The organism is Streptomyces sp. NPDC056224 (assembly GCF_042267665.1).
Lineage (GTDB): Bacteria > Actinomycetota > Actinomycetes > Streptomycetales > Streptomycetaceae > Streptomyces.
Window position 1 is genome coordinate 653,567 of the sequence record NZ_JBHJTK010000001.1, and the last position, 55,297, is coordinate 708,863.

At 73.1% G+C, this 55,297-nt stretch carries 53 protein-coding genes; 24 read left to right on the forward strand and 29 right to left on the reverse strand.

The window, feature by feature from the left end; all coding sequences use genetic code 11:
- Positions 1–139: 139 nt before the first annotated feature.
- A complete protein-coding gene (locus ACFCZ1_RS02985) occupies positions 140–2,287 on the reverse strand; it encodes an FUSC family protein (RefSeq protein WP_376676547.1) in 2,148 nt (715 codons plus the stop codon).
- A gap of 61 nt (positions 2,288–2,348) precedes the next feature.
- Complete coding sequence (locus ACFCZ1_RS02990; RefSeq protein ID WP_376676548.1) at positions 2,349–2,771, reverse strand: YjbQ family protein; 423 nt, start codon at positions 2,769–2,771, stop codon at positions 2,349–2,351.
- Positions 2,772–2,943: 172 nt separating this feature from the next.
- On the opposite strand from ACFCZ1_RS02990, the gene ACFCZ1_RS02995 reads away from it, so the two are divergent.
- Both ACFCZ1_RS02995 and ACFCZ1_RS03000 read left to right on the forward strand, forming a co-directional pair.
- Positions 2,944–4,251 carry an MFS transporter gene (locus ACFCZ1_RS02995; RefSeq protein WP_376676549.1) on the forward strand — a complete coding sequence of 436 codons (1,308 nt, stop codon included), beginning with the start codon at positions 2,944–2,946 and terminating at the stop codon, positions 4,249–4,251.
- Between the two features lie 20 nt (positions 4,252–4,271).
- Positions 4,272–5,558: an anhydro-N-acetylmuramic acid kinase gene (locus ACFCZ1_RS03000; RefSeq protein ID WP_376676778.1), complete on the forward strand. Its 1,287-nt coding sequence runs from the start codon at positions 4,272–4,274 to the stop codon at positions 5,556–5,558.
- Here ACFCZ1_RS03000 and ACFCZ1_RS03005 read toward each other — a convergent pair.
- Entirely contained in the window at positions 5,503–8,031 is a 2,529-nt protein-coding gene (locus ACFCZ1_RS03005; protein WP_376676550.1) for an MDR family MFS transporter, read from the reverse strand. The two genes, ACFCZ1_RS03000 and ACFCZ1_RS03005, sit on opposite strands and share 56 nt — an antisense overlap.
- 121 nt (positions 8,032–8,152) lie before the next feature.
- On the opposite strand from ACFCZ1_RS03005, the gene ACFCZ1_RS03010 reads away from it, so the two are divergent.
- A complete protein-coding gene (locus ACFCZ1_RS03010) occupies positions 8,153–8,653 on the forward strand; it encodes a hypothetical protein (RefSeq protein ID WP_376676551.1) in 501 nt (166 codons plus the stop codon).
- A gap of 306 nt (positions 8,654–8,959) precedes the next feature.
- Here the strand turns inward: ACFCZ1_RS03010 and ACFCZ1_RS03015 are convergent, their stop codons facing one another.
- Positions 8,960–9,943, reverse strand: a complete 984-nt coding sequence (locus ACFCZ1_RS03015; protein WP_376676552.1) for an aldo/keto reductase — start codon at positions 9,941–9,943, stop codon at positions 8,960–8,962.
- Positions 9,944–10,041: 98 nt separating this feature from the next.
- On the opposite strand from ACFCZ1_RS03015, the gene ACFCZ1_RS03020 reads away from it, so the two are divergent.
- Entirely contained in the window at positions 10,042–10,632 is a 591-nt protein-coding gene (locus ACFCZ1_RS03020) for a TetR family transcriptional regulator (RefSeq protein WP_376676553.1), read from the forward strand.
- 414 nt (positions 10,633–11,046) lie between these two features.
- Positions 11,047–11,415: a hypothetical protein gene (locus tag ACFCZ1_RS03025; protein WP_376676554.1), complete on the forward strand. Its 369-nt coding sequence runs from the start codon at positions 11,047–11,049 to the stop codon at positions 11,413–11,415.
- An 84-nt stretch (positions 11,416–11,499) separates the two neighbouring features.
- Here ACFCZ1_RS03025 and ACFCZ1_RS03030 read toward each other — a convergent pair whose 3' ends face one another.
- Positions 11,500–12,804: a phytase gene (locus ACFCZ1_RS03030; protein WP_376676555.1), complete on the reverse strand. Its 1,305-nt coding sequence runs from the start codon at positions 12,802–12,804 to the stop codon at positions 11,500–11,502.
- A gap of 206 nt (positions 12,805–13,010) precedes the next feature.
- Between ACFCZ1_RS03030 and ACFCZ1_RS03035 the strand changes: the two genes are divergently transcribed.
- Positions 13,011–13,457 (forward strand): hypothetical protein, encoded by a 447-nt coding sequence (locus tag ACFCZ1_RS03035; RefSeq protein WP_376676556.1) that lies wholly within the window; start codon positions 13,011–13,013, stop codon positions 13,455–13,457.
- Between the two features lie 113 nt (positions 13,458–13,570).
- Here the strand turns inward: ACFCZ1_RS03035 and ACFCZ1_RS03040 are convergent, their stop codons facing one another.
- Positions 13,571–15,001, reverse strand: a complete 1,431-nt coding sequence (locus ACFCZ1_RS03040) for an amidase (protein ID WP_376676557.1) — start codon at positions 14,999–15,001, stop codon at positions 13,571–13,573.
- 125 nt (positions 15,002–15,126) lie between these two features.
- On the opposite strand from ACFCZ1_RS03040, the gene ACFCZ1_RS03045 reads away from it, so the two are divergent.
- The gene (locus ACFCZ1_RS03045) at positions 15,127–15,744 is read left to right on the forward strand and encodes a TetR/AcrR family transcriptional regulator (protein ID WP_376676558.1); all 618 of its coding nucleotides are present in this window, start codon (positions 15,127–15,129) and stop codon (positions 15,742–15,744) included.
- A gap of 45 nt (positions 15,745–15,789) precedes the next feature.
- Positions 15,790–16,440 carry an HAD family hydrolase gene (locus tag ACFCZ1_RS03050; RefSeq protein WP_376676559.1) on the forward strand — a complete coding sequence of 217 codons (651 nt, stop codon included), beginning with the start codon at positions 15,790–15,792 and terminating at the stop codon, positions 16,438–16,440.
- On the opposite strand, the gene ACFCZ1_RS03055 is transcribed toward ACFCZ1_RS03050, so the two are convergent.
- Positions 16,427–16,801 carry a hypothetical protein gene (locus ACFCZ1_RS03055; protein ID WP_376676560.1) on the reverse strand — a complete coding sequence of 125 codons (375 nt, stop codon included), beginning with the start codon at positions 16,799–16,801 and terminating at the stop codon, positions 16,427–16,429. The genes ACFCZ1_RS03050 and ACFCZ1_RS03055 overlap by 14 nt on opposite strands.
- A gap of 143 nt (positions 16,802–16,944) precedes the next feature.
- Here ACFCZ1_RS03055 and ACFCZ1_RS03060 point away from each other — a divergent pair, with 143 nt between their 5' ends.
- From ACFCZ1_RS03060 to ACFCZ1_RS03075, 4 genes are all read left to right on the forward strand, one after another.
- Complete coding sequence (locus tag ACFCZ1_RS03060) at positions 16,945–17,742, forward strand: crotonase/enoyl-CoA hydratase family protein (protein ID WP_376676561.1); 798 nt, start codon at positions 16,945–16,947, stop codon at positions 17,740–17,742.
- A 140-nt stretch (positions 17,743–17,882) separates the two neighbouring features.
- Entirely contained in the window at positions 17,883–19,262 is a 1,380-nt protein-coding gene (locus ACFCZ1_RS03065) for a ricin-type beta-trefoil lectin domain protein (RefSeq protein WP_376676562.1), read from the forward strand.
- 197 nt (positions 19,263–19,459) lie between these two features.
- Positions 19,460–20,791 carry an erythromycin esterase family protein gene (locus ACFCZ1_RS03070; protein ID WP_376676563.1) on the forward strand — a complete coding sequence of 444 codons (1,332 nt, stop codon included), beginning with the start codon at positions 19,460–19,462 and terminating at the stop codon, positions 20,789–20,791.
- Between the two features lie 144 nt (positions 20,792–20,935).
- A complete protein-coding gene (locus ACFCZ1_RS03075; RefSeq protein WP_376676564.1) occupies positions 20,936–21,529 on the forward strand; it encodes an MBL fold metallo-hydrolase in 594 nt (197 codons plus the stop codon).
- A gap of 93 nt (positions 21,530–21,622) precedes the next feature.
- Here the strand turns inward: ACFCZ1_RS03075 and ACFCZ1_RS03080 are convergent, their stop codons facing one another.
- Both ACFCZ1_RS03080 and ACFCZ1_RS03085 read right to left on the reverse strand, forming a co-directional pair.
- Complete coding sequence (locus tag ACFCZ1_RS03080) at positions 21,623–22,189, reverse strand: hypothetical protein (RefSeq protein ID WP_376676565.1); 567 nt, start codon at positions 22,187–22,189, stop codon at positions 21,623–21,625.
- On the reverse strand, positions 22,186–22,557 hold the full coding sequence (locus tag ACFCZ1_RS03085; RefSeq protein WP_376676566.1) for a PadR family transcriptional regulator: 372 nt from the start codon (positions 22,555–22,557) through the stop codon (positions 22,186–22,188). The genes ACFCZ1_RS03080 and ACFCZ1_RS03085 overlap by 4 nt, the downstream gene beginning before the upstream one ends.
- Positions 22,558–22,691: 134 nt before the next feature.
- Between ACFCZ1_RS03085 and ACFCZ1_RS03090 the strand changes: the two genes are divergently transcribed.
- The 3 genes from ACFCZ1_RS03090 to argG all read left to right on the forward strand — a co-directional run bounded on the left by ACFCZ1_RS03090 (position 22,692) and on the right by argG (position 27,103).
- Positions 22,692–23,162, forward strand: a complete 471-nt coding sequence (locus ACFCZ1_RS03090; RefSeq protein WP_376676567.1) for a carboxypeptidase regulatory-like domain-containing protein — start codon at positions 22,692–22,694, stop codon at positions 23,160–23,162.
- Between the two features lie 384 nt (positions 23,163–23,546).
- On the forward strand, positions 23,547–25,613 hold the full coding sequence (locus ACFCZ1_RS03095) for a SpoIIE family protein phosphatase (RefSeq protein WP_376676568.1): 2,067 nt from the start codon (positions 23,547–23,549) through the stop codon (positions 25,611–25,613).
- A gap of 44 nt (positions 25,614–25,657) precedes the next feature.
- Positions 25,658–27,103 carry an argininosuccinate synthase gene (gene argG, locus ACFCZ1_RS03100; protein WP_376676569.1) on the forward strand — a complete coding sequence of 482 codons (1,446 nt, stop codon included), beginning with the start codon at positions 25,658–25,660 and terminating at the stop codon, positions 27,101–27,103.
- Positions 27,104–27,235: 132 nt separating this feature from the next.
- On the opposite strand, the gene ACFCZ1_RS03105 is transcribed toward argG, so the two are convergent.
- Positions 27,236–28,519: a cation:proton antiporter gene (locus tag ACFCZ1_RS03105; protein WP_376676570.1), complete on the reverse strand. Its 1,284-nt coding sequence runs from the start codon at positions 28,517–28,519 to the stop codon at positions 27,236–27,238.
- A 106-nt stretch (positions 28,520–28,625) separates the two neighbouring features.
- Here ACFCZ1_RS03105 and ACFCZ1_RS03110 point away from each other — a divergent pair, with 106 nt between their 5' ends.
- Entirely contained in the window at positions 28,626–29,219 is a 594-nt protein-coding gene (locus ACFCZ1_RS03110; RefSeq protein WP_376676571.1) for a 2'-5' RNA ligase family protein, read from the forward strand.
- Here the strand turns inward: ACFCZ1_RS03110 and ACFCZ1_RS03115 are convergent.
- The 8 genes from ACFCZ1_RS03115 to ACFCZ1_RS03150 form a co-directional block, all read right to left on the reverse strand.
- A complete protein-coding gene (locus ACFCZ1_RS03115; RefSeq protein WP_376676572.1) occupies positions 29,216–30,742 on the reverse strand; it encodes a glutamate synthase subunit beta in 1,527 nt (508 codons plus the stop codon). The two genes, ACFCZ1_RS03110 and ACFCZ1_RS03115, sit on opposite strands and share 4 nt — an antisense overlap.
- Positions 30,743–30,972: 230 nt before the next feature.
- Complete coding sequence (locus ACFCZ1_RS03120) at positions 30,973–31,401, reverse strand: helix-turn-helix domain-containing protein (protein WP_376676573.1); 429 nt, start codon at positions 31,399–31,401, stop codon at positions 30,973–30,975.
- Between the two features lie 251 nt (positions 31,402–31,652).
- Positions 31,653–32,006, reverse strand: a complete 354-nt coding sequence (locus tag ACFCZ1_RS03125; protein ID WP_376676574.1) for an ArsR/SmtB family transcription factor — start codon at positions 32,004–32,006, stop codon at positions 31,653–31,655.
- Positions 32,003–32,449 carry an SRPBCC domain-containing protein gene (locus tag ACFCZ1_RS03130; RefSeq protein ID WP_376676575.1) on the reverse strand — a complete coding sequence of 149 codons (447 nt, stop codon included), beginning with the start codon at positions 32,447–32,449 and terminating at the stop codon, positions 32,003–32,005. The genes ACFCZ1_RS03125 and ACFCZ1_RS03130 overlap by 4 nt, the downstream gene beginning before the upstream one ends.
- 35 nt (positions 32,450–32,484) lie before the next feature.
- Positions 32,485–33,900 (reverse strand): glycosyltransferase 87 family protein, encoded by a 1,416-nt coding sequence (locus ACFCZ1_RS03135; protein ID WP_376676576.1) that lies wholly within the window; start codon positions 33,898–33,900, stop codon positions 32,485–32,487.
- A gap of 188 nt (positions 33,901–34,088) precedes the next feature.
- Entirely contained in the window at positions 34,089–34,766 is a 678-nt protein-coding gene (locus ACFCZ1_RS03140) for a methyltransferase domain-containing protein (RefSeq protein ID WP_376676779.1), read from the reverse strand.
- A complete protein-coding gene (locus tag ACFCZ1_RS03145) occupies positions 34,763–35,434 on the reverse strand; it encodes a DUF2064 domain-containing protein (protein WP_376676577.1) in 672 nt (223 codons plus the stop codon). Before ACFCZ1_RS03145 ends, ACFCZ1_RS03140 begins: the two co-directional genes overlap by 4 nt.
- The gene (locus tag ACFCZ1_RS03150; protein ID WP_376676578.1) at positions 35,431–36,114 is read right to left on the reverse strand and encodes a glycosyltransferase family 2 protein; all 684 of its coding nucleotides are present in this window, start codon (positions 36,112–36,114) and stop codon (positions 35,431–35,433) included. Before ACFCZ1_RS03150 ends, ACFCZ1_RS03145 begins: the two co-directional genes overlap by 4 nt.
- Before the next feature lie 124 nt (positions 36,115–36,238).
- Here ACFCZ1_RS03150 and ACFCZ1_RS03155 point away from each other — a divergent pair, with 124 nt between their 5' ends.
- Entirely contained in the window at positions 36,239–36,964 is a 726-nt protein-coding gene (locus ACFCZ1_RS03155) for a response regulator transcription factor (protein ID WP_376676579.1), read from the forward strand.
- Positions 36,961–38,076: a sensor histidine kinase gene (locus tag ACFCZ1_RS03160; RefSeq protein ID WP_376676580.1), complete on the forward strand. Its 1,116-nt coding sequence runs from the start codon at positions 36,961–36,963 to the stop codon at positions 38,074–38,076. The genes ACFCZ1_RS03155 and ACFCZ1_RS03160 overlap by 4 nt, the downstream gene beginning before the upstream one ends.
- A 139-nt stretch (positions 38,077–38,215) precedes the next feature.
- On the opposite strand, the gene ACFCZ1_RS03165 is transcribed toward ACFCZ1_RS03160, so the two are convergent.
- The 4 genes from ACFCZ1_RS03165 to ACFCZ1_RS03180 all read right to left on the reverse strand — a co-directional run bounded on the left by ACFCZ1_RS03165 (position 38,216) and on the right by ACFCZ1_RS03180 (position 40,887).
- The gene (locus ACFCZ1_RS03165; RefSeq protein WP_376676581.1) at positions 38,216–39,280 is read right to left on the reverse strand and encodes an NAD-dependent epimerase/dehydratase family protein; all 1,065 of its coding nucleotides are present in this window, start codon (positions 39,278–39,280) and stop codon (positions 38,216–38,218) included.
- An 84-nt stretch (positions 39,281–39,364) separates the two neighbouring features.
- On the reverse strand, positions 39,365–39,694 hold the full coding sequence (locus ACFCZ1_RS03170) for a TfoX/Sxy family protein (RefSeq protein WP_376676582.1): 330 nt from the start codon (positions 39,692–39,694) through the stop codon (positions 39,365–39,367).
- Between the two features lie 65 nt (positions 39,695–39,759).
- On the reverse strand, positions 39,760–40,317 hold the full coding sequence (locus ACFCZ1_RS03175) for a DM13 domain-containing protein (protein WP_376676780.1): 558 nt from the start codon (positions 40,315–40,317) through the stop codon (positions 39,760–39,762).
- 138 nt (positions 40,318–40,455) lie between these two features.
- Positions 40,456–40,887 (reverse strand): VOC family protein, encoded by a 432-nt coding sequence (locus tag ACFCZ1_RS03180; RefSeq protein WP_376676583.1) that lies wholly within the window; start codon positions 40,885–40,887, stop codon positions 40,456–40,458.
- A 308-nt stretch (positions 40,888–41,195) separates the two neighbouring features.
- Here ACFCZ1_RS03180 and ACFCZ1_RS03185 point away from each other — a divergent pair, with 308 nt between their 5' ends.
- Positions 41,196–42,431 carry a serine hydrolase domain-containing protein gene (locus ACFCZ1_RS03185; protein ID WP_376676781.1) on the forward strand — a complete coding sequence of 412 codons (1,236 nt, stop codon included), beginning with the start codon at positions 41,196–41,198 and terminating at the stop codon, positions 42,429–42,431.
- Between the two features lie 92 nt (positions 42,432–42,523).
- On the opposite strand, the gene ACFCZ1_RS03190 is transcribed toward ACFCZ1_RS03185, so the two are convergent.
- Positions 42,524–42,847, reverse strand: coding sequence for a putative quinol monooxygenase (locus ACFCZ1_RS03190; protein ID WP_376676584.1), 324 nt, complete (start codon positions 42,845–42,847; stop codon positions 42,524–42,526).
- A gap of 75 nt (positions 42,848–42,922) precedes the next feature.
- On the opposite strand from ACFCZ1_RS03190, the gene ACFCZ1_RS03195 reads away from it, so the two are divergent.
- Positions 42,923–44,290, forward strand: coding sequence for a pyridoxal phosphate-dependent decarboxylase family protein (locus ACFCZ1_RS03195; protein ID WP_376676585.1), 1,368 nt, complete (start codon positions 42,923–42,925; stop codon positions 44,288–44,290).
- 119 nt (positions 44,291–44,409) lie between these two features.
- Here ACFCZ1_RS03195 and ACFCZ1_RS03200 read toward each other — a convergent pair whose 3' ends face one another.
- Together ACFCZ1_RS03200 and ACFCZ1_RS03205 are read right to left on the reverse strand one after the other, a co-directional pair.
- The gene (locus tag ACFCZ1_RS03200; RefSeq protein ID WP_376676782.1) at positions 44,410–45,258 is read right to left on the reverse strand and encodes an aldo/keto reductase; all 849 of its coding nucleotides are present in this window, start codon (positions 45,256–45,258) and stop codon (positions 44,410–44,412) included.
- Positions 45,259–45,286: 28 nt separating this feature from the next.
- Positions 45,287–46,279 carry a LysR family transcriptional regulator gene (locus tag ACFCZ1_RS03205; RefSeq protein WP_376676586.1) on the reverse strand — a complete coding sequence of 331 codons (993 nt, stop codon included), beginning with the start codon at positions 46,277–46,279 and terminating at the stop codon, positions 45,287–45,289.
- Between the two features lie 72 nt (positions 46,280–46,351).
- Between ACFCZ1_RS03205 and ACFCZ1_RS03210 the strand changes: the two genes are divergently transcribed.
- Positions 46,352–47,005 carry a maleylpyruvate isomerase family mycothiol-dependent enzyme gene (locus ACFCZ1_RS03210; RefSeq protein ID WP_376676587.1) on the forward strand — a complete coding sequence of 218 codons (654 nt, stop codon included), beginning with the start codon at positions 46,352–46,354 and terminating at the stop codon, positions 47,003–47,005.
- Positions 47,006–47,092: 87 nt separating this feature from the next.
- Here ACFCZ1_RS03210 and ACFCZ1_RS03215 read toward each other — a convergent pair whose 3' ends face one another.
- Positions 47,093–49,645 (reverse strand): discoidin domain-containing protein, encoded by a 2,553-nt coding sequence (locus tag ACFCZ1_RS03215; protein WP_376676588.1) that lies wholly within the window; start codon positions 49,643–49,645, stop codon positions 47,093–47,095.
- Positions 49,646–49,795: 150 nt separating this feature from the next.
- Between ACFCZ1_RS03215 and ACFCZ1_RS03220 the strand changes: the two genes are divergently transcribed.
- The 3 genes from ACFCZ1_RS03220 to ACFCZ1_RS03230 all read left to right on the forward strand — a co-directional run bounded on the left by ACFCZ1_RS03220 (position 49,796) and on the right by ACFCZ1_RS03230 (position 51,336).
- Entirely contained in the window at positions 49,796–50,329 is a 534-nt protein-coding gene (locus tag ACFCZ1_RS03220) for an NUDIX domain-containing protein (protein ID WP_376676589.1), read from the forward strand.
- A gap of 188 nt (positions 50,330–50,517) precedes the next feature.
- Positions 50,518–51,186 carry a hypothetical protein gene (locus ACFCZ1_RS03225; RefSeq protein ID WP_376676590.1) on the forward strand — a complete coding sequence of 223 codons (669 nt, stop codon included), beginning with the start codon at positions 50,518–50,520 and terminating at the stop codon, positions 51,184–51,186.
- 12 nt (positions 51,187–51,198) lie between these two features.
- Entirely contained in the window at positions 51,199–51,336 is a 138-nt protein-coding gene (locus tag ACFCZ1_RS03230) for a hypothetical protein (protein ID WP_376676591.1), read from the forward strand.
- Between the two features lie 103 nt (positions 51,337–51,439).
- Here the strand turns inward: ACFCZ1_RS03230 and ACFCZ1_RS03235 are convergent, their stop codons facing one another.
- The 3 genes from ACFCZ1_RS03235 to ACFCZ1_RS03245 all read right to left on the reverse strand — a co-directional run bounded on the left by ACFCZ1_RS03235 (position 51,440) and on the right by ACFCZ1_RS03245 (position 54,956).
- Positions 51,440–53,404: a HelD family protein gene (locus ACFCZ1_RS03235; RefSeq protein ID WP_376676592.1), complete on the reverse strand. Its 1,965-nt coding sequence runs from the start codon at positions 53,402–53,404 to the stop codon at positions 51,440–51,442.
- Between the two features lie 546 nt (positions 53,405–53,950).
- On the reverse strand, positions 53,951–54,481 hold the full coding sequence (locus ACFCZ1_RS03240; RefSeq protein WP_376676593.1) for a GNAT family N-acetyltransferase: 531 nt from the start codon (positions 54,479–54,481) through the stop codon (positions 53,951–53,953).
- Between the two features lie 82 nt (positions 54,482–54,563).
- Positions 54,564–54,956 (reverse strand): hypothetical protein, encoded by a 393-nt coding sequence (locus ACFCZ1_RS03245; protein ID WP_376676594.1) that lies wholly within the window; start codon positions 54,954–54,956, stop codon positions 54,564–54,566.
- Positions 54,957–55,297 lie beyond the last annotated feature (341 nt).

The window sequence follows — 55,297 nt, forward strand, 5'->3', positions numbered from 1 at the left end:
TCGGCGGGGGGGGGGTGTCTTTTGTGCCCCCGAGCCGCTGGGGGGGGGGGGGGGGGGGGCCGGGGCGGGGGGGGTCGGCCGCGCTTTGGGGGCGCCCCCCCCGCCCGGCGGTTATGTGATCCGAGGTGATCCGAGGTGATCAGAGCGGGCCGGCCGGGCCGGGGGAGCGGTCGGATGCCGTCACGCGCCCGATGTCGATGGCGAGCGAGTCGAGCCAGGCGAGGGCGGTGAAGAACCGCAGCGGGGCGAGGCCCGGCGGTACACCGGGTCCGGCGTCCGGCCCGCCTTCGGGTCCGCGCGGGGGACCGGGTGGGGGCCCGGCTGAGGACGGTCCGCCCGCCGCCGGGTCCGTACCCGCCCACCGCGCCGCCTCGCGCAGCCGCGTGGCCACCCCGGCGGCCCGGCCGTCCAGCCGTGACCCGTTCTCCTCCCCGAGGGCCGGGCCGCCCTGGCCGAGCACCCGCCGAGAACCCCACAACACGTGATGGCCCGTCATCATGGCCGCCTGCCAGTCCGGAGCGGCGTCGGCGGGTACGCGGGGCTCGCCCTGCCGCTGCGCGAACGCGGACTCAGCCAGCACCAGCGCCCTCTGGAGCGACCGGTCGTCGCCGGTCCGTCCCGGCATGCCCGCCACCACGGCGGCCGAGGCGCTCTCGACCGTCTCGGCCGCCCGTGTCAGCAGCAGCGCGACCGCCTTGTGCAGCTCCTCCTGCGCCCCCCGCGGCCAGGCGAGCAGCCCGAACACGATGCCGATGAGGCTGCCGACGATCACGTCCAGGAACCTCACCTCGGCCAGTTGCCACGTCACCGGCGCCAGTTGCGCGAAGACGAAGGCCACCACGAGGGTGAACATGCCCTGGGCCCAGCCCACACCCCGTACCGGCCCCACCCGGAACGCGATGAACATGATGACCGGCAGGGCGACGGCGTAGACGGTGGTCCGGCCGCCGATCAGGGCCAGCAGGGCCGCGGTGACCAGGGCGCCGAGCAGCGTGCCGGTGAGTGCCTGGCGTACGGTCGCCCGGGTCTGGGAAGCCGTGGTCCGGGTCAGGCTGAGGACGGCCAGCATCGCCCAGAAACCGTGGGGCAGTGAGTCCACGCCCGCGACCGTACGGGCGGCCGCGAGCGCGAGGCTGATCCGGACGGCGTTCTGGAAGTACACGGACCGGGGTCCCGCGTGGGCCGCCAGCCGGTGCCACCACAGGCGCGGCGCACGCTGACCGGCGTACCAGAACCGGGCCCGGTCGGTCTCGGCCGGCAGCCGCCCGCGCCGGCCCCGAACCGCCAGTTCGGACGCCGTCGCGAAGGCCACGGCGGCGTCCGCGGCCTCCATCAGCGCCGCCCGTCGGCGGCCCCGCGCCGCGGTCGAGAGCTGCTCCTGCGCGGCCGCGGCCTCTTCCCGCACCCGCCGCAGGGCGCCGGCCGCGTCGGTGGCCCCGACCGTGCCGTTCAGCAGCGCCGCGGTTTCGGCGGCGGCCCCACCGACCGCCAGCAGCAGGTCGGGCCCCTGCGCCGGAGGCAGGCCCCCCGGGGGCGGCGGGGGAAGGTTCTCCAGGCGGCTGAGGAGCGTGCGGCAGACCATGCCCGCGTGGGCGAGGGCGCGGTCCCGCAGGCCCGGCCCGGCGGGGCGGTCGGCCTCGGCGACCCGGGAGGGCCGCAGTGACGCTCCGGCCGTCCGGGCCGCCTCCTCCGTAGCGGCGGAGACCGTGTACGGTGCGCGGCCGAGCTCGGCCGCGCAGCGGGCGGCGGTGCCGGCCGCCTCGGCGGCCAGCAGCCGGTAGGAGGGGGTGCGAGGCTCGGGCAGCACGAAGGCCTCGGCGAGGAGCAGCAGCGCGAGGCCGAAGGTCGCCCCGGCGAGGCGCTCGCCCAGGGTGTCCGGCGCGTAGGGCGGGAAGCACGGCAGGATGTAGAGGAGCTGCAGTCCGGGAGCGGCTCCCGCCGCCCGGGGCCCGGCCGCCGCCACGAACGCCAGGACGAAGCCGAACACCAGCATGCCGGCCACGGCGGTCCAGGTCCGCACCGCGAGGTAGGTGCCGGCCGTGATCAGCACCCAGGCCGCGGGCGCGGTCCTGACCATGACGGCCGCCCGCTGGCGCCCGGTGCCGGGGACGTGGGAGAGGGCCCCCATCGACACCGCCGAGAACAGGGCGTACGTCGCCGCCACGGGCAGGTCCAGCCCGTACAGGCACACGAAGAACCCGGCACACGCGGCGAGGGTGATACGGACCGCGGTGCCCGCGGTGCCCGCGGCGCCGCGTCCAGCGCCTTCCTCACGTTGGACGCCCATGACTCCAGCATCGGGCCGCCCGGGGAAAGCCACCACATGATCGGGCGGGTGCCCGTGCCGGTCAGCTGAGGAAGGACAGCCGCACGGTGCGGTGCGGGTTGTCCCGGTTGGTGTCGACCAGCACCACCGACTGCCAGGTTCCCAGTGCGAGCTCACCGCCCACCACCGGAAGCGTCACGTGCGGCGGGACGAAGGCGGGCAGCACGTGGTCGCGGCCGTGGCCGGGGGAGCCGTGCCGGTGCCGCCAGCGGTCGTCCGCGGGCAGCAGCGCTTGGAGGGTCCGCAGCAGGTCGTCGTCGCTGCCGGCGCCCGTCTCGATCACGGCGAGTCCCGCCGTCGCGTGCGGGGTGAAGACGTTGAGCAGCCCGTCCCGCCCCCGGGCGGTCTCCCTCAGGAAGCCCGCACACGCTGCGGTCAGGTCGTGGACGGTCTCCGACGCGCCGGTGTGGACGTCGACGGTCCGGCTGGTGAAGGTGTCTGGCATCCCCGCATCGTCTCGCGGCCCCCGTACGCGTCGCGCCCGCCGCACCGTGCGGCCGATCCGTTGAAAACCCGCCGCACCGCGCATCGCCGGGCGTCCGCCGGGGCAGCCAGCCCCTGTGGCCCTCCCCGCCCCCCGACCACCGAGCCGGCCCGCGGCGGCCGCCGTGCCCGCCGTGCCCGTCCGTCCGCCGTCCGCCCGGCGCGCACTCGTCGCCGGGTCCGTGGGCAACTTCGCCGAATGGTACGAGTTCGGCGTCTACGGCTCCTTCGCCACCGTCATCGCCGCTCGCTTCTTCACTCCCGACGGCGGCGACCGGGCCCAGGCGCTCATCGCGGCCTACGCCGCATTCGCCATCGCCTTCTTCTTCCGTCCCCTGGGCGCGCTGGTCTTCGGGCGGGTCGCCGACCGGGCGGGCCGCCGGACCGCGCTCGTCCTCGCGGTCTCCCTGATGACCGGTGCGACCACCCTGATCGGAGTCCTGCCCGCGTACTCCACCGCCGGCGCCGCCGCACCATGGCTGCTGACCCTGCTCCGCGGTGTCCAGGGCTTCTCCGCCGGGGGCGAGTTCGGCGGCGCCGTGAGCCTCCTGACCGAGAACGCGCCACCGGGCCGGCGCGGCCGTCACGGCGCCTGGCAGTCCTTCACCGTCGCGCTCGGACTCCTCACGGGCGCGGGCGTCGCCGCCGGCCTGGCGACCCTGCTCTCCGAGAGCGCCCTGTACGCGTGGGGCTGGCGCCTGCCGTTCCTGTTCGCCCTGCCGCTGGGATGCGTGGCGCTTTCGCTGCGGCTTCGACTCCCACAGACCGCGACGCCGGGGACCCCCGGGACCCCCGGGACCGCCGGTCGGGCCCACGACGGGGCGGCCGGGGAGGCCGGGCCGGGAGCGGCCGGCACGGCCCGCGCCGTCGTCCTCGGCATCGGCCGGATCATGGGCTGGTCCGCGGCCGGCTACACCTTCCTCGTCGTACTGCCCTCCTACCTCCAGGCCACCCTGGGCACCACCTTCCAGCAGGCCCTGGCGGCCGCCTTCATCGCCAACCTCGGGTTCGCCGCAGCGATCCTGCCCGCCGGGGCGCTCAGCGACCGGGTCGGCCGACGTACCGTCATGCTCGCCGGCAGCGTCCTCGTGGTCCTGACCGCCGTACCGGTCCTGCACCTCCTGCGCGACCCCGGCACCTCCGTCGCGGCCAAGGCCGCCACCCTGGCGGCGGCCGGCGCGATGATCGGACTCCTCGCCGGTCCGGGCCCCGCCCTGCTCGCGGAGATGTTCCCGACGCGTGTGCGCAGCACGGGACTCGGCCTGGCCTACGCGCTCTCCAACGCCGTCTTCTCCGGATGCGCCGGCCTGATCGTCACCACGCTCGTACGGCACACCGGCAACCCGGACGTTCCGGCCCTCTACGCGGCAGCCGCCTGCGCGCTGTCCCTGCCGGCGCTGCTCACGCTGCGCCCCGACGACCACCGAAGGCCCCTGCGATGACCCACCCGATGACCCACCCGATGACCCACCCCCCGGACGCACCCGCACCGTGGACGCCGCCCACCACCGTCATCGGCCTGATGTCGGGCACCTCCTGCGACGCCGTCGACGCCGCGGCCGCCCGCATCACGTGCGACGGCTCCGTGCTGCGCCTCACCCCGCTCGGCATGGTCAGCGAGCCGTACGACCGGGAGCTGCGCGACGCGCTGGCGGCGGCGCTCCCGCCCGGCCGCACCACCCTCGCCGACGTGTGCCGCCTCGACACCCGGATCGGGCAGTCGTTCGCCGCCCTCGCCGCCCGGGCCGACCGCGAACTCTGCGCGGGCCGGGCGGACCTGATCGCCTCGCACGGCCAAACCGTCTTCCACTGGGCGGACGGCGGCCTCGTGCACGGCACCCTCCAGCTCGGCGAACCCGCGTGGATCGCGGAGACCACCGGACGCCCCGTCGTCTCCGGCTTCCGGACCCGGGACGTCGCCGCAGGCGGGCAGGGCGCGCCCCTGATCGGCCTGATCGACCGCATGCTGCTCCGCGGCCACCCCGGCGTACCGGCCGCGCTGAACGTCGGCGGCATCGCCAACGCCACCGTCCTCACCTCGGACGGTACCCCGGCGGCCTTCGACTCCGGGCCCGGCAACGCCCTTCTCGACGCCGCCGCCCGCCACTTCACCGCCGGGCGCCTCGACCGCGACACCGACGGCCACTTGGCGGCCTGCGGCACCGTGCACGGGCCGCTGCTCGACCGCCTGCTCGCCGAGCCCTACTACGGCCGGCCCGCGCCCAAGACCACCGGGCGGGAACTGTTCCACTCCGGCTACCTGCGTACGGCCCTGGACGCGGTCGGCCCGCTCCCGGCCACCGATGTCCTGGCCACCCTCACCCGGCTCACCGCCCGCACCGTCGCCGACGCCCTGCGCCCGTACGGCGTCACCGAGGTGCTCGCCTCCGGAGGCGGCACCCGCAACCCCGTTCTGATGGCGGAGCTCCGGCAGGAACTCGGCACCGAGGTACGGCTGCGCACCTCGGACGCGGTCGGGCTGCCCAGCGCCGCCAAGGAGGCGTACGCCTTCGCCGTGCTGGGCTACCTCACCCTGCACGGACTGCCGGGCACGGCGGCGCGGTGCACGGGCGCGGCGGGCCCCCGGGTCCTCGGCTCCCTCACCCCGGGCCGCACACCGCTGCGCCTGCCCACGCCGCTCACGCAGGCGCCCCACACGCTGACGGTCACCCCGCCACCGGCCGGCCGACGGCTCACCGGCCTGCCGGGTGCACCGCCACCACGTCGCCTCCGGGCGCCTTGGCCGTGACCAGCAGCCCGGCGATCAGACCCGCGACCAGCATGCTGCCGACCGCCCACCAGAGAGTGGCGGTATAGCCGCCCAGCAGTGCTCCGTTGACCGGCCCGGACGGCCATGACGAACTGCGCAGGCGGCTGACGACGACGGTGCTGAGCAGCGCGCCGCCGATCACCCCGCCCACGTACTGGGCCACGGTGACGGTCGCCGAGGCGGCCCCGGCGTGCTGCGGGGCGACAGCGGTCGCGACGGCGAGGACCGGCATGAAGGCCACGCCGACGCCGAAGCCCATGAGGAGCATGCCGGGCAGTACGCCGACCACGTTGGCGCCGTCGACGGTGAGACCGGTCAGGAGCAGCAGTCCGAGCGCCGTGGTCACCAGGCCCGCCACGATCAGGACGCGGGGTGCGACGCGGTGCTGCAGGCGGGCGGACACCTGGGTGGAGCCGATGACGATCGTGGTGACCAGGGGCAGGAAGGCCACCCCGGTCATGGCAGGGGTGTAGCCGAGGACGCTCTGCAGGTAGAAGGTCATGGACGGGTACGAGGCCGGGACGGCGGCGCCGGCCAGGAACATGACGAGGACGCAGCCGACGCGGTCGCGGCCCCTGACCCCGTACGGCGCAGGGTTCCGGCCCGCCGTCCTGGTCTGCCACCAGAGCAAGGCCACGAGCAGGGCGACGCCCGCCGCCAACAGGACCAGGACCACGGGGTCCGTCCAGCGGAGGCCGTCGACTTCGGTGAGGCCGTAGGTGAGGGCGGCGAGTCCACCGGTGCCGAGCAGCAGACCGAGCCCGTCGAAGCGGGCCGCGGTGGTGCCCAGCCGGTCGTGGACCAGGCCGAGCGCGCCGGTCAGGGCGATCACGGCGAGCGGGACGGAGCCGTACAGGGCCACCCGCCAGCTCAGGAACCCGATGAGCCAGCCCCCTGTGAGCAGACCGAGTGCCGTTCCGCCGCCGGTGATCGCGGCGAAGACCCCGAAGGCCCTGCCGCGTTCCCTCGGGTCGGTGAAGCCGGTGGCCACCAGCGCCAGCGCGGACGGTGTCAGCAGCGCGCCGGACAGGCCCTGCAGGGCGCGGGCCCAGACGAGCATGCCGGAATCGCCGGCCGAGCCGCCGAGTGCGGAGGCCGCCGCGCATCCGGCGAGGCCGATGACGAAGACGAGCTTGCGCCCCACGAGGTCCGCGACGTACCCGCCCAGCAGCAGTACGCCGCCGAAGGCGAGCGCGTACACCTTGAACATCGTGGCCAGATCACCGGATTGGAGTTTCAGGTCGGCCTGCACGACCGGCACCGCCATGCTGAAGGTCGTCGCGTCGAGCAGCACCATCAGCTGCGCCAGCGCGATGACCGCCAGGCCCCACCAGCGCCGGGGGTGCGGGGGCGCGGACCAGGGGGCCGGGGGCGGTCCGAATCCCTGACCGGGGCCGGCGTGCGCCGGGGCCGTCGGGGCGTACGCCGGCGGCGGGGGCGGCGGCTGCGCCGGGGACAGGTCCTGGGGCCGCGGCGGCGGGACGCGGGGGTCCGGCTGCGCGGTGGGTGCCTGGGCGGGGGCTTCGGCGGGTGCTGCGGGGTCGGGGGCGTAGTCCAGCAACTGGGCTGCATGGCGGCCGAGTTGCGCCAGTACCGCGCCCGGCAGCCACTCCGTCGCCTGATCCGCCGCCTGATCCGTCGTCGTGCGCGCGGCCACCTGCCGGGGCGTGGGCCGCCGCGCCGGGTCCTTGTGCAGACATGCGCGCACGAGGTCGACCAGCGACTCCGGTACGCCGGTGAGGTCGGCCTCCTCCTCGGCGATCCTGAAGAGGTGGGCGTTCAGGCCGGTGTCCTTGGCGCCGAACAGGAGGCGCCCGGTGGCGGCGTAGACGAGGACGGCGCCCAGGCAGAAGACGTCGCTGGCGGGGGTGAGTTCAAGGCCACGGACCTGTTCCGGCGACATGAAGCCGGGGGAACCGATCAGCATGCCGGTGTGGGTGTGCAGGCTGTCCCCGGCAAGGCTGTCCATCGCCCGTGCGATGCCGAAGTCGATGACGCGGGGGCCGTCGACGGTGACGAGGACGTTGGACGGTTTGAGGTCGCGATGGATCAGGCCCGCCTCGTGCACGGCCTGCAGGGCGACGGCGAGGCGGTTGGCGAGCATGTGGACCGAGTGCTCGGGCAACGGCCCGAAGTCCTGGGCGACCACGGTCTGCAGATCGGGCCCCGGAATGTACTGGGTCGCCACCCAGGGCACGGCGGCGTCCGGGTCGGCGTCGAGTACGGCCGCGGTCCACATCCCGCCCACCCGCCGTGCGGCGGCCACTTCCCGGGCGAAGCGCCGGCGGAACTCCGGGTGCCCGGCGTACTCGGCCTGCACGACCTTGACGGCCACGGTGCGGCCGCCCTCGGAGCGACCCAGATAGACCAGGCCCATGCCGCCGGCGCCCAGCCGGGCGATCAGGCGGTACGGGCCTATGCGGAGCGGGTCTTCGGTGATCAACTGGTCCACGAGAAGAAAGTAGTACAGCCATCCCGTAGGGGTGGGGCCATCAGGCAAATCGCGCGCACGCGGCCCGCTTCGGCCCGACGGCCGCCAAGTGCCTCTCCGGCCGCTGTGCATACTGCTCGGCATGACGTCCACGATCGCCGCCCGCCTGCACCTGATGATCACCTTCGTCCTGGTGACGTGCGGGGCGGTCGGCGGAGCCTGCTTCGGTCTTCTCCTGGGCGGCCGGATGACGGCCCTGGCCGCCGGTGGAGCGGCCGGCCTGGGGGCGGGGATCGGATCGTTCCTCTCCCGCCGCCACGTGAGGGAGTTCTTCCGGCCCGAGCGTGCGGGCGCGCAGGTCGACGGGTACGCGGAGGGGATCGCCGACGCGGTCCTCGTGAGCATCGCGACCTACCAGTCCGCGGTCTTCCCCCTCACTCCGGAGGGTGTGACCGAGGCGGAACGGGATGCCCGCCGCACCGTCGCCTACCGGGTCGCCGCCCACGACGGCCTGCCCCTGGCCGTACGGGTGTCGGCGGCCGCCGCTCTGGAAGCCGTCGACCAGGGCCTGGACGCCGACCGCGCCCGGGCGGCGATGAAGGCGTTGTCCCTCTCGGTCTACGACCACCGCGGCGGCCGCTGAGCCGGCGCGGTCGGCCGGGCCCCGCGATCAGGGTGGGGCCGGCGCGTGGACCGCGGGCTGCCCGGAGGCAACCTGACGGGCCATCAACTCGGCGCAGGCGTGGTCGAGGAACCGCTTGAGACGGCCGGTCTCGGCCGGTCTCGGCCGGTCTCGGCCGGTCTCGGCCGGTCTCGGCCGGTCTCGGCGGCCGGCGGCCCGGCCGGCTTTTTGGCCTTCCCCCAATCCTCCGGGTTCTGCCGGGCTGTCGGCGAGCCCCGCGGCCACCCGCCCGGGGCGCACCCGTGTCCGCCCCGGTTGCCGTGGCCGTCAGCCGTTCAGCGACTTCATCAGCTCGGGGGCGTAGCGGTCGCCCGAGGCCACGCCGTGCGGGGCCACGGCGTCGATGGCGGCCAGGTCCGCGTCGCTGATCGTCACGGCGGCAGCGGCGATGTTCTCCTCCAGGTAGCGGCGCCGCTTGGTGCCCGGGATGGGCACCGCGCCCTGGCGCAGGGTCCAGGCCAGGGCGAGCTGTGAGGGCGTGACGCCCTTCTCGGCGGCGAGCCGGCGCACCTGCTCGACGACGGCCAGGTTGCGGTGGAAGTTCTCGCCCTGGAAGCGCGGGTCGGTGCGGCGGAAGTCGTCGGCGGCGAAGTCGTCCGGGCCGGTGATGGCGCCGGAGAGGAACCCCCGGCCGAGCGGGGAGTAGGCGACGAGCCCGATGCCGAGCTCGCGCAGGGTGTCGAGGACGCCGTCGTGCTCGATGCCGCGCTCGAAGAGGCTGTACTCGGTCTGTACGGCGGCCAGCGGGTGGACGGCGTGGGCGCGGGCGATGGTGGCGGGCGCGGCCTCGCACAGGCCGATGTGGCGGACCTTTCCGGCGGCGACGAGCTCGGCCAGGGCGCCCACGCTCTCCTCGACGGGCACGTCCGGGTCGATGCGGTGCAGATAGTAGAGGTCGATGTGGTCGGTGCCCAGGTGGCGCAGGGAGCGGTCGGCCGAGCGGCGGATGTACTCGGGGGTGGCGTTGTGGCCGCGGAGGGCGCCTTCGTCGGTGAACTCGATGCCGGTCTTCGTCGCGATCACGGCGGCTTCGCGGCGGCCGGCCAGAGCCTTGCCGAGGAGCCGTTCGTTGTGGAAGGGGCCGTAGCCCTCGGCCGTGTCGAGCAGTGTGACGCCCAGCTCCAGGGCGCGGTCGATGGTGGCGAGGGACTCGGTCTCGTCCGTGGCCCCGTAGTGGGCGCTCATGCCCATCAGGCCCAGTCCTTCGGCGCCGACCTTCAGTCCCTGGCTGCCCAGTGCGCGGATGTCCATCGGTGTCTCCCTAGTAAGTAACTAACTGGATAGATAGAGCTTGCACCGCGCCTCCGTCGATGTCAATAACCAGATAGTTACTTGCTAGGCTGGGAGGCATGGCACGGGATTCCAGCGCGACCAAGGCCCGGCTGCTCGACGCGGCCTTCTCCGAGTTCGCCGCGTACGGCATCGCCGGTGCGCGGGTCGACCGCATCGCCGAGGCCGCGCAGGCGAACAAGCGGCTCATCTACGTCTACTACGGCAACAAGGAGCAGCTCTTCGACGCCGTGCTCCAGCAGGCCCTGGAGGCGGGCTCGGAGTCCGTACCGTTCGACGCCGACGACCTGCCCGGCTATGCGGGCGCCGTCTTCGACCACCTCGTCGAGCGGCCGTCGCTGATGCGGCTGGTGCTGTGGAAGCAGCTGGAGCGTCCGGGGAACACGGACGCGACGGCGGCGTCCTACCAGGGCAAGATCGAGGCAGTGGGGCGGGCGCAGGAGGCGGGGCGGATCGACGCCGGGATGGACGCCGCCGATGTGCTGACGCTGGTGATGGCCCTGTCCCAGGCGTGGTTCGGCGCGGTGGGCGGTCCGGCGGCCGACGGGCCGGGCGCCGCCTGGGCGCCCGGCCGGCTCGCCCGCCACCGGGCGGCGGTGGTGGAGTCCGTACGCCGGATCACCGCACCGCCCCGGGACGACCGGGCCTGAAGCGCCGGTACGGCGGTCGACGCGGATGTCGCGGTGGTGGGGGCCGGGCCGGTCGGCCCGGGCGCCGCACTGCTGCTCGCCCCGGCCGCGCCGGTCTGGTGCCGGAACGCCGCCCGGTCCGGTCACCGGGTCCCGGGGGGGGGGCCTGCCCGGGACCTGTGGCCGGTCTCGCCACCCGCGCCTGGACGGTGCGGCTCGCCGCCCGCCCGCGCCGTACGGGACACGGCCCCGCGCGGCGTCCCTCGCCGCCCTGGCCGGACGCCGTCCGCTCGCCGAGGCGGTGGCCTGACCGCGCCCGGCCGGAACCCGAAACCGGCTTTCGGCTCGAAACCGGCTATCCGTAACTGATCATGCACCCGTAGTAATGGGCTTCGCGGCCCGACCGGCCGCCCGTGATCTCAAGGAGCCACCATCATGACTCGTCTTCGCACGACCTCCCTGGCCCTGGCCGGCGCGGCGGCGATGTTCGCCCTGAACGCCGCGCCCGCCCACGCCGCTCCCGGGGACGTCACGACCTCGTGCGCGAGCGTCCTCACCCCGACCGGCTACGTCGACGTCAGCTGGGGCTACAGCAGCAGCTGCGGCACGCAGAGCTTCAGCCCGAACATCAAGCAGATAAAGCAGCTCACCGGGCTTCCCGTCGGCACCGTGGTCCAGGCCTGCGCGTCCACCTACCAGCCCGCCGGCTGGGTCCAGACGAGCTCGTACTACAGCAGCAGCTGCGTCTACTCGTCGAACCCCAGCTTCAACAACAACGCGTGGCAGCTGAAGCGCGTCTCCTGATCCCCGGCCGAATCCTCCGCCGGATTCCCCGCTGACGCCTCTGCCGAGGCGCCAGCGGCCCGGGGCGGCGGTACGCCGCGGCCCTCAGTCGTCGAGGGCTTCCAGGACCTTGCCGAGGTCCACGAACTTGAAGCCGGTGGCGGTGCGTTCCGTGGCCAGCGGCGTCTCGTGGCCGTCCTGGACGACGAGGAGGCCCTTGGGGTACTTGCTCCCGAGGGGGGCGTTGAGCGCCGCGGCGCCGTCGCACTCCTCGGAGCCGTCCAGAGCGCCGGACGCGGTGACGCGGAAGCCACCCTCGTACTCGTTGCCCTCGCCGGTCTCACGGTCGTAGGCGGCAAAGGTGTCGTCGCCCTGGCTCGACGCGAGCAGGTAACCGTCGCCGTCGGGCTGCGTGATCAGGGTGAGCCCTTCGACGTCGGCCGCGAGCCGGCGGCCGCCGAAGCCGGGGTCGGGCCCCGGCGTGCACTCCTCGGTCGCCTCGTCGTAGGTGCCGGGCCTTCCGTACTCGCGGACCTTGTCGACCAGTTGCGGGGCCGCCGTGAGGTCGGCGCGCATGCGCCAGATGCCGACGTCCTCCTGGCCCGCGTAGAGCGTGCCGTCGGCCGGGTCGACCACCATGCCTTCGACCTGGGGCAGTTCGCCGGGTTCCGCGCACGGGGACCAGGAAGTGCCGTCCGGCAGGCGGAAGGAGGACGGCAGGTCGAGGGTGCGGATCCTGCGGTAGTCGACGGTGCCGGAGCCGGTGGCCACGAGTTCGAGCAGGGCGATGGTGGTGCTCTCGCGGCGGCTGACGAGGGCGTAGGCGCGGCCGGTGGCCCGGTCGGTCCAGGTGGCGAGGCCGTAGGCCGTCCGCTGCTCGTTGACCTCGTGCTGGTCGGCTGAGAAGACCGGCCGGACCGCCGGATCGGTGACGTCGGTGAGCGGCCCGCCGGGGCGGGAGGGGTTGATGCGGTAGAAGCGAAGCCGGTCGTTTCCGCGGTCGCTGGTCACGGCCAGGTCGGCGCGGCCCGTCGACAGCCGCATCCCGTGAACGAGGTCCACGTTGTTGAAGCGGCCGGGTGCGTCGCCGGGTGCCGGGCCGCTCGGCGCGGGGACGGCCTGGACCTGCCGGGCGTCGAGGTCGTAGACGCGCAGTCCGCCCTCCTTGGCCGTGGCCACGACGAGGCTGCGGCCGGGGTCCGCCGCGTTGCGCCAGATCGCCGGGTCGTCGGCGTTCGCGTTGCCGCCCGCCTCGTCGTCGTACAGGGCGGCGGTCTCGGCCCGCGCCGTGACCGCCGGCAACGGGGAGGTGCGAGAGGCGTGGGCCTGCGCGGGCACGGTCGCGGCGAGCGCCGCGAGGGCGATGGTGCCGGCGAGCACGCCCGACCGGCGGATGCGGGAGAGGGGCACGGAGCGGCTCCTTCACGTCGGGAACGGATCGTGACCACCGTCGGCACGCCCCGTAACCGGTGCCCCAGCGCACGGCCATCCCGGGGTGGAGTTGATGTGAACACTTCATTGGGCTCCGGCTCCGGCTCCGTCTCTGACTCCGGCTGCGGCGCGTCCGGAACCGGGGAGCGGGAACCGCGAGGGGGACGGTTCTCGTCGTGTCGGTCGTGATTGACATTACCGACCTCACTGTCGACCGGCTCGCCGACGCCTGGCAGTGCATCCGTGACACGTCCCCCGCGGACGAGGCGGACCCCTTCGTGCTGGACTGCGCCCGCAGGCTCGCCGCCGACCCGGGTGGGGAACGGGCTCACCTGTGGGTCTCCGGGCTGCTGGCCATGTCGGGCCACCTCGCCCGGCGACCGGGGCGGGACGCCGGGCGCGGGGGGCGGGACGCCGAGCGCGCCGCCCTCGACGCCCTGCGCGCCGCGGCGAAGGGGCTGGGCGGCCGGGCCTGCCCGCACGAAGACCACCCGTACGAGGCGGAGATGGACGCGCTGGAGGACGAGGTCTGGCTGGGCGACAACGGCCTGCTGTCCGGTGAACTCCACGCACAGGAAGCCGCCCTGGCGGCGTTCGAGGGCCTGCCGTCGGAGGGCCGGGACGGCGCCTGACGCGGGCCGCGCGCACCCGGAGTGACGGGGGAGCCGAGAGCGTGCGGAGTGCGGGGGAGGGGGCGGCGGCGCGGGGAGGGCGCGGGAGTCCGCGCCCTCGGCGGCCGGCGGGCTCAGTCCGCCGGACCGGGCCCGCGCGGGTCGACCGGTGTGAGGACCCCGAGCCGGTCCTCGACCGCCTGTGCCGCGTCCAGGCACAGGTCCTCCCGGAAGGCGCGTCCGACGATCTGCACCCCACAGGGGAGCCCGCCCGCCGTCCCCGTCGGTACGGCCACGGCGGGCACGCCCACGAAGCTGGTCACCGTGCACAGCCGCATTCCCGAAGCGACCCGGTCCCGCCCCGCCCTGTCGCGCGATTCCAGCCCCGGCTCGACCGGCGGCTCGGTGAAGGACGGGCCGAGCAGAAGGGGGTACTCGTGCAGGAACTCGGCCCATGAGCGGCGGATGTTCATCCAGGTGCCCATCAGCTTCATCAGCTCGTCCGCGCTCGCGGGCGGGGTCTGCTCCATCGCCATCTCGATGTAGCGTCGCCCGCCCTCGCCGAGCAACTCGCGCACAGCCGGCCAGGTGGGGGCGAACTCCGTCATCGTGATCCGCCCGTACGCGTCCAGGGCCTCGTCCAGCCTCGGCACGTCCGCCACCTCGCGCACGTCGTAGCCCGCGGCGCGAAGTGCCCCGGCCGCGGTCTCGACGGCCGCGCGCACCGCGGGATGGACTCCGCGCCCGCCGGGGTCCGCCACGACCGCGACCTTCACCGCTCCGCGGAGCGGTTCGCCGTACGCGGGCACCGGTACGGCCCGCGGGTCACGCGGATCGGTCCCCGCCAACACCTCGTACGCCAGCCTCAGATCGCCCACGGTCCGGGCCAACGGGCCGTCGGTGACGAGCATCTGGGATGCCGGTCCGGGGTCGTCCGGGCCGAGCAGGCGGTGATCGGCCGGGAAGCGCCCGGTGGTCGGCTTCAGCCCCGCGATTCCGCAGAACTGGGCCGGGACGCGGATCGAGCCACCGGAGTCGTTGCCGAGGCCGAGCGCCGCCATACCCGTGGCGACGGCCGCCGCGTCGCCCCCGCTGCTGCCGCCCGGCGTCCGGGCCGGGTCCCAGGGGTTGGCCGTGTCGCCGAACAGCTCGCTGCGCGTGTGCATCCCGGCCAGGATCAGGGTCGGTACGTTGCTGTGCCCGATCGCGATGGCCCCCGCGGCGCGCAGTCGGGCCACTGGGGGCGCGTCCGCCGCCGCGACCAGGTCGCGGAAGCGCGTCACGCCGAACGTGGTCGGCACGCCTTCGACCGCGGTGGTCTCCTTCACCGTGAACGGCACGCCCGCGAGCGGCCCCAACACCTCACCGGCGGCCCGCCTGCGGTCGGTGTCCGCCGCGGCCTCGCGCGCCCTCTGCGCCAGGAGCTGCGTGACCGCGTTCACCCGCGGGTTGACCGCGGCGATGCGCTCCAGGTGGCTCTCCACCAGTTCGGTGGCCGACACCTCTCCGTTCCGTACCGCCTCCGCCTGCGCGGTGGCCGGCCTCTGCCACAAACCCTCCTGCATGACCCGCACTCTCCCCGTCCGATCGTTCCGATGCACTCGCATCGGAACAATAACCCGGGATCCGATGCGCTCGCATCGAATAGAGTGAGCCGCACGACCGCGGTGGAGCAGGGAGGCGACGGGGCATGCCCAAGCAGGTGGACCACGAGGGCCGGCGACGCCTCATTGCCGAGGCCGTGTGCCATCTCGCAGACGAACGCGGACTGGAAGGCGTGACCCTGCGCGACGTCGCCGCCCGCGCGCAGGTGTCGATGGGCGCCGTCCAGCGGTGCTTCCGCACCAAGGAGGAGATGCTCGTCTTCGCCCTCGGGTCCATCGGCGAGCGGATCGGCGAGCGTGTCCAGGCCCGCCTCGTCAGGAGCCCGGCCCAGTCGGCCGCCTCGGCCCTGGGCCACGCGGCCACCGAGGTCGCACTGCTGGGGGAAGAGCACCGCGCCGAGGCCAGGGTCTGGCTCGCCTTCGTCGCGCAGGCGGCCGTCAGCACCGCGCTCGCCGCGACGCTGAAGGCGAACTACGCCGCCCTGCAGGAAGCGTTCACCGGTCTCGTCTCCGAAGCGTGCGAGGGCGCGGCCCGCGCCGCGCCCCTCGACGCCCGGCGGGAGGCCCGCACCGTCCTCGCGCTCGCGGACGGCCTCACCGCGCACGTCCTCATCGGCCACCTCACCCCGCAGGAGGCCCAGGACGTCCTGCACGCGCACCTGAGCCGCCTCTGGGACACGGCGGCCGTCCCGCAGTGGCTCTGAGGCACCTCATGGTGCGTTCCCCGCTGCACCGCCTACGCTGCGGAGATGATCAAGCCCATAGAGCTCGTGATATTCGACTGCGACGGAGTGCTGGTCGACAGCGAACGCATCGCCGCGCGCGTCCAGGTGGCCTTGGGAGCGGAACTGGGCTGGCCGATCACCGAGGATGAGGTCATCGACCGGTTCATCGGCCGTTCCAACGCGTCCGTCGCCGAGCAGGTGGCCGCCCGGCTCGGCCGGGAAACAGCCGTGACCTGGACGGACCGGTTCGTGGAACTCCACCGGGAGGCGGTCGACGCGGAACTGTCGCCGGTGGAGGGGCTGCCCGAGGCACTCGACGCGATCACGCTGCCCACCTGCGTCGCGTCCAGCGGTTCGCACGACAAGATGCGCCACACCCTCGGGCGGACCGGTCTCTACGCACGCTTCGCCGGCCGTATCTACAGCGCCACGGAGGTCTCGCAGGGCAAACCGGCCCCGGACCTCTTCCTGTACGCCGCCCGGCAGATGGACGTCGACCCTTCCGCGTGCGCGGTGGTCGAGGACAGCCGCCCGGGAGTACGGGCCGCGCGTGCCGCCGGAATGCGCGCCTTCGGCTACGCGGGAGGTCTGACCCCCGCGGAGCGGCTCGAAGGGCCCGGCACCACGGTCTTCCACGACATGCGCGAACTCCCCGGGCTCCTCACCGCGCCGTGACGCCGGCTGCCGTGACGCCGGCCGGAGGACCGCCCGCGCGCTCCTGGGGGCACCGGCTCCATGGAGCGTTCACCGCCCAACTCGCCTCGCTGGACCCGCCACCACCACAGATGCAGCGGCTGCTCGGTGCGGTGTCGCGCAGCCGCCCGGCCATGGACGGGTTCGCCAGGGTGGCGGCGGGGCGGGGGTCGCCTCGCCCGCGGAGTTCTTGTCCGACGAAAGCGTCGAACGCCTCCTGGTGCAGCGAGACTCCGGCCCGGCCCCGGGCCGGCCGGGTTCCGGGCGCGGCCATGAATCCGGCCATGAATGCGGCCATGTATCCGGCCGCGACCAGGGGCTTGACCGACGGGCCCGCCCTCATCGACGCAGCGCCTCTACCGGTCGCCGGGCTTCACCGCATACGGTCGTCTCCCCGCCCCCTCCGCCGGCAAGGGTCGACCCCTGGCGGGCGGAGGTGCGGCCGCCACCCCGTCCGCCCACCGCGAGCCAGGAGACACCCGCCCCATGGCATCCGAGTACGACCCGACCTCCGAGCCCGTACGCGTCCGACGTCGGGGCGCGGTGACGACGATCAGCCTGAACCGGCCCCATGTCCGCAACGCCGTGGACCGGGCCACCGCGACCGCGCTGGCCGATGCGTTCCGGGCGTTCGACGCCGACCCGGAAGCCGCCGTGGCCGTCCTCCACGGTGAGGGAGGGACCTTCTGCGCCGGCGCCGACCTGAAGGCCATCAGCGACGGCAGGGGCAACCGGGTCGCCGCGGACGGCGACGGCCCCATGGGCGTCTCCCGGATGCGGCTCTCCAAGCCGGTCATCGCCGCCGTCAGCGGACACGCGGTGGCCGGCGGTCTGGAACTGGCGCTCTGGGCCGACCTCCGGGTGGCGGACGAGAGCGCGGTGTTCGGAGTGTTCTGTCGCCGCTGGGGCGTACCGCTGATCGACGGCGGAACGGTACGGCTGCCCCGCCTGATCGGTACGAGCAGGGCGATGGACATGATCCTCACCGGCAGGGCGGTCGATGCCGCCGAGGCGCTGCACATCGGCCTCGCCAACCGCGTGGTCCCCACCGGAGAGGCGCTGGCGAAGGCCCAGGAACTCGCGGCGCATCTGGCGCGGTTCCCGCAGACCTGCATGCGCCACGACCGGATGTCGGTCCTCGAACAGGAAGGGCTCGGCGAGAGCGCCGCCCTCGTCAACGAGTTCGGGCACGGCACCGTCTCGCTCGCCGCGGAAGCCGTCACCGGGGCCGCCCGGTTCGCTTCGGGCGCAGGACGCCACGGCCTCGGCAGCGGCCCTGCCTGACCGGGCCGAGGCCGGGGAGGCCGCCAACTCGGCTGACTGCGTGCGCCTTTGGCGTACTGGCCTATCATCGGATCGATTTCCGCCGCCCGTGCCAGCGCCGGGCCGGCGGGAAGTGAATCGTGATGAGAGGCAACGAGCACGTGCGATTGACAGGCAAGCACCGGATATCCATCGTTGCCGCGGCGGCCGCGGCGGCGATCGTGGGAACTCTGCAACTCCCCTCCAGCGCGTTCGGTACCGAAGACACCGGGAAAACCGGGAGCACGGAGAACACCGCTCCGGAGGCGGCGGGCTCCGAGTCGGCCCCGCCGGCCACGGAGGCACCCGACCCCCGAACGGAAGCCCCCGACTCGCACGCGGAGGACTCCGCCACCTACGGCAGCGACACCACGGCCTTCAAGGACGGCGTCATGTCGCTCGGTGCGCAAGCGCCCCGGTCCGCGGCGAGGTCGGCCGCGGCCGCGGCCGCGGCCCCCGCACCGCCGCACGGCGAAGGGTGGAAGCTGAGCGGCGCGACCAAGTGGCTGCAGACCGGCTACACGATCAAGTTCTACGACCAGAAGTCCGCGGACTGGCTGGCCCCGTACGTGCAGGCCTCCGCCGCGGACCTGCGGCGCATCACGAACCTGCCGGTCTCCGTCGACACGAAGCCGGTCGGCTGGGACTACGTCAGACCCAGGGGCGAAGTGGTCATCGGGGTGCTGCACCGCCCGTGCGTCCCGCCCGCCGGGGAAGGCAGCATGGGCAGCACCGGCTGGAAGGTGGTCCGCGACGGATCGGGCAGCGCGAACCTCAGCTGCGGCTTCACCGCCTCCTCCTTGGCCGACACCGTCACCAGCGGACACGCCTACATAGACGACGAGTTCTTCACCCCGGCCGGCAAGCCCACCGCCGCCATGGGCGAGACGTACATGCGCAACCACGTCAGTCACGAACTCGGACACACCCTGGGCCTGACGCACGCCAACCGCAGCCTGACCAAGAGCGACTGCGTCAAGGGCACCGACTCCGGCCAGTTCCCGGTCATGTGCTCACCCACGTACGCCTACCAGGACAAGCGGGCGGGCACCTACGTGCAGCAGTTCGACGTACAGGGTCTGCGCCTCCTCGCGGCTGGTGCGGGCGCCGCGCTGTCCCCGCAGGGCAAGGTGAGCGGGCTCGGCGGCAAGTGCCTCGACGTCAAGGGCGGAAAGGCGGCCAACGGCACGCAGATCCAGCTCTACACGTGCAACGGCTCCGCGGCGCAGTCGTGGATCCTGGGCAAGGACGGCACGTTCCGTGCGTTCGGCAAGTGCCTGGACAACGCGCGCAACGCGAGCACCAACGGCAACAAGATCAGCCTCTACGACTGCAACGGCAGCGCGGCGCAGCGCTGGTCCGTCAACGCCAAGGGCCAGATCGTCCACGTGGCGTCGGGCAAGGTCCTCGACGTGACCGGAGGTGCCACGGCCAACGGCACCGTGGTCCAGCTCTACACGGCGAACACCAACAAGCGCCAGGTATGGGTCACCCCGAAGTAGACCCGCCCCACCCCCCTGTGCGCCGTACCCGGACGGTACGGCGCACGGGACCGGCGCCACCCCGCACCGCACCCCGTGCTCCGCCGCGGGTCCGTGAGCAGCCCGGAGCGCGGGCGCGGCGCCGGTGGGGGCAGCGCCAGTTCAGGGCGGGGGCTGGGCCCATGGCCGCCGTCCGTCGCGGCGGGCAGCCTTGGATCATGAAACGGAACAAGGCAGCCCTGGCCGTACTGCTCCTCTCGCTCGGCGCGGTGGGCGTCACCGCGCCCGCCTCCTCGGCACGGTCGCCCGTGCCGGCCCTGGAACGCGACGCACACCCCCTGCGCACCACCGACCCCCGGGCGGACCTGGACGATCTGCGCCCGGTCGGCCGCATGGTGAAGGACGCCCGGGTGGTGGGCCTGGGCGAAGCCACCCACAGCTCGCACGAATTCCTCGCCATGAAGCACCGGGTCTTCCGCTACCTCGTCGAGGAGAAGGGCTTCCGCACCTTCGCCCTGGAGGGCAGCTGGAGCACCGGACTGCGGCTCAACGACTACGTGCTGCACGGCGAGGGCGATCCGGAGCGGATCATGCGCGAGGAGTTCCAGAGCAGCTACGTCTTCTGGAACAGCGCCGAATACCTGAACCTGCTGCGATGGATGCGGGGCTACAACCTCCGGCATCCGCACGACCCGGTGCAGTTCATGGGGGACGACTTCGGGTACGCCGGGCCGGAACTCTACGACGAGGTGACCGGGTACGTGGCCCGGGTCCACCCGGAGTTGGAGGCGCGCTTCACCGAGCTGTACCGCGGCCTGCGGCCCGCGACCACGCCCGAAGCCCACATGGAGGAATACCCGCAGCGGCCGCTCGCCGAGCGCAAGCTGATCGCGGACCGGACCGGGCGCGCCCTGGAACTGCTGAAGCAGCAGGGGCCGGGCGCGGGGACCGGCACCCAGGCGTACACGTGGGCGGTGCAGCACGCCACCGCCATCGACCAGACGGCCAAGGGGTACGCCTTCGACTTCGACGACCGGCAGCAGGGCGCGCAGGCCATGAGCTACCGGGACGCGATCATGGCGGACAACGTCGACTGGTGGCAGAAGCACACCGGGAGCAAGGTGGTGCTTGCGGCCCACAACGGGCACGTCGCCCTGCGGACCCACGACCCGAAGCACTATCCCGAGGTGCAAGGGAGCCATCTGCGCGACACGTTGGGGAAGGACTACGTGAGCATCGGCTCGACCTTCGACCAGGGCTCGTTCAACGCCGTCGGCGACGACGGGCAGCTGCGGGGCTTCACCGTGGGCCCTGCGAAAGCAGGCAGCAACGAGCACACCCTGGACAGGGTGCGCCACCGCGACTACGTGCTGGACCTGCGTACCGCCACGCCCGCGGCCCGCACCTGGCTGGCCACGGCCCGTACCACCCGGAGCATCGGCGGCGCCTATCCGGGGCCCTACGGACCGGAGACCGAGATCGCGCTCGGGCAGTCGTACGACATCGTCATCCATCTGCACCGGGTCGGTGCCGCCCGCCTGCTGCCGTAGACGGGGTACGGGGGACGGGGTGGGGGCGTGGAAGGGGTCAGCCGCGCAGGGGGCGATCGTGCCGGGGGAGACATGGCACGAAACCCGCGATCACCGGCAGAAGAGCCACTCGTGGCCCGCGGTCCGCGGCGCGAAGCTGGAGCCATGACAGACGAGCCCCTCGGCCGCAGCGCCGTGTACACCGTCCTGACCACCGGCTACACCCTCTCCACCGGACCGGGGGTCGCCGCCACCGTCTCGTACGTGACCGACGGCGACCGGCACGTGATCGTGGACCCGGGCATGGTGGCCCACCGCGACCGCATCCTCGGCGCGCTCGCGGAGCTGGGTCTGGGACCGGAGGACATCACCGATGTCGTGCTCAGCCACCACCACCCCGACAACACCATGAACGTGGGCCTGTTCCCCCGAGCGTGGGTCCACGACCACAAGGCGGAGTACCGGAACGACCAGTGGACCGACCGGGACGCCGAGGGCCATCAACTCGGCGACTCCCTGCGCCTGATCCGCACCCCGGGCCACAGCCCCGAGGACATCACCCTCCTCGCCGGCACCGCCGACGGAGTGGTCGCCTTCGCCGGCGACCTCTGGTGGCGCCCGGACGGCCCGGCCGAAGACCCGGTGGCCCCGGACCGGGACGAGCTGCGCACCTCCCGCCTCCGTGTCGTGGCGGCGGCCGATGTGATCGTCCCGGGCCACGGGGGCGCGTTCCCGGCGGGGGAGGGCGTGCCGCTCTAGGACGTGCTTCGCAAGCGGCGCCGGGCGCCCGAAGGCAGCGCCGGGCGCCGGAAGGCCGGGACTTCCCAGACGCGCCCCGGCGCCCGTGCGGCGTCAGGCGAGTCGGCGTCCGGCCGCCCTCAACAGGCGGCCGGCGATGAACGCCGGGACGGCCGTCATGGCGACGAGGAGCAGCAGCACTTCGGCGGGCCCGAGGTTCCCCGGTGAGGCGATGCCCAGCAGCCACAGGAGGCAGGCCGCTGGCAGCAGTCCCGTGGCAGCCGTCGCGATCCGCTTGTCCCCGGTGCTCCAGTACGGCGCCCTCCACAGCAGCGTCAGGCCCACGAGCCACAGCAGTGCGGCCACCGGCGCGGCGGCCACCCACAGCAAGGCGCTCGCGGTCAGCGGAAGGACGGCGGCGACGGGTCGGCCGAAGCCTCGCGGGGGTGCCGGCGGTTCTTCGAGCAGGGCGGTCGCCACGATGGTCCGCGGGTCGCCGAGCCGTTGCAGCAGGGCCCTGATCGTCTCGGCGTCGTGCGCGGAGCCTTCGGCCGCGGACACGGCGATGTGCTCGACCAGGTCCGCCAGCAGTTCGTTCCTGCGATCCGCCGGGAGTACCGCTGCCTCGCGTTCCACCGTGGCCAGGTACTCCCGGACGAGCGGATGGGCGTCTGCGTTCATGACTGCTCTCCAGGTGTCTTCGTGAGGAAGTGGTCGACGGCGTTGCGGAAGTGCGGCCAGGCGGCCGTGAACTCCGCCAGTGCGGATCGTCCGGACGCCGTCAGCGCGTAGTAGCGGCGCGGCGGTCCGCTGGGCGATTCCTGCCAGGTGGTCTCGACGAGCTCCTCGCGGCGCAGGCGGGACAGCAGGGGATAGATCGTGCCCTGGCTGGTGGCCATGGCCTCCACGGAGCCGAGTTCCCGCAGCAGTTCCACTCCGTACAGCGGACCGTCGCGCAGCAACGCCAGGACGCAGTACTCGATCACGCCCTTGCGGAGCTGGCTTTCCGCTCTCCCGGGGACGCGCTTACTTGCATCGTCGGGTTCCATGCAAAACATGATAGTCCCGTGGCGGCTTCACCGTGGCGACATCCGGACGGCAACGGGGCGCATCGGCGCGATCGCCGCAACTGGCGGCATCGGTAGGGCTCGGACAGACTGGTGAGGGGTGTCAGGGGCGGGAGGTGACTCTGGTGTTCGGATATGTGCGGTCGATCCACGACGAAGAGCCGATCCTCATGATCAAGGTCAGCGTGTACCGCGGTGATCTGACGGCCATTGACCACGTCTTCACCGACGACGAGGGCCGTTACGACGTGGAAGTGCCCGAGGGCGAGACCGTCACCCTGCGGTTCGACACGCACCACTCGCTCGCCAACGCGGGGGAGTGGCAGCCTTCAGCGGTCGCGAACGTCGTTGCCGACGATGACACCCCCCTGGACCGGTACCTGGTCCGACGAGGCCACGATTCCGACGCGGTGTCGTCCATGGACGCACTGAACGGGTACCTGATCGCCGCGGCATCGAGTGACGTCGAGGGGGACGCGCAGTACGCGGGTACGGCAGTGAAGCGCCTCGCGATGCTCAAACAGCACACCCGGGTGCTCCAGGAGCTCCAGCAAAAGCTCCTGGACCACTTCGGCGAACAGACGTAGCCGGCGCACCGGACCCAAACCGGACCCGCACCGATCCGCACCGATCCGCACCGATCCGCACCGACCCGCACCGACCCGCACCGGACCGGTCGTCAGGAACGTTGTCGTGGGTCGGCGGACGCGCCGTCCACGCCCGGCGGCTCGCGTCGCGTGCCCGCAGCCGCCCTCCGGTACTTGCGGCGAAGCGTCGTCGCCGGATCGTTCCGGATCCGGCCGGGAGGCGCCGCCGCGCCGGACGGCAGACGATGGACTCGTGGAGACACGGATCCCCGCAGGCTCTGCCCGAGCGGCTCCCTCCCCGACCGCGGCCGGGGAAGGCAGGGCGAGCAGGACGGGGCCGGTCAGGCAGGGCCAGGGCGGCACGGCGTTGGGTGCAGGTGCCACATGAACGAGCACATCCCGGTCGACGAGCTGATCAGCGGCGCGGCACAGGCCGCCGGCGGCTGGCTGGGTGCGCTGCCGGTCGCGCTGGTGGCCACCAGCGCCGACGGGACGATCGTGCGCTGGAACCAGGTCGCGCAGGAATTGCTGGGCTACACCCCGCCGCAGATGCTGGGTCGCAACATCGCCGACCTGGTTCATCCGGGAGCCGACCGCAGTCTCGGGCGCTCGCTCTGGGAGGCCGCGGCCTCCGGACGCGGCGTCATGGGCACGGTGACCGCCTGGCACCGCGACGGGCGCCCGCTGGAGCTGGAGATCTGGGCCTCTCCGGTGTCCGACCGCCGGCACGGCGCGGCCACGGTGCTGGTCTTCGCCGCCGATGCCCACGCGGCCCGCCGCATCCGGGGGGCTTCGGCGGTATGGGACGGCCTGTTCGCCCGCTCACCCGTCGGCATCGCCATCCTCGACACGCAGCTGCGGTTCCTTCAGGTCAACGCCGCGCTCGAAGCCATGAACGGGCTGCCCGAGTCGGCGCACGTGGGACGCCGCCTGGCCGAGATCCTCCCGGAGGTGAACGCCGCGGAGATGGAGGAGGCGATGCGCCAGGTCATGGAGACCGGGGAGCCGGTCCTGGATCGCCGCCGTATCGGACGGACGCCGACCGCACCCGACCAGGACCGGATGTGGTCGTGCTCCTACGTGCGGGTCGAGGACCCCGCCGGCATGCCGATCGGTGTCATCGCCTCGCTCGTGGACATCACCGAGCAGCAGCGCGACCATGTGGAAGCCGAAGCCGGCCGGCGCAGGCTCGCCCTGCTCAACGAGGCGAGCATGCGCGTCGGCTCCAGCCTGGACCTGGAGCGCACCGCGCAGGAACTCGCCGAGCTGGCCGTGCCGCGCCTCGCCGACACCGTCACCGTGGACGTACTGGACGCCCTCGCCCGCGGTGACGAACCCGGTACGGGGCTGGCCGGCGGGGTCGTCCTGCGGCGGCTGGGCAAGGCTCCGCTGTCCGGGTCCCGGGTGACCGATGTCCTCGCCCGCCTCGGCGGGAGGCTCGTCTTCCCCGCGGCCGCCCCCTACACCAAGGCCCTCGCGGGCCGGCAGCCCTTCCTGATCGCCCGCCTCGACGAACGGGCCGTCGCCCCCGCTGCCCAGCACTCGGCCAAACCCGCGGAACTGCTCGCGGTAGGTGTCCACTCGTTCCTCATGGCACCCCTCGTGGCCAGGGAGTCGGTGCTCGGCGTCGCCACCTTCTACCGCAGCCGCCCGAGCGAGCCCTTCGGCTCCGAGGACGTCACCCTCGCCGCCGAACTCGCCGCACGCGCCGCGCTCAGCATGGACAACGCCCGGCTCTACCACCGTGAGCACGAGACCGCGGTGATCCTCCAGCGCAGCATGCTTCCCCAGCACATCTCCCCGCCCCCCGGCATCGAGGTCAGGCACCGGTACCTCCCCGCGAGCGACGTCAACGAGGTCGGCGGTGACTGGTACGACGTCCTGCCCCTGGCCGGCGGAAGGGCGGGCCTGATCATCGGCGACGTGATGGGGCACGGCATCACCGCGGCCGCGGTCATGGGCCGGCTGTCCGCCTCCGTACGGGCCCTCGCCCGCCTCGACCTATCGCCCGTCGGGCTGCTGCACCAGCTGGAGGCGGCCCTCTCCGATCTCGCCGAGCCGATGCTGGCCACGCTCCTGTACGTCGTGTGCGATCCGGCCACCGGACACTGCACGGTCATCCGGGCCGGACATCCGCCGCCCGTACTCGCGCTGCCCGACGGAACGGTCCGGCTCGTGGACACCCCGCCCGGCGTCCCCCTGGGGGTCGGGGGCGTCGCGTTCACCCCGACCGAGTTCGACGTGCCCGCCGGCGGGGTCCTCGTGCTCTACACCGACGGACTGATCGAAGCCCGCGGACGCGACCTCGACGAGCGGCTGGCCGAGCTGATGGGGCTGCTCGCCGACAGTCGGCGGGAGCTGGACCAGGTGTGCGACTCGCTGATCACCCACCTCGTTCCGGCGGCCGCCGACGACGACATCGCCCTCATGGTGGCCCGCATCGGCCACTGACGAGTGGCGTTGCATGGATATGCGCGATGGTGCATACTCTTTCCATGTCCAAGGTCCTCACCTCCCTCCCCGCCGGCGAACGCGTCGGCATCGCCTTCTCAGGCGGCCTCGACACGTCGGTCGCGGTCGCGTGGATGCGCGACAAGGGCGCCATCCCCTGCACCTACACCGCCGACATCGGTCAGTACGACGAGCCCGACATCGCCTCGGTGCCCGGCCGTGCGAAGACCTACGGTGCCGAGATCGCGCGCCTGGTCGACTGCCGTGCGGCACTGGTCGAGGAGGGTCTGGCGGCGCTCAGCTGCGGGGCGTTCCACATCCGTTCGGGCGGGCGTTCCTACTTCAACACCACGCCGCTCGGCCGCGCCGTCACGGGCACCCTCCTGGTCCGGGCGATGCTCGAGGACGACGTACAGATCTGGGGCGACGGCTCGACCTTCAAGGGCAACGACATCGAGCGCTTCTACCGGTACGGCCTGCTCGCCAACCCGCACCTGCGGATCTACAAGCCCTGGCTGGACGCGGACTTCGTGACCGAGCTCGGCGGCCGCAAGGAAATGTCGGAGTGGCTGCTCGCCCACGACCTGCCCTACCGCGACAGCACGGAGAAGGCGTACTCCACCGACGCCAACATCTGGGGTGCCACCCACGAGGCCAAGACCCTGGAGCACCTGGACACCGGGGTCGAGACCGTCGAGCCGATCATGGGCGTCCGGTTCTGGGACCCCTCGGTCGAGATCGCCGCCGAGGACGTGACGATCGGCTTCGACCAGGGCCGCCCGGTGACGGTCAACGGCAAGCAGTTCGCCTCGCCCGTCGACCTGGTGATGGAGGCGAACGCCATCGGCGGCCGGCACGGCATGGGCATGTCGGACCAGATCGAGAACCGGATCATCGAGGCCAAGAGCCGCGGCATCTACGAGGCACCGGGCATGGCCCTGCTGCACGCCGCGTACGAGCGGCTGGTCAACGCGATCCACAACGAGGACACCGTCGCCCAGTACCACAACGAGGGACGGCGCCTCGGCCGGCTGATGTACGAGGGCCGCTGGCTGGACCCGCAGGCGCTGATGGTGCGCGAGTCGCTGCAGCGCTGGGTCGGCGCGGCCGTCACCGGCGAGGTGACGCTGCGGCTGCGACGCGGTGAGGACTACTCGATCCTCGACACCACGGGCCCGGCGTTCAGCTACCACCCGGACAAGCTGTCCATGGAGCGCACCGAGGACTCGGCGTTCGGCCCGGTGGACCGGATCGGCCAGCTCACCATGCGCAACCTCGACATCGCCGACTCGCGCGCCAAGCTGGAGCAGTACGCCGGGCTCGGCCTGATCGGCACCGGTCATCCCGCCATCGGTGCCGCCCAGGCGGCCGCGACCGGGCTGATCGGCGTCCTGCAGGAGGGCGGCGCCGAAGCCATCGCCTCCCGCGGCGAGGTGTCCGACGACGAGGAGATGCTGGACCGCGCCGCGATGGAGTTCGGCACGGACTGACCGGGAACGGCCGCAGAGGCCGGTCCGGCGCCGACGGCGCCGGACCGGCCTTTTCCGCGTTTCGCCTCGGCCGCGCGGGCCGAGCCGCCGTTTCAGGACGTGCGCGCGGAGGCGGTCGCCCGCGGTGGACCGTCAGCGTGGCGCGTCGTCGTGCGCGAGTGCGTTCTCCCGCAGGTCCGGCTCGACGCGAAGTGTCCTGGCGAACCAGTTGCTGTAGCGGTCCCCCAGGAAGGGAGCCGTGGCCCCGTGAAGAAGGATGCTCAGGCACACGGTCATGGCTACGGCGTCACCCAGCAGGCTTCCCCCCGGGAGGTGCTCTTCGAAGGCCAGCAGGCCGAACACGAGGGAGGCCAGACCGCGCGGACCGAACCAGCCGATGTAGGCCACGGAAGCAGGGCGCAGACCGGTGCCGAGCAGAGCGAGGGCGACCGGCAGCATCCGGACGACGGTCAGGCTGAGCAGCGCGTAGACCACGATGCGCCACGACAGGTGTTGGAGTACCGGCCCCAGGATGACCGCGCCGAAAAGGAGGAAGCTCAGCGAGGCGAGCAGCAGGCCGAGGTGTTCGGTGAACCTCGTGCTCTGCGCGGGATCCCATCCCCGGGTACGGAGGCTCCGGTCGGCGGGCACCCGGCGCAGCTGGACGCCGAAGGCCAGGCCGGCGACCCAGGCGCCGATGAAGCCGCTGCCCTCGGCCATGACACACAGCACATACGCGATGGCCGGAACGGCGAACGCCAGGAACTGCCGCCACTCGGAACTGCTCCACCCCCGCAAGAGCGACCAGCCCAACAGGCTCGCCCCCGCCCAGCCGGCCGCGGCACCGATGGCGCCGCTCAGCAGCAGCGCGCGCAAGAACGTCTCGGCAATGCCCGGATCGCCATGGCCCCCGCCCGCCGCCGCCAGCGCCAGTACGAAGAACGGTAGGGCCAGACCGTCGTTCAGACCGGACTCGACGGTCAGGCCGCCGCGGATCAGTGCCGGCACCCGCTTGTCGGAGACGGCCTGCTTCCCGAGCGCGGCGTCCGTCGGCGCCAGGATGATGCCGACCAGCGCCAGCTCCCACACACTCAGACCGGGCAGCAGGGGCCAGGCCGCGAGCCACCCCAGAGCCATCGTGACCGGCAGGCCCACTGCGAGCAGCCGCAGCGGCAGGAACTCCTCCCGGCGCAGGTCCCGGGCCCTGATCCCCGCCGCGTCCGTGAACAGTGTGAGCACCAGTGCGCTCTCCAGCAGAGCCCGCGTGACCTCGGGATCCCGCGCCCGGTCCAACAGGTCCAGGCCCAGCGGGCCGATCCCCAGACCGAACAGCGTGAACACCAACGGCCCCGAGATCACCGTGGTCGACAGACGCCGCGAGAGCACCCCGTAGCCGACGATCACACTCCCGGCGATCACGACGGCCCAGCCGTTCATCCGCACTCCTCACACCGGGTGTTCCAGACGTGAAGGCCGACCCTACGTCTCGGGTCGACGCGCCGTTGCGGCGGCTCGCGGGGGTGGCCAAGGGCATCATGACCATGTGAACGTCCCCCCGACAGCCGGCGGCGGAGCCGGCGCCCCCGCGTTCATCGAGGCCGCTCCCACACCTCGGACGGCTGTCGTGTGGCTCCCTCCGGAAGGGCTCTGGCCCCCCATCCAGAGCATCCGAGCCGAACACGACCCCCAGATCCGCCGCTGGCCACCCCATGTGAACCTGGTCTTCGGCTTCGTCCCGGAGGCCGACTTCGAGGCCGCCGCCCCCCTGCTGGCGGCGGCGGCCGCCGAGAGGGAGCCCTTCGCCGTCCGCCTCAGCGGAGTGCACGCCTTCCGCCACCGCGCGTACGCCACCGTATGGCTGGACCCCGCCGCTGCCGGTCTGGCCCCGTGGACTGCGCTCCAGAGCGCCTTGGCGGAGCCGTTCCCCCTGTGCCGCAGCCGCTTTCCGCGCTTCACGCCGCACCTGTCACTCGGACGCACCCGTGACCCGCGGCGGCTGGCTCCGGAGTGCGATGCCCGCCTGGGCGGCATGTCGGCGCAGGTCCACGAGATCGTGCTGCTGTCCCGCCGGGGCGACGAGCCCATGCGGCCCCGCGCCGCGATCACGCTGGGCGCGGGCGAGGTGCGCTGGCTCTAGGTCTTTCCGTAGCGCAGCCGTCCCAGGGCCGTCATGGGCCGGTCGTGGGCGGCGACGGGGGCCGGGAGCGAGGTGGACCCGGTCAGGTAGTGGTCCACCGCGGCGGCCGCCGCCCGGCCCTCGGCGATGGCCCACACCACCAGCGACTGACCCCGGCCGGCGTCGCCCGCGACGAACACCCCGCGCGCCCGCCCGCCGGCGGCCGCGAAGTCCACGCCGCGTGCGAAATTGCCGCGGTCGTCGAGCTCCAGCCCCAGCTGCTCGCGCAGGCCGCCCGCCCGCTCGGGGCCGGAGAAGCCCAGGGCCAGCAGGACCAGACCGGCCGGGATCACCCGCTCGGTGCCGGTGAGGGGCGTACGGGCCAGGGGCTCGACCGCGGTCAGGTGCAGCGCCCGTACCCGGCCCGCGGAGTCCCCCTCGAAGCGCAGGGTGGCGCAGGCGAACAGCCGTGGGTCGGCGCCCTCGCGCCCGCGGGCCTCTTCGTGGGCGTGGGAGATCCGGTACACCTTCGGGTACACCGGCCACGGCTCGCCGTCGGTCCGGCCCGGACCGGGTTCCGGATTGATGTCGAGCTGGACCACGGAGAGCGCACCCTGCCGCAGGGCGGTGCCGAGGCAGTCCGAGCCCGTGTCGCCGCCTCCGACGATCACCACGTGCCTGCCTTCGGCGGTGACGGGGGACACGGCGTAGTCGCCCTCCCGCACCCGGTTCGCGAAGGTCAGGTAGTCCATGGCCTGGTGGATGCCGCGCAGTTCGCGCCCGGGGACCGGAAGCTCCCTGCGCTCCTCGGCCCCGACCGCGACGACGACCGCGTCGAACCGGCCCCGCAGCTCGGCCGCGCCGACGGCGCCGGACGTGCCGGGCGCGCCGCCGATTTCGGCGCCCGTCACGAAGGTGGTGCCCTCGGCCCGCATCTGCTCGATCCGGCGGTCGAGGCAGTCCTTCTCCATCTTGAACGCGGGGATGCCGTAGCGCAGCAGGCCCCCGATCCGGTCGGCCCGTTCGTGGACGGCGACGCCGTGCCCGGCCCGGGTCAGCTGCTGCGCCGCGGCCAGTCCGGCAGGCCCCGAGCCGATGACGGCCACCGACTTGCCGCTCTGCCGCTCCGGCGGCATGGGCGCCATGTAGCCGCGCCGCAGGCCCTCGTCCGCGATCGCCTGCTCGACGTTCTTGATGGTCACCGGATCCGCGTTGATCGTCAGGACACAGGCGTCCTCGCAGGGGGCCGGGCAGAGCCGGCCGGTGACCTCGGGGAAGTTGTTGGTCGCGTGCAGCCGCTCGTACGCGGCACGCCAGTCGCCGTGCGCGGCGTACGCGTTCCACTCGGGTATGAGGTTCCCGAGGGGGCAGCCGCTGTGGCAGAACGGGATGCCGCAGTCCATGCAACGGTCCGCCTGCTCGGAGACGAGCGGCAGCAGCGCCTGCCCCGCGTAGACCTCGTGCCAGTCACCGAGCCGCTCCTCCACGGGCCGGGCCGGGACGGGCCTGCGGGGGATCCTGAGGAAACCGAACGGATCGGTCACACGCCGCCTCCCTGGATCAGCCCGTACGGTGTGCGCCGTACGGGCTACATGTGGCGTTCTGACCAGATTACGCCGTCCGGGCAAGGGCCCCCAGGGGTACTTCCACGCGCTCGACCGCCGTGCCGCGGGCGTCGCCCGGCGCGATACCGCGCGGCGGCCGACCGTGCCACTCCGCCGTCGCGGCGGACCCGGACCGTCACCGCCGCGGCGGTGTCGCTGTCACGGGACTTCTAGGCCCTGTCGGGAAGGGAGGCGGGCTTCGCTTCCCCGTTCCTGACCGGCCGCGTGTGGATCTTGGAGATGCAGGCCGGGACGGCGGCGCCCTCGTCGTGCGGGCGGGCCCGGTACGCGCTCGGGCTCTCGCCGACCAGCTCGGTGAACCGTGAGCTGAACGATCCCAGCGACGTACAGCCGACCGCGAAGCAGACCTCCGTCACCGTCAGGTCACCCCGCCGGAGCAGCGCCTTGGCCCTCTCGATGCGGCGCGTCATCAGGTAGCTGTACGGCGTTTCCCCGAAGGCCGCGCGGAAGCTGCGGGAGAAATGGCCCGGCGACATGAGGGCGAAACGCGCCAGCGCCGGAACGTCGAGCGGTTCCGCGTACTCGCGGTCCATCAGGTCGCGGGCCCGGCGCAGCCGGACGAGATCCTCCAGGTTCACCCGACAACCATCCCACAACGCCGGGCGCCGCCGGTGAGATCCACCCATGTCCTGCTTACCCCGGGCCCCGGGCCCCGGGCGCGGCGGGGAGGGGAGGGGAGGGCGGCGTGGAGCGGATCGGCGTCGAGGCCTTCGGCCGGCCGGCCGGCCGGGCCGCGCCTGCGCCACCGGTCTGGGGAGCCCGGTCCGGGGAGCGCTCAGGGCCGGGAGCCCGGCCCCGAGCGCCTCGGCCACCGCGCGCGGAGGGTGCCTCAGCCCGCGTCCCGCTCCGCCGCTTCGGCGACGCGCTTGATGTGCGCCAGCCGCCTGTCCCAGTCGGTGGCGAGCGCGGCCATCCACCGCGCCGTCGCGTCGAGGGCCGCGGGCCGTACCGCGTACCGCACCTCGCGTCCGACCCGGCTGCCCGAGACCAGCCCGGCGGCGTCGAGGACGGTGAGGTGCTTGACCACGGCCTGGCGCGAGACGGGCACGCCTTCGGCGAGCGTCGTGGCGGTGGCTTCGCCCTGCGCGGCGAGCAGATCGAGCAGCCGGCGGCGCGTCGGGTCTGCCAGTGCCGCGAGGACGCCGTCGACCGCCTCGGGGGCGCCGCGACGTCCGTCGCTCACGCGGACGGCTGTTCGGCGCGCTTCCCGAGCGCGTCGAGCACCTGGGGCCAGCCGCCGGTGTTGTCCTGCAGCGCCTTGTCGCGCAGGTCCTCCGGGCCGGCCAGGGCCGCGAACCCGCTCTCGACGACGCGGAGCCGCGTCTTGCCGCCCTCCGGAGTCAGGGTGAACTCCACGAGCGTGCTGTTGTCCTCGCGCAGCTCCTCGCCGGGGAAGGCGCTGGCCCAGCGGTACGCCAGGTAGGTCTGCGGCTCGACCTTCTCCACGCGCACCGGGAAGTCCCCGTACCCGGCGTTCTTCGCCACCAGCGACTCGCCCTCCCTGGCCGCGGCGCCGGTCAGGGTCGCCGGGTCGGCCACCCAGAACCCGGGCTCGGCCACCAGCGACCAGACCCGGTCCAGGGATGCCGCGATCAGGATGTCGCGTTCGATCCGGTCCTTGCTCATGAGCAGACTCCTTCGCTGCGGTCCGTTGAATGCAACTACAGAGTTGCACGTCGCTGTGCGGGGTGCAACCTCAGGGTTGCACCCGGGTGGGCCGGGCCCCCGCGGCGGAGCAGCCACCCCGCGAAGGCGGCGGCGCCCGCGAGGGCGTACGCGACGGTGCCGGTGTCCGGGCCGAGGGAGCGCCCGGCGATGTACACGACGGCCCCGGCCACGGCGACGCCGAGCCACTCCCAGCGGCCGTCGAGGGCCACGAGGGCGATCAGCAGGAGCGCGTACCAGGAGTAGCCGGGAGTCATGAGGAGGAAGGCCGTGCCCGTCACCAACAGTGCGGCGCTCCAAGGGCGTTCGGGGTCGCCCCGGCGCCATGCGTACGCGACCACGGCGAGCATCACGACGGCCGCGGCGGGCAGGGCCCAGTCGTCCGGGAGCACCAGCCGCAGCAGTGCGTACCGGCCGCGGGCCCCTGCGTCCTCGTACCCCTCTTCCTCGGCGTATCCGCCCAGGTAGCCGAGGACGGAGGACCGGGACGTCAGCACGTACGGCAGGTACAGCAGGCCCACGGCCGCCGCGGTGGGCAGCAGCACGGCGGCCGCGCGCCGCCACGTGCGGACCCCGGCCAGTACTCCCGGCAGCAGGACGGCGGGCAGCAGCTTGGCCGCGACGGCGAGGCCGAGGAGCACTCCGCCCGCCACCCGCCGGCGGCCGACCACCCCGAGGGCGGCGACCGACAGGAGGACCGCGAGGGCGTCGACATGGGCGTTGTTGACGGCTTCGACGGGTACCGCAGGACACCAAGCCCAGTACGCCGCGTGGCGGGGATCTCCCCGTCCTCGGCGAAGGATCAGCAGCAGTACGCCCGTCACCCCGACGGACACCGCGACGCCGCCCGCCTGGAGGGCCTTGTGCCGTACGCCGTCGGGGGAAAGGGCGTGCACGAGGAGGAAGTACCCCTCGGCGACCGGCGGATAGACGGTGTGCACCTGCGGGCGGTTGATGCGGGTGCACACCCCCGCCGTGACGGGCGCCAGGTCGGGCCGGCCGGTACAGGCCGGGCCCTCGGGGAACAGCCAGGTGTCACGCAGCCCCGTGAGCGCCGGATCGGCGGGGGTGTGGTCGTACGGCGAGATCCCGGCGGCCTGGACCCGCCCGTCCCAGGCGTAGCGGAACGAGTCGGTGCTCGTCCGGGGCGCGGCGGCCAGCCCGGTGAGGGCGACGGCGGCCGAACCCGCCAGGACGAGCGGGACGACGGCCCGGGCCGGTGCCCCGCGCACGCTCACCACGGCGGCGGCGAACAGCGCCCACGCCGCCGCGTACCACCACGTCAGGCCGATGGGGTCGGCGAAGTAGCCGTCCTTGCGCACGGTCGGGACCAGGACGGCAACCAGCGCGGCCAGCAGCACGGTTGTGGTGAGAACGGCGCGGGTCGGGTGGGTGGGGCGGGGGCGGTTCATACGGGCCAGCCTGGCAGGACGCACCCCTCCCCGGCCTCGGGCCGGGCGGAGCGTCCGCGTTTCGTAAGGTGTCGGACCGCCCCGCCGGGCATGCGGCACGGTGTGCTTCCTGCTTCCTGCTTCCTGCTTCCTGCCGGCGGCCGCGGCACCGCCCTCCGGCCGGGCGTGCGGCCGGGCCCCGACTCCGGTCAGATCTGCACGCCGCCGAAGGGGAGAGGGGGAGACGCGCGGACCAGTTCCACGAAGGGCCGGCCCGCCGCGTTCCACCGGTGGGCCGGCCGCCAGCCCGTCCGCTCGGCGTGCGCGCACAGGGCGTCGGCCCCGACCCGGGCCCACTGGAACGGGGAACCCAGTCCGCCGCGGCCGTCGTCGACGCGCACCTCGCACCGCTCGTCCACATCGGCGACGGCGCATTCGGCGATGATCTTCCCGCCGGGGCTCGTCACCTCTTCCATCCGGCGCAGCAGGGCGACGGGATCACCGCCGATGCCGATGTTCCCGTCGATCAGCAGCACGGTGCCCCAGCGGCCTTCCCCGGGCAGGGGGTGGAAGACCGAGCGGCACAGCGCCGGCCCGCCCGTCCGTTCGGTGCGGGCCACCGCCTCGGGGCTGAGGTCGATGCCGAGCGCCCGGCGTCCACGGGCCGCGAGGGCCGCCACCAGCCGGCCCGGGCCGCAGCCGACATCGAGTACGGCGCCCCGGCAGCGCCGCAGCACGGACCAGTCGGCCCCGTCCGGCGCCTCGCACCAGCGCTCCACCTCCAGGGGAAGCAGCCAGCCGTCCCCGCGCCGCAGGAACAGCGGCCCCCGGCCGGACCGGAGCGCGTCGTTGTAGGGGTCCGCACGCCACGCGGTCGGCGCGGTCACGAACACGCCCCGGTGGTGGGCACCAGCTCGGCGTGCAGCATCGCGAACCGTCCGGCCGGCGCCTCGGCGGCCACCCGCAGCGCGTCCTCGGCGGTGTCCACGTCACACAGCTCCGGCAAGCGGCCGATCCGCAGCCCGGCCGCGCGCAGCCGCTCGTACTGCGCGGCACCCGTGCACGGCTGGGACATCGGTACCCCGCGCAGCAGGGCCGGATCGGGCTCGGCCAGACCGAGTGCCCAGAAGCCGCCGTCGGTCGCGGGGCCGAACCAGGCGTCGTACACGTCCCAGGCGAGCGCGGGCGCGAGGACGGCGGGGGACACCTGGGGCGTGTCCATGCCGAGGAGCAGCGCCGGGCCCGTACAGGCGGCGAAGGCTGCGGCGAGCCGCTCGTCCAGGCCGCCCCCGCACTGCGGCAGTACCTCGAAGCCCGGCGGCAGCCACGGGCCGGGCCGCCCGTCCAGTACGAGGACGCGCCGCGCGGCGGGTACCGCGGCCACGGCGGACAGGGTGTCGGCCAGGGCGGCCGCGGCCAGCGCTGCCGCCTGCCGCGGTGTGAAGGGCGGGGTCAGCCGGGTCTTCACCCGGCCCGGAGCGGGCTCCTTGGCGATGACGAGCAAAGTGGTCGCGGTCGCGGTCGTGCTCGTGCACGAGGCCGTGGACGGGGTCATCGGACACCGTCCGCGGCCGGCTTCCGGGGGGCCTGCGCCAGTACGCGCCGCATGTCGTGCACGGCCTGCCAGGTGCCCCGCCAGGTGCCGGTCACCTTGGACTTCCCGGACCGGGGGAGGTACGGGACGTCCACCTCGCGCACCCGCCAGCCCGCGTCGGCGGCCCGGACGACCATCTGGAGCGGATATCCGCTGCGCCGGTCGGTCAGGTCGAGTCCGAGCAGGGCCGTGCGGCGGGCGGCCCGCATCGGTCCGAGGTCGCGCAGGCGCAGTCCGGTGCGCCTGCGCAGCATGTGGGACAGGGCGAGGTTCGCGGCCCGGGCGTGCACGGGCCAGGCCCCCGGTCCCTGGGGGCGGCGCCGGCCGAGTACCAGGTCCGCCTCGCCGTCCGACACCGCCCGGACGAAACCGGTGAGGAGGCCGGGGTCGAGCGAGGCGTCGCAGTCGCAGAAGCAGACCACGTCGGCCTCGGCGGCCAGCAGCCCGGCGTGGCAGGCGGCGCCGAAACCGCGGCGGGCCTCCTCGACCACGGTCGCGCCGAGCTCGCGGGCGAGGGCGGCGGAGCCGTCGGTGGATCCGTTGTCCACGACGATCGGCCGCCAGCCGGACGGGATGCGGGCGAGGACCCAGGGCAGGGCCGCGGCCTCGTTCAGGCAGGGGAGTACGACATCTACGGTCACGCGTCTCACCGTAGGAACCCGCTTGGCGCAAAAGGGCCTTCGAGTCCTTACGAAACGCGGACATCACCCTCGGTCGCCCATCCGCCCCCGCTGCCACCACCGGTCTGATGAGACCCTGGACCGCATGAGCAACACCGAACCGTGCCACGTCCTGGTGGTCGAAGACGACCCGACGGTCGCGGAAGTCGTCTCCAGCTACCTCGCTCGGGCCGGCTACACCGTCGAGCACGCCCCCGACGGCCCCGACGGCCTGCGCCGCGCCGCCGCCCGGTGGCCGGACCTGGTGCTCCTCGACCTGATGCTGCCCGGTCTCGACGGCTTGGAGGTGTGCCGGCGGCTGCGGGCGACCGCCCCCGTCCCCGTGATCATGCTGACGGCACTCGGTGACGAGGACGACCGGATCGCGGGCCTGGAACTCGGGGCCGACGACTACGTCACCAAACCCTTCAGCCCGCGGGAACTCGTCCTGCGGGTCGAATCCGTCCTGCGCCGCAGCACCGGGAACCGACGGCGGGGCCCCGCCCCGTCCCGGCCGGTCCTGCGGGCGGGCGATGTGGTGCTCGACCCCGCGACCCGGCGCGCGGCCAAGCAGGGGCGTGAACTGGCTCTGACTCTCAGGGAGTTCGACCTCCTCGCCCACTTCCTGTCGCACCCCGGCCGGGCGCACGGCCGCGATGAGCTGATGCGCGAGGTGTGGGGCTGGGACTTCGGAGACCTGTCGACGGTCACCGTCCACGTGCGCCGGCTCCGGGCCAAGATCGAGGACGACCCCGCCCAGCCCCGGCTGATCCAGACCGTATGGGGCGTCGGATACCGCTTCGAGACAGGGGAAACGGAGGCCGTGTCATGACGGACGTCCTGCTCATCGCCCTCTTCGCGCTCGGCGGCGCGGGCGGCGCGGGGCTCGTCGGTGCGCTCGCCCTGCGTCTGGTCCGCCACCGTTCGGTCGCGGTGTCCCTTTTCGTGGTGGCCGCGGTCACGGTCACCACGATGCTGGCCGGCACGCTGGCCGTCGCCCAGGCGATGTTCCTCTCCCGGCACGACCTGTGGGTGGTCACCGTGGTCGTGGCCGTGGCTGCCGTCGTCGCACTGGCCACCGCCATCGTGCTCGGCCGCTGGGTCGTCGCCCGGAGCCGCGAACTGACCGCCGCGGCACGCGACTTCGGCGACGGGGGCCGGTTCGCGGCGCCCCGGACCGGGGCCACGGCCGAACTGGCCGCGCTCTCCCGCGAACTGGCCGCGACCAGCGCCAAGCTCGACGCGTCCCGGAAGCGGGAGCAGGCCCTGGAGGCCTCGCGGCGCGAGCTCGTCGCCTGGATCTCGCACGACCTCCGGACCCCGCTGGCCGGACTGCGGGCGATGGCCGAAGCCCTGGAGGACGGCATGGCCGCCGACCCCGCCCGCTACCACCGGCAGATCCGTACGGAGGTCGACCGGCTCAACTCCATGGTCACCGACCTCTTCGAGCTCTCCCGCATCCACGCCGGAGCGCTCAGCCTCAACCCCAGCCGGATCTCGCTCTACGACCTCGTGGACGAAGCCCTCTCCGGAGCCGATCCGCTGGCCCGGGAACACGGTGTGCGGCTGGTGGGGGAGCGCGTGGCCGCCGTACCGGTCCACGTCGACGGCAAGGAGATGACCCGGGTCCTCGCCAACCTCCTGGTCAACGCCATCCGCCATACGCCGGCCGACGGCACCGTCGCCGTCGCGGCGGAGGACCGGGCGGACGGGGTCGTGCTGTCCGTGACCGACGGCTGCGGAGGCATCCCGGATGAGGATCTCGCGCGGGTCTTCGACACCGGCTGGCGCGGCAGCGAGGCCCGTACACCGCCCGCCGGGGCGGGACTGGGCCTGGCGATCGTCCGCGGCATCGTCGAGGCGCACGCCGGCCGGACCGACGTACGCAACGTCCCGGGCGGCTGCCGCTTCGAGGTCACCCTCCCGGTGGCAGCACCCGCCTGATCGGACCGGGCCGACCGGCTCTGCCCGACCGGCTCTGCCCGACCGGCTCTGCCTGACCGGATCGGGCCGACCGGCTCCGGCCGACCCGCTCCGACTGCCGCCGGGGCCGGTCACGCGGATCTCCACCGGGGCGAGTGGGTCAGCGGACGACACCCGCCGAGGCGCGCTGCCCGGCCAGGGCGAACTCGGTCATCCCCTCCGCGAAGCCGACCACCGGGCACCAGCCCAGCTCACGGCGCAGCCGGGCGGAGTCGGCCGTGATGTGCCGGACGTCGCCGAGGCGGAACTCGCCCGTCACGACCGGAGCGGGTCCTCCGTGCGCCGCGGCCAGCGCGGCCGCCATCTCCCCGACCGTGCGCGGGTCCCCGCTGCCCGTGTTGTACGCGGTCAGGGCGCCCGCGGGCCGCGCACCGACGGCCTCCAGGGCCACCACGTTCGCCGCGGCCACGTCCCCGACGTGCACGAAGTCCCGCCTCTGCGCACCGTCCTCGAAGACCTGAGGAGCCTCGCCCCGGGCCAGTGAGGAGCGGAAGAACGACGCGACACCGGCGTACGGGGTGTCGCGCGGCATGCCCGGCCCGTACACGTTGTGGTACCGCAGGGCCACCGCCCGGCCGTCCACGCACCGGGCCCAGGCCGCGGCCAGGTGTTCCTGTGCGAGCTTCGTGGTGGCGTACACGTTGCGCGGATCCGTCGGCGCGTCCTCACCGACCAGTCCCGGTGCCAGCTCGGCTCCGCAGCCGGGACAGCGCGGTTCGAACCGGCCGGCCCTCAGGTCCGCCGCCCGCCTGGGTCCGGGCCGCACCACGCCGTGGCGCGGGCACTCGTACCGCCCCTCCCCGTACACGACCATCGAACCGGCCAGGACGAGCTCGCGCACTCCGGCCGAGGCCATCTCCGCCAGCAGCACCGCGGTCCCGAGGTCGTTGGCGCCGACGTAGTCCGGGGCGTCCGCGAAGTCCTTACCGAGCCCGACCATGGCCGCCTGGTGGCACACGGCGTCCACTCCGCGCAGCGCCGCCCGCACGGCGTCCGCGTCCCGTACGTCCGCCCGGACGAACTCGGCGTCCGGCAGGGGCGGTGTGCCGGGATGGGCGGCGGGCAGCAGGGCGTCGAGGACGAGGGGGTCGTGCCCCCGGCTCTTCAGGGCGGTGACGATGTGGGAGCCGATGAACCCGGCTCCGCCTGTGACGAGTACGCGCATGCCGCGGACGTTACGCAGTGCGCGTCGCCCACGGAGGCTGCCACGCATGCCCGTAAGACTTCCGTCATACGCCTGCGGCGGAGGTCACTTGGGCGGCAGCGTGCGGGCGAAGTCCGTCGCCGCCGTGATCCAGTGGCGCAGGATCCCGTCCCCGGCCAGAGCCGGTCCGCCGACCGTCACCCAGCCCCGCATCGGACGGCCGGTGAAAACCATGGGACGGGCCTCCGGCCGGGCGAGGGCCTCTGCGGTACGGTCCGGACCCACGCGGGCGATGAGCTCGTCACCGACCACGCCCACGGTCATGTTTCCGTACAGCAGGAAGGCGAGGCCGCCGAACATCCGCTTCTCGGTGAGGCCCGGCCGCTCGCCCAGCTGTTCCCGGATCCGCTGGGCGAGTCCCTCGTCGTACGTCATGGACCCACTCTTCTACGCCGCGCGGTCGCACGCGCGACGGAGGCCCGCACCGGTGTGGGACGGCTTCAGGCCGGGGTGAGGGCCGCCGCGCCGAAGGAAACGTCGAAGCGGTCGCACCAGATGGTGACGCTGCTGTATCCGGACAGGTCCAGGCCGGCCGGGATCTCGTAGTTCTGGTCGCCCTTGTTGCCCTTGAGCTTGCCCAGGCTCACGTACGTGCCGTCGTCGAAGACCCGCCAGCCGGCGGTGCCTTCCTTCACGGGGGCATCGGTCAGCCATACCCGCAGATCGGGACCGTTGCTGGTGTCGAGGTTCTCCAGGCGGAGCGTGCGGGAGCCGTCGGGGAGCCGGATCAGCTTCACGGTCCCGGTGGTGGCGTGCTCGTGGCTGATCAGGGCGCCCTGGGCGATGACCTGCGGGCCGGGAGGTGCCGATGCGGAGGACCGCGGCGTCGCGGTCGCGTCCGCAGGCGCGGCCGCGGTCGGCAAGGTCTCCTTGACCGTCTCGTCCTGCCACAGCTTCCACGGCTGGAACCAGTACAGCCCGGCACTCAGCATCACCACCGCCACGATCAGCGCCCCGGCCCGTACCCGTCCGCGCCGCTCGGTCCGTGTCCCTGTCATCATCACTGCGATGGCCTCTTTCCCGCCGGTCCGTCCGTTCTCCCCGCATTCAATGCGGCGGGGGACCGGGGCGCCATATCCGCCCGCATGACGAAGTCCTTACGGCTCCGGTCCGCGAGGTCCGGAGCGGAGCGGACGTCAGCGTTCCGACAGCTCCGACGGGGCCTCCTGGACCACCCAGCCGTTGCCGTCAGGGTCCTCGAAGAACACGAACGCGTTCCAGGTGCCGCCCTTGCCGTCCTCCCAGCCCGACGCGCCGACGTGGCGGACCGGCGAGACGTCCACGCCCCGGCCGACCAGCTCCGCACGCGCCGCCTCGATGTTCGTGACACAGATCTGCAGGCCCTGCAGCGCTCCCGGCGCCATCGCCTTCGTACCGGGCGCCGGGGGCAGCCCGCGTGCCATCGCGATCGAACAGCGCGAGCCGGGCGGGGTCATCTGGATGACGCGCAGACCGGGGGCGACTTCGGCGTCGATGTCCACCGTGAAGCCGAGCCTGCCCGCATAGAACTCCTTCGCCCGGTCCAAGTCGGTGACAGGGACCAGAACGACTTCGAGCGTCCAGTTCACGGAGAGCCTCCTCAGGAATGGCGGGGGGACCACCGTCGCGTACCGAAGGGGCCGCCGCGCACATCGAAACGCCTTCCGCGGGCTACTGATCGGACGCCCGGCCGGCGGGGCGTCGGCGCGGGCGGCGGTGGCCGCGAGGAGTGGGGGCGGGATGGAGCAGGCAGGCAGGCGGGCAGGCGGGCGGGTGGGGGCCGGATGGAGCAGGCAGGGGGGCGGGGCTGCCGGAACGACCGGATGCTGGTCCTGGAATCCGGCGTCCGGTCAGGTCCGGCCGCCCGGGCCGCTCCTGAGGAGGTATCAACGTGCTCGTGCAGCACCCCGAAAGCTCCGTCGCCGCCCCCGCCGTCGTCGCCGCCCCCGCCCGGCCGCCGGCCCGGGGACGGACCCGGGTCCGGCGGGCGGCCGTCGCCGTCGTGGCCGCGGCCGCACTGGCCGGGGCTCTCGTGCCGGCAGCCGCCGCGAGCGGCGGTCCGGACCGGTCGCCCGGACGGGACCAGGCGCTCCAGCGGGTGCTGGCGGACCTGGTCGGCGCGCCGGGCGGTCCGCCCGGGGCCATCGCGGTCCTGACCCGGGACGGCGAGCGGCAGGTGTACACGGCGGGGACCGCCGAGGTGGGCACCCGGCGGGTGCCGCGCCAGGACGACCACATGCGCATCGCGAGCGTGGCGAAGGCGTTCAGCGGGGCGGTCGCGCTGAGCCTGGTCGACCGCCGTGCGATCGGACTCGACGACACGATCGGGCAGCGGCTGCCGCAGCTGCCCTCCGGCTGGCACGGGGTGACGCTCCGTCAGTTGCTGAACCACACCAGCGGGCTGCCCGACTACAGCGCGAGCGAAGCGTTCCTGGAGATCATCCGCGCGGACCCCCGGCACCGCTTCGACTCCCGTCGGCTCCTGGACTTCGTGGCGGACCAGGACCTGCTCTTCCCGCCGGGGAGCAGGTACGCCTACTCCAACTCGGACAACATCGCGGTCGCGCTGATGGCGGAGCAGGCGACCGGGCAGCGGTACGAGCAGCTGCTGCGGGAGCTCGTCCACCAGCCGCTGGGCCTGCGGTCCACCAGCCTGCCGCAGGGCTACCGGCTGCCGGTGCCGTTCCTGCACGGGTACGTGGTCGAGCCGCCGGACCCGCCGCAGGACGTGAGCGAGGCGGTCAGCGCGTCGGGGGCATGGGCGTCGGGCGGCGTCGTCTCCACACCGCGCGACCTGACCGCGTTCATCCGCGGCTACGCCGGTCCCGAGCTGCTGTCGCCGCGGACACGCCGCCAGCAGCAGCGCTTCGTACCGGGCGGCGCGTCGGAACCGGCGGGGCCGGGCGCCAATGCCGCCGGGCTGGGCATCTTCCGGTACACGACCCGTTGCGGAGTGGTACTCGGGCACACCGGCAACACCGCGGGCTACACCCAGTTCGCGGCGGCCACCCCGGACGGGCGGCGCTCGGTGACGGTGTCCGTCAGCAGCCAGGTGACGGGTGACCCGGCGCTGCTGGCCCGTCTGCGGGCGGCCGAGGAGCGCTTCGTCTGCGCGCTGCTGCGCGACCGCTGACCCGCCCGAGACGCGCCGGAGTGCGTCCCGGCGGGCCGGCCAGGAGCGGGCCCGCCGGGAGGCCGACGGCCGCAGTCGGCCGACGGCCGAGGTCAGTCGATCTGCAGTTCGCCCATCCGGCTCCAGCCGGTGGCGCCCTCGATGGTGGTGCTGACGATCTCGGGCGTACGGGTGACCAGGGGGCGCATGGTCTCCAGGGCGGTGCGGAAGTGCTCAGAGGTGACGTGCGCCTCCGCCGCGCCGTCCTGGAACGCCTCGACCAGGACGTAGGTGTCGGGCTCCTCCAGGCTGCGGGACCACTCGAACCACAGATTGCCGGGCTCGGCTCGGGTGGCGCGGGTGAACGCCGCGACCTTGTCGGGCCACTGCTCCACGTAGGCGGGCTTGACGGCGAATTTCACCACGATGAAGATCATTCGAGCAGTGTAGGGGCCGGAGCCGCGTGCGCGTGCGGCTTGCGGGGCGGCGGTGACCGTCCCATAGTCCAAGGTATGGACGCGCGCGAGATGGCGCTCCGACAGGCGTACGGCCATGCCGTCCGCTGGCTGGCGAGCCTGTCCGACCGCCGGGTACCCGCCCGCGCTTCGGTCGAAGAGATCGTGCGCGAACTCGGTGCCGATCTGCCCGACGGTCCCAGCCCGCCCCCCGACGTCGTCGACCTGCTGGCCACGGCCTGCGAACCGGGGCTCACCGCGTTTCCCGGCGGCCGCTTCTACGGGTTCGTGGTCGGTGGCACCGAGCCCGCCGCGCTGGCCACGGACTGGCTGGTCAGCGCCTGGGACCAGAATTGCGTGATGCGCGCCGCCTCGCCCGCGTACGCGGCCGCGGAAGAGGTCGCCGGCGCGTGGCTGCTCGATCTGCTCGACCTGCCGGACGACAGCGCCGTGGGCTTCACCACGGGCGCCACGATGGCGAACTTCACCTGCCTCGCCACCGCGCGCGACGCGGTGCTGCGGCGGGCCGGCTGGAACATCGCGCGCGACGGACTCACGGGCGGGCCGCGCGTACGCGTCATCGCCGGCGAGGACCGCCACATGGCCATTGACCTGGCGCTGCGCTACCTGGGGCTCGGTGAACCCGAACTGGTGAAGGCGGACGGTCAAGGACGCATCGAGCCCGGGGCCCTGCGGCACGCCCTGACAGCGGGCGGGCAGAGCCCCACGATCGTGGTCCTCCAGGCCGGAGACATCCATTCCGGGGCCTTCGACCCCTTCACCGAGGCGATCCGCGCGGCCCGCGACGCGGACGCATGGGTGCACGTCGACGGCGCCTTCGGCCTCTGGGCGGCCGCCTCTCCCGGGTACGCCCACCTGACGGAGGGCTGCCGGCACGCCGACTCCTGGGCGACGGATGCCCACAAGACCCTGAACGTCCCCTACGACTGCGGCCTCGCCATCGTGCGCGATCCGTCCGCGCTCCGGGCAGCGATGGGCCTGCACGGCGACTACCTCATCCAGCACGAACACGGCGACCCGGTCGACAAGGTCCCCGAACTCTCCCGGCGCGGCAGGGCCTTCACCGTGTGGGCCGCGCTCAGGTCCCTCGGCCGATCAGGGGTGGCCGACCTCGTCGACCGTCTGTGCCGGCACGCCTCCGCGTTCGCCACGGGCATCGCCGGCATCGGGGGCGCGACGGTCCTCAACGACGTGGTGTTCACCCAGGTCTGCGCCGATTTCGGCAACGACGAACGCACGGAACGGGTGATCGCCCGGCTGCTCGACGACGGCACGGCGTGGATCAGCGGATCCACCTGGCACGGTCGGCGCGTCATGCGCATTTCGGTGAGCAACTGGTCGACGACCGAGGACGACGTGAGGCGCGCACTCGACGCGATCAGGCGCGCGTCGATCGGCGCCTGAGCGCACGGAACGCCGGCCGGGCCCCTGAGAGGCGGAAGCCGAGGCCGAGAGCGAGACCGAGGCCGAGAGCGAAGTCGAGGCCGAAGCCGGAACCGAGGCTGAGGCCCGAGCCGAGGCCGTCAGTCGTGGATGCGGGCATTGCCGAGCTGGCTGACGGCGGCCGGGTCCCAGTGGTCGAAGAACAGGGAGCGCCCGGTGTCCAGGGCGGCGATGCGGGCCATCTGGTCGTCGGTGAGTTCGAAGTCGAACACGTCGATGTTCTCCTCCATGCGTTCGGCGCGGGCCGACTTGGGGATGACGACGACCTGCCGCTGGACGAGCCAGCGGAGCACGACCTGTGCCACGGACTTGCCGTGCTGTGCGCCGATCCCACCGAGCACGGGGTGGGAGAAGAGGTCGTTCTTGCCCTCGGCGAACGGCCCCCAGGATTCGATCTGGACCCCGCGCTCGCGCATCAGGTCCTGGTCGGTGGTGCGCTGGAAGAACGGGTGGGTCTCGATCTGGTTGACCGCGGGCGTGACCTCGTTGTGGTCGATGAGGTCGACGAGCCGGTCGGGGTAGAAATTGGAGACGCCGATCGCCCTGGCACGGCCCTCGCGGTTCAGGCTCTGCATGGCGCGCCAGGAGCCGTAGACGTCGCCGTAGGGCTGGTGGATCAGGTACAGGTCGAGGTAGTCGAGACCGAGCTTGCGCAGCGACGTCTCGAAGGCACGGTGGGTGTTCTCCTCGCCGGTGTCCTGGACCCACACCTTGGTGGTGATGAACAGCTCCTCACGGGGGACGCCGCTGTTCTTGACGGCGCGGCCGACGGCCTCCTCGATTCCGTACGCGGCGGCGGTGTCGAGCAGCCGGTAGCCGGCGGACAGGGCGTGGGTGACGGCCTGCTCGGTCTGACCCGGCGGGATCTGGTAGACGCCGAATCCGAGGATGGGCATCCGGACACCGTTGTTCAGCGTGACGGTCTGCATGGAGTCTCCTTCGCGGTGGTGCGCGAGATCAGTGGTCCGCATCCCGTCCAGCATGATCCGGGCCCGCGCCCATCCGGCTCTTCGACACATCCCCGCGATGCGCCGAGGCGGTTTCCGCCACGCTGAGAGTCGCGCGCAGCAGGCCCAGGAAGGCCGTGGCCGCCGGGCTCGACGGCCCGTCCGTCCGCCAGGCCAGTGCGACCCGGCCGCGCAGCCGGGGGTGGGTGATCTCCAGCGTGCGCACTCCGAAGGCGGATGCCCCGTCGGCCTCCAGGACCGGGACCACCGCCACGCCGAGACCGCGGGCGGCGAGCTGTGCGAGGAAGAGGGGGGCGGCCGCCTCGAAGGCGATGCGGGGCAGGAAGCCGGCCTGCGCGCACGCGCGGTCGAGTACCCCGCGGATCCCCGTGCCCCGCGGCAGACTGATCAGCGGTCGGTCGCGGAGCTCGGCCAACGGCACGCTCGTGCGGCCCGTCGGGGTGAGGACGGGGTCGTCCTGGGCGACGGCGGCGACCAGGGGTTCGTCGATCACGACCTGGAGCGAGACCCCCGGCGGGGGCTCCTCGTCCGCGAGTCCGACGACCGCGATGTCGAGTTCGCCGCGGTGCAGCGCGGAGAGCATCCGCTCGGACGTGTCCTCGGTCAGGGCGATCTCGACCTGGGGGTGGTCATGGTGGAAGTCGGCCAGGAAGGAAGCCAGGTCGAACGCGTGGGCGGCGGCGCCCGAGACGAAGCCGATGGTGACCTGGCCCCGCAGCAGTCCCGTGAACTCGTCCACGGTCTGCCGTACCGCTTCCACCGCGGCCAGGGCGGCCCGCGCGTACGGCAGTACGGCCACGCCCACTTCCGTCAGGGTCACCGACCGGCCGGAACGGTCCAACAGCGGTTGTCCCAGCTCCTTTTCGAGCTGCCGCACCTGGGCGCTCACCCCCGGCTGCGCCAGGTGCAGGCGGGCAGCGGCACGGGTGAAGTTGGCTTCCTCCGCCACCGTGACGAAATACCGCAGCTGCCGAATGTCCATAACCGATGATGCTAGCTGCGAGACGTGCAAACTATTGGACCCGTCGCAGGGGTTGCCGAGATCCTTGGGGACATGGAGAACACGAGCCACCGGAGACCGGCGGCGGACACCAGAGCGGCGATAGCGGCCGAGCGCCGGGAACTGGCCGCCGTGCTGGACGGATTGCCCCCCGAGGACTGGGAGGCCCCGACCTTGTGCGGGGGATGGCGGGTACGGGAAGTCGCGGCGCACATGACGATGGGTTTCCGGTACTCCCTCTCCACCACGGTGTGGGAACTCCTCAGAGCACGGGGCGATCTCCACCGGATGACCGATCGATGCGCCCGCAAGGACGCGGCCGCTCATTCGACGCGCGAGCTCGCCGCGTTCCTCGGTGACAACGCGGACCACCCGTGGAAGCCGCCGGTCGGCGGAATCGAAGCGGCCCTGGGCCACGACGTGGTCCACGGCCTGGACATCACGGTCGCCCTGGGCCTCGGCCGCCGGGTTCCCGAGGACCGCGTGCGCATCCTCCTGGAGGGCGTCAACGCCAGGACCTTGAAGTTCTTCGGAGCCGACCTCCGGGGAATCGAACTCCGTGCCACCGATCTCGACTGGACCTTCGGTACCGGAATACCGCTGTCCGGCGCCGCACAGGATCTCCTCCTGCTCGCGTACGGCCGAAGGCTGCCGCCGGGGCGCCTGCACGGCGAACCGCGCGACCGCTTCGTGGCCACGCCCGGCTGACGCCGCGCGCAGCGGCTGCGGAGGGTCGGCGCCGACCGCACCGGGGCGGTGTCCGGCCGGTTCACGGACCGGACACCGCGCCTGCGGTCAGGAGACGGTGACGAACTGGGCGATGCTCGGTACCCCCTGGGCGTCGAGGGCGAAGAGCATGTAGTTCCCCGGCAGGACCACTCCGGTGTCAGCCGGCACGGACACGGTGTACGCGCCCGTTCCCGTGGCCGTGGACACGAGGGGGATCCGGCGCTGGTCGTTGTCCGTCGAGTGGGTGGCGGCCGCGGCCCGCATGAGGACGAAGGACGACACCGGGTTCTGGGTGCTCACCGTGAGCGACACGCCGGGGGCGGTTCTGGAGGGCACGCCCCCGGTGATGACGGGACGCGGCTTCGGCGATCCGTCCGCGTTGAGCAGGTACGGCGGTGTGAAGACGGCCCCGTCCGGGTGATTGGTCGCGCAGTCACCGCACAGGCCCCCGCCGCCGGAGAAGATCCGCCCGTCCGGCAACAGGTTGGCCACGCTGTGGTAGTTGCGCGGAACGGCCATGGTGGCGAGCGGGGTGAAGCCGCCGGTCGACGGGTCCCACAACTCGGGGGTCAGGACCGAGGTCGCGTCGCTGAACGGCACCGGAGAGGACTGTCCGCCGAAGACGGCCACCTTGCCGTCGGGCAGGACGACGCTGTTGCTGAAGCCCCGGGCGTGCTCCATGTCGCCCGTACGGGCGGCCTGGACCTGGCCGCCCGAGATGTCGACCGTGTAGGCGCGCCGGGTGGCGGGGGTCTTCTCGTAGGCGGGCGAGCCGCCCAGGGTGAGCAGTTTGCCGATGTCGTAGGCGACGGCGTTGCCGGTCATGGCGTCCCCGCTGTCGGCCCGGGATCCCGCCGGGGTGATGCTGCCCGTGCCGCCGGTCGAGATCCAGTTCATCTGCTTGCTCGGGCCCAGTTGCAGGACCTTGCCGCCCGAAGTGGCGTGGAGCCACATGTGGTTGTCGGCGCGGTAGGGTCCGGCCGGGTCGGCGGTCAGCGCCGGTGTTGCGGGGACGCCCGGGAGCTTGCGCCAGGTGCGGGTGTCCGGCGACCAGACCTCACCGGCCTTGTCGCCCGCGGCCCCGCTCCAGGAGCCGCCCAGGACGAATGCTTCACCGGTGGAGAGGAGCGTCATGGCCTGGTAGCCGCGGGCGATGTTCATGCTCGTGGTGGCGGACCACGCGTCGGTGGCCGGGTCGTAGATGCTGGCCTTCTCCGCGTTGCTGCCGCCGGTGACCAGTACCCGGCCGTCGGCCAGCATCGCGATGCCGGGACAGAACATGTCGTGGCCGGTGTTGTCGATACGCCGCTGGGTCACCTTGCCCGTCTTCAGGTCCAGGATCGCGGTCTGCGTGTAGCCGTTGCTGCCGCCGAAGCGGTCGACCGCGTACGCGGACCATGCCAGCAGTTTGCCGTCCGGCAGGGCGGCGGTGGCCACGGGGACCAGGGGGAAGCCGGTGATCCGGTCCCAGGCCCCGTGGACGGCCGGGCTGGCCGGTCCGCTCAGGCGTATCTCACCGGCCGAGGTCCACGGACCGCGGCCGCCGGCCTCCGTGGTCACGGTCAGACGTACGAAGCGCGCGTTCTCGGCCCGGGTGAAGGTGGCGGTCTTGACGGTGTCGTCGTCCCGCCAGGTGCCGGTGGCGACCGGCGAGCCGAAGACGGTGCCGTCGGTGCTGGTGGTGATGGTGTACGCGCCCGCCCGGCCGTTGGCCCCGCCCACGCGGGAGTGGTAGACGAGAGCGGAGACAGGTGCGGTGCGGTGCATGTCTATGGTGATGCTGTGCGGCAGGGGAGCGGGTGTGCCGCTCCACTTGCTGTGCCAGATGGTGTTGGTGTTGCCGTCGAGTACGTTGGCCGCGCGGCCGTCCTCGCCGCCGGTCTCCTCGTCGCCGGCCGTGGCCGTCCATCCGGTCCGGGACAGGTCGACGGTGGCTTCCGGGGTGCCGGGGTCACCCAGCAGGTTGATCTCGGCGGCGGACGTCCAGGGCCCGCGGCCGCCTGCCTCGGTGAGGGCCGTGAGCCGTACGAACCTGGCCCCCTGCGGGGCGAACCCGAGCGTCTTGGCGGTGCCGTCGTCCGCGAGCGTGCCGGAAGCGACCGGGTTCGCCCAGCTCCGGCCGTCCGCGCTGACACTGATGCTGTACTCACCGACGCGCCCGTTGGCCCCGTCGGCACGGGGGCGGTAGACGAGCGCGGAGACGAGTGTCGTGCGTTGCATGTCAATGGTGATGCTGTGCGGCAGGGGAGCGGGTGTGCCGGTCCACTTGCTGTGCCAGATGGTGTTGGTGTTGCCGTCGAGTACGTTGGCCGCGCGGCCGTCCTCGCCGCCGGTCTCCTCGTCGCCGGCCGTGGCCGTCCATCCGGTCCGGTCGAGAACGGGAGCCGCCGGTTCCATGGCGTTCGCCGGTGCGATGCCGTGATGCGGTGACTGCGTCGTCGGCTGCTGGTCGAAGGGCACGGGTGAGGCGCGGGCATCCGGGGCGCGGCCGGCCGCCGCCGGGCTCGCGACCCCGAGCCAGGGGGTCACACCGATCAGCAGCGATCCTATGCCGAAGGCGATGAGCAGGTGGGAGCGGCGTAACAGGCGGGTTGAGGCGAGGAAGCGCCTGGAGAGCAATCTGACCTCCTGGGGCGTGCTGGGATACCCCGTAGAACATAGGTCAGAGCAGCTGTAAGCCGCCCAAAACCAAGGAGAGTTGGCGCAAAACGACATGGTCGGAGGTGGCGGGGTGACACGGTGGCACCGGCGGTTCTCGCACCGCCTGACATGCTCAACAAGCCGTCGGACGAAGGAAGACCCGTGAACCAGCCCATCGGCGAACGCCGTCCCCCCGCGCTCGCGCCGGCGCTCGAATCGATGACGCTGCTGGTCGCCGCCGTGATCGTGCACGACAGGGCCACCCATCGCGTCGTACTCCTCCAGCGCGGCGAGAACGCCAAGTTCGGCCAAGGGCTGTGGGACCTCCCGGTGGGCAAGAGCGAGCCGGGCGAGCCGGTCATGCGAACCGCGGTGCGCGAGCTCTACGAGGAGACCGGCCTCGTCGTGAAGCCGGAGTCCCTCACGGTCGCCCACGTCATCCACGCTGCGTGGGGAGTCGAAGCCCCCAACGGCTTCCTCACCGTCGTCTTCGCCACCCACGAATGGGAGGGCGAACCGGAGAACCGCGAACCCGGCAAGCATGCACAGGTCCGCTGGACCGACGTCGACGCCGTCCCCGAGGCCTTCGTACCCTCGACGGAGGGCGCCCTGCGCGCATACCTGGAGGGAACGGTTCACGTGTCCCTTCACGGGTGGGGTTAGCGGCCCCGCCGACGAGCCGGCGACCGCGTGCGCACGCACACCGGAGACGGCGAGAGGAGACAGCAGTACCGGAGCCGTCGGCTCACCGCGCTGCACGCGACCGACGTCATGGACGCCTGCCGACAGCTCACGGTAGGCGTTGCGCCCGCGGCGCGGCCGGTGTCAGAGGTGGCTGCAACACTGGCGTGATGACGAGCGATGGCGAGTACGGAGGCCGTGTGGAGCCGCAGGACCTGCTGCTGCGGACGGACTGGAACGCGGTGGAGCACTGCTGCCCGGATGTGGCGCCCGAGACCCCCGTGATCCTTCGGGAGCTGCTGGACGAGGACCCGCGCGTTCAGGGCTCCGCCCTGCGGGACCTGGCCGAAGCCCTCACCCGCGGGAACGTCTTCTACACCGCCACGGCTCCCGCCGCCCGGTACGTCGCCGCGATCCTGGGCGACCCCAGAACCCTGGCGCTGGTCACCGACCGCTCCACGTACGAGGAGCACGACCTCGGTCCGCAGACCCCGTTCCCGCTGCGCGTCGGCCTGCTGACCTGGCTGGGCGACACCGCTGCGGACGCGGTCGGCCAGCAGGGGCGGCCCTTCGGGGACGAGGAGGACCTCGAGGCGTTCCTCGCCCTCGCCCCGGAGCTGTGCGAGGCCGTGCGCCCGTTCCTCGACGCAGGCTCGCCCGAGGTCCGCGAGACCGCCCTCGCCGCGCTCCTGCCCCTGCTCCGTCTGCCCGCGCTGGCCGGCTGGGCCCCCGCCCTGCGCGACCGGGTCCGCGCCGCGGCCCTCGCGGACGGCCCCTACCGCTTGCGGGCCGTCGACACGCTCTTCGCCTGGGGCGAGGACGTCGCACCCTTGCTCTGAGGATCGCGACGGGTGCCTTCTCCCCCTCGCGCCCTCCTTGGCCTCGGCCGTACCGTGCCGGTGCCGGCGTACGACTCGAAGCTCGACGTCGACTTCACCCTGCCGCGCGAAGGGGATCCGAACGCCGTCGGCTTGGACCAGGCCGCGTGATGCCGGGTGCGGCCACGAGCGGTGAAGCGGCGGGCAGCCCCGTGCGCGCGGGTGTCTGTACCGCGCCGGGTGCGCCCGCGGCGACGACGCGGGCGCCGAGTCGTCAGGCGGGCCGGACGGCGATGGTGCAGAGGCGCTTGGTGGCTCGGGTCAGGGCTACGTACAAGTCCCCTTCCCCACCGGGGCGGGCCGTGATGATTTCCTCGGGGTTCATGACGACGACCCCGTCGAATTCCAGGCCGCGTGCTTCGGACGCCGGCACGATGCGTGCGTGGTGAGCGATGCCTCGGGCCGTCAGCTCGCTCACCCTGGTGTCCGCGCAGATCACTCCCAGGAGCTCGCCCCGGTGCGCGGTGCTCTGGGCGCGGAGTTCCTGAACGACGGCGGTGACCAACCCGTCCGGAGGTGTGGTCACGGTGCGCGGGCTCTCACCGCTTCGCAGTGACCGTGTGGGCTTCTGGTCCGGAGCGATCCGCGTGAGCAGGTCCCGGACGCTCTCCAGGATCTCCTGCGTGGTGCGGTAGCTGACGGTCAGGTCGTGCAGTTTGAACCGCGGTCCGACGTGGGGGCTCAGTGCTTCCTTCCAGTCGCGTGCTGTCGCGACCGGGCCTGCCTGGGCGAAGTCACCCACCAGCGTCATCGCCCTTGCCGGGCAGCGGCGGACGATCATCCGCCACTGCATGGCGGTCAGTTCCTGCGCCTCGTCGACGACGACGTGCCCGTACGTCCGCTCGGGGGGGCCGTCGACCAGGCTCGCCGCCTCGTCCAGCAACGGCACATCGGCATCGGTCCACGGGTCGTCCGGACCGCGCAGCAGAAGGGACCGCTCCTGCGAGGTCAGGCGGGGCAGGTGCTCGGCGAGAGCGCCGACGTTCGTCAGGAGTGCCTTCACGAGGTCACCGGGTACCAGCCGCGGCCACAACACCTCGACCGCTCGGTCGACGTCGGCGTCGTCGAGGAGATCGGCTCGGATGGCGTCCAGGTCCAGCTCGTGGACCGGACCCGAGTCGGCCGCACCTTCGGCACGGCGCTGGGCGGCTCCCGTGAACCGGTCGAGGTCCATGCCCGTCATCCTTTCCGCATCGGCGTCGATCTGCTCCAGGAGGTCGCCCATGTCTCGTTGCATCGCGTCGGTGACGGCGTCGACCAAGAGCTCCCTGAACACCTGGCGCGCGGGGTTGTGCCCCGGTGCGGCTGCCACGGCGGCGTCGCGTGCCGCGGCGACTTCCTCGCCGGGCAGGTGAACCAGTTCCCGTCCGACCCGCACGGTGAAGTCACCGGCGGGCGCTTGGTGGACGCGCAGCAGGCCGGCCAAGGCGTCGGCGAGGTCGGAGCTGCCCTTGAGACGCGCCGTATCGAACGGGTCCACCGCGTCCGTGGACACTCCGGCCAGTTCCCGGCAGGTCGCCAGAACGACGTCGTTCTCTCCGAGCGAGGGAAGGACCTGGGAGATGTAGTCGAGGAACCGGGCGTTCGGGCCCACCACCAGGACGCCCTCCTCCGCGGCGCGCGGGAACGCGTACAGGACGTAGGCCGCCCGGTGCAGGGCGACCACCGTCTTGCCGGTGCCGGGCCCGCCCTGCACCACGGTCACCCCGCGGTGGGCGGAGCGGACGATCTCGTCCTGCTCGGCCTGCAGCGTCGCGACGGCCGCGTGCATCCTGCCCGTACGCCGTGCAGACAGAGCCTCGGTCAACGGGCCGTCCCCCACGACGTCCTCGTCGGTCGGGGCGGTCCCGTCCAGCAGCTCGTCGCTCACCGAGGTGACCGTGCGCTCCTCGAGGCGCAGGTGCCGGCGCCGCCGCAGGTCCATCGGGTGGACCGGTGTCGCCTCGTAGAAGGGCCGCGCCGCGTTCGCGCGCCAGTCCACGAGCAGAGGCAGGTCATCCTCCTCCGTATGCAGTCCGATCCGCCCGATGCGCAGGGCCGTGCCGTCCGTCCAGTCGATGCGCCCGAAGACCAGCCCCTTTTCGGCGCCCTCCAGCCGGCCGATTTCCTTGGCCAGACGCTCGGCGGCGATTTCTCTCTCGTATGCCTCACCGGCGCTTTCCGCCGGGGCCTTCAGCACACTCGCTCGGTGTACTCGCGCCTCGGAAAGCCGCTCGGTGAGCAACTCGTATAAGGAGGACACATAATCCCGCTCCGATTCAACCGCACGCACAGCGGGATTATTCATTTCCGACAACAGGGGGCTCCTTCGATTCGAGCCACACCATACGGTCAAAGTTCCCTCAAGGTAAGTCTTGACTTACTTGGTGAGCCATGGCCCTACGGCTGAATCCCTCCATGAATGACGGCTGACCGAATGGCATGTCATGCATTCCGCCGTTCCGCATATCGCCAATTGCGCTCCCGATGCCCGCGTGCCTTATGACGAGCCCGCCCTTGGATGCCGGCGATGTTTTGCCGCGCTCGGGAAAAGGGGGGGAAGATCCGGCGAGGCGACCGGCGCCATCGAGCTCACTGCCAGGGGGCATCTGGCCGCTCCGTCTGGCGACCCGGCCGAGGAGACGAGCACAGAATGGGTTAAGCCCTCGACCGGTCCACCACTGCCCGACCCGTGGCGACGGCCCCACTGGTGCAGACCCTCGCCGCCGCCGGCGAACCCGCGGCGTCAGCCGACCCGCCGGGCCAGCACCTGCCCCGGCCACGCCTCGGACAGGAAACGGTCGGTGGGGGTGAAGCCGTTGCGCTCGTAGAACGCGACCAGTTCGCCCCCGCCGCCCGCCCAGCAGTCGACCCGCAGCAGCTTCACCCCGGCCCGCCGGGTCTCCTCGACGGCATGGGCCAGCAGCGCCGCTCCGATGCCCAGCCCGGCGTACCGCCGCTCGGAGACCAGCAGCCGCACGTACCGCTCGGGTTCCCCGGCCGGCGCGATCGGCATCTGCGGGCTGGGCCCGGAGTCCAGCACCATGGCTCCGACGGGTGCTCCGTCCAACTCGGCGATGTACGGGGCGTTCTCGGTCGTGTACCGCTCGACCCGCGCCACCCCGCCCGGCTTCTGGGAGTACGGTGTCGTGCCCCACTGCTCGGTGTTGCCCCGGCTGTTCATCCAGACCACCGCGGAGTCGAGCATGCCGAGGATGGCCGGTGCGTCGGCCGGGCCGCCCGGCCTGATCCGTATGTGATGTGTGGTGTCGTTCACGGGGGAAGCCTAGGCACTGCCAGGCCTCAGCACCTGTCCGCGACCCGCGACCCGCGACCCGCGGCCATGGGGCAAGCCCGCATCAGGCGGGAGTGAAGGCGTCCTCGTGCGTGTCGTCGAGGATGAACCCGTTGTCGAGACGGACGCGGACCGTTACGCGGAGCCCCTGCTGCTGGTAGGCGATCCACTCTGGCTCCAGGGAGCCGACCTGCTCTTCGAGCTGCCTCCTGCTCTCCGTGGGCATCTCGCTGCCGAAGGCGTCGAGCAGCGACTTGAGACGCTCGTACTCGCTGACCTCTCGGCTCTGATGGTGGTGCTCGACCACGCGCTCGACGGTGCCCTCCGTGCCGGCCGCCAGGGACAGGGACCCGGCGACGGTGCCCGTCGACGTCGAGGAGTCCCCCGTCATCGCAGCCCAGTTGGTGAGCCGGGTGTCCGCCGCCAGCTTCACCCGCTGGCCTTCCTTCAGGGTCATTGGTTCGTCATCTCTCGGTTCGGTCCAGGGTGGTGCCATTATCCGCGGGGCGCCGCCGACAGCGCGGGGTGGCCCGGCGGGTGGCCCTGTGGCCCGTCGCTGTCGCTGTCGCTGTCGCTGTCGCCGTCGCCGACGTTCGGGCGGTGCGGGCCGTTGCCGCTCCCGCTCTCCCCGCCGGCAGGGGCCGCGGCGGCCGGCCGACCTGGGGCCCCACGGGCCGGGCGCGGCGTCGACCGGGTTCGGGCCTCGGCCGCGTCATCCATGACCTCGAGGGGTGTCGATCCGCGGGGGCCTCGCCCGTCGGGAGACGGGCGTACCCGCAGCGGTACTTCCCCGCGGGC

What these genes read in the sequence shown, in the direction of transcription:
- ACFCZ1_RS02985 (WP_376676547.1), bottom strand. Translation starts at nt 2,287, where the DNA reads ATGGGCGTCCAACGTGAGGAAGGCGCTGGACGCGGCGCCGCGGGCACC.
- ACFCZ1_RS02990 (WP_376676548.1), bottom strand. Translation starts at nt 2,771, where the DNA reads ATGCCAGACACCTTCACCAGCCGGACCGTCGACGTCCACACCGGCGCG.
- ACFCZ1_RS03000 (WP_376676778.1), top strand. Translation starts at nt 4,272, where the DNA reads ATGACCCACCCCCCGGACGCACCCGCACCGTGGACGCCGCCCACCACC.
- ACFCZ1_RS03010 (WP_376676551.1), top strand. Translation starts at nt 8,153, where the DNA reads ATGACGTCCACGATCGCCGCCCGCCTGCACCTGATGATCACCTTCGTC.
- ACFCZ1_RS03015 (WP_376676552.1), bottom strand. Translation starts at nt 9,943, where the DNA reads ATGGACATCCGCGCACTGGGCAGCCAGGGACTGAAGGTCGGCGCCGAA.
- ACFCZ1_RS03020 (WP_376676553.1), top strand. Translation starts at nt 10,042, where the DNA reads ATGGCACGGGATTCCAGCGCGACCAAGGCCCGGCTGCTCGACGCGGCC.
- ACFCZ1_RS03025 (WP_376676554.1), top strand. Translation starts at nt 11,047, where the DNA reads ATGACTCGTCTTCGCACGACCTCCCTGGCCCTGGCCGGCGCGGCGGCG.
- ACFCZ1_RS03040 (WP_376676557.1), bottom strand. Translation starts at nt 15,001, where the DNA reads ATGCAGGAGGGTTTGTGGCAGAGGCCGGCCACCGCGCAGGCGGAGGCG.
- ACFCZ1_RS03045 (WP_376676558.1), top strand. Translation starts at nt 15,127, where the DNA reads ATGCCCAAGCAGGTGGACCACGAGGGCCGGCGACGCCTCATTGCCGAG.
- ACFCZ1_RS03050 (WP_376676559.1), top strand. Translation starts at nt 15,790, where the DNA reads ATGATCAAGCCCATAGAGCTCGTGATATTCGACTGCGACGGAGTGCTG.
- ACFCZ1_RS03055 (WP_376676560.1), bottom strand. Translation starts at nt 16,801, where the DNA reads ATGAGGGCGGGCCCGTCGGTCAAGCCCCTGGTCGCGGCCGGATACATG.
- ACFCZ1_RS03060 (WP_376676561.1), top strand. Translation starts at nt 16,945, where the DNA reads ATGGCATCCGAGTACGACCCGACCTCCGAGCCCGTACGCGTCCGACGT.
- ACFCZ1_RS03070 (WP_376676563.1), top strand. Translation starts at nt 19,460, where the DNA reads ATGAAACGGAACAAGGCAGCCCTGGCCGTACTGCTCCTCTCGCTCGGC.
- ACFCZ1_RS03075 (WP_376676564.1), top strand. Translation starts at nt 20,936, where the DNA reads ATGACAGACGAGCCCCTCGGCCGCAGCGCCGTGTACACCGTCCTGACC.
- ACFCZ1_RS03080 (WP_376676565.1), bottom strand. Translation starts at nt 22,189, where the DNA reads ATGAACGCAGACGCCCATCCGCTCGTCCGGGAGTACCTGGCCACGGTG.
- ACFCZ1_RS03085 (WP_376676566.1), bottom strand. Translation starts at nt 22,557, where the DNA reads ATGGAACCCGACGATGCAAGTAAGCGCGTCCCCGGGAGAGCGGAAAGC.
- ACFCZ1_RS03095 (WP_376676568.1), top strand. Translation starts at nt 23,547, where the DNA reads ATGAACGAGCACATCCCGGTCGACGAGCTGATCAGCGGCGCGGCACAG.
- argG (WP_376676569.1), top strand. Translation starts at nt 25,658, where the DNA reads ATGTCCAAGGTCCTCACCTCCCTCCCCGCCGGCGAACGCGTCGGCATC.
- ACFCZ1_RS03105 (WP_376676570.1), bottom strand. Translation starts at nt 28,519, where the DNA reads ATGAACGGCTGGGCCGTCGTGATCGCCGGGAGTGTGATCGTCGGCTAC.
- ACFCZ1_RS03130 (WP_376676575.1), bottom strand. Translation starts at nt 32,449, where the DNA reads ATGAGCAAGGACCGGATCGAACGCGACATCCTGATCGCGGCATCCCTG.
- ACFCZ1_RS03135 (WP_376676576.1), bottom strand. Translation starts at nt 33,900, where the DNA reads ATGAACCGCCCCCGCCCCACCCACCCGACCCGCGCCGTTCTCACCACA.
- ACFCZ1_RS03145 (WP_376676577.1), bottom strand. Translation starts at nt 35,434, where the DNA reads ATGACCCCGTCCACGGCCTCGTGCACGAGCACGACCGCGACCGCGACC.
- ACFCZ1_RS03155 (WP_376676579.1), top strand. Translation starts at nt 36,239, where the DNA reads ATGAGCAACACCGAACCGTGCCACGTCCTGGTGGTCGAAGACGACCCG.
- ACFCZ1_RS03160 (WP_376676580.1), top strand. Translation starts at nt 36,961, where the DNA reads ATGACGGACGTCCTGCTCATCGCCCTCTTCGCGCTCGGCGGCGCGGGC.
- ACFCZ1_RS03165 (WP_376676581.1), bottom strand. Translation starts at nt 39,280, where the DNA reads ATGCGCGTACTCGTCACAGGCGGAGCCGGGTTCATCGGCTCCCACATC.
- ACFCZ1_RS03170 (WP_376676582.1), bottom strand. Translation starts at nt 39,694, where the DNA reads ATGACGTACGACGAGGGACTCGCCCAGCGGATCCGGGAACAGCTGGGC.
- ACFCZ1_RS03175 (WP_376676780.1), bottom strand. Translation starts at nt 40,317, where the DNA reads ATGACAGGGACACGGACCGAGCGGCGCGGACGGGTACGGGCCGGGGCG.
- ACFCZ1_RS03190 (WP_376676584.1), bottom strand. Translation starts at nt 42,847, where the DNA reads ATGATCTTCATCGTGGTGAAATTCGCCGTCAAGCCCGCCTACGTGGAG.
- ACFCZ1_RS03195 (WP_376676585.1), top strand. Translation starts at nt 42,923, where the DNA reads ATGGACGCGCGCGAGATGGCGCTCCGACAGGCGTACGGCCATGCCGTC.
- ACFCZ1_RS03200 (WP_376676782.1), bottom strand. Translation starts at nt 45,258, where the DNA reads ATGCAGACCGTCACGCTGAACAACGGTGTCCGGATGCCCATCCTCGGA.
- ACFCZ1_RS03205 (WP_376676586.1), bottom strand. Translation starts at nt 46,279, where the DNA reads ATGGACATTCGGCAGCTGCGGTATTTCGTCACGGTGGCGGAGGAAGCC.
- ACFCZ1_RS03210 (WP_376676587.1), top strand. Translation starts at nt 46,352, where the DNA reads ATGGAGAACACGAGCCACCGGAGACCGGCGGCGGACACCAGAGCGGCG.
- ACFCZ1_RS03220 (WP_376676589.1), top strand. Translation starts at nt 49,796, where the DNA reads ATGCTCAACAAGCCGTCGGACGAAGGAAGACCCGTGAACCAGCCCATC.
- ACFCZ1_RS03225 (WP_376676590.1), top strand. Translation starts at nt 50,518, where the DNA reads ATGACGAGCGATGGCGAGTACGGAGGCCGTGTGGAGCCGCAGGACCTG.
- ACFCZ1_RS03245 (WP_376676594.1), bottom strand. Translation starts at nt 54,956, where the DNA reads ATGACCCTGAAGGAAGGCCAGCGGGTGAAGCTGGCGGCGGACACCCGG.